Origin of the sequence: Paenibacillus sp. FSL P4-0184, assembly GCF_038004625.1 — a bacterium.
Lineage (GTDB): Bacteria > Bacillota > Bacilli > Paenibacillales > Paenibacillaceae > Paenibacillus_AQ.
Genome location: NZ_JBBORN010000001.1, coordinates 1,268,769 through 1,326,439 on the forward strand (window position 1 = coordinate 1,268,769; position 57,671 = coordinate 1,326,439).

The window sequence follows — 57,671 nt, forward strand, 5'->3', positions numbered from 1 at the left end:
GGTCGTGACGGTTGACTCCTTTGAGTTGAATCGCCTTTCCATTCACCAGGAATTGTCCGCCGCGCACCTCAACTGTGCGGAATCCAACCCGCTGAGCCGTCATCTCTACCGTATCTCCACTTTCATCCAACAAAGTGATCTTTAGATGGTACAAATTGGGGGATTCCGCACTCCACAGTTCCGGCTGTCCTACCGGCATTATAAGCTGCACATTCTTTCCTGCAGTAACCCGATCCTCAGCCCATGCAACAGATTCACCACTTCGTTTAAGCAGTTCAAGCCGCAGACTGCCCTGTTTATCAGCTTCCCCTTGTATGTTCACATGAACAGACAAGATCCCATCACAGCTTGATTCATCCAGTTCCGTTATAATCCGATAATCGGCAATGCGGAGCGAAGACGGCTCGGAGAGCAGATACACATCTCTAAAAATTCCGCTCATCCACCACATATCCTGATCTTCCAGATAACTGCCGTCCGACCATTGGTACACTCTAACCGCTAAAGTATTGTGGCCCGGTTTCACATAAGGAGTGAGATCGAATTCTGAGGTTAGGCGGCTGCCCTGACTGTATCCGACCGGTTTGCCGTTTACCCAGATATGAAACGCACTATCCACACCGTCGAACTTAATGGCGACATTCCGTCCGTTCCAGGATTCAGGCAGCATGAACTCTCTAACATAACTGCCTGTCGGATTCTCGTCAGGCACATGCGGGGGGTCTGCCGGAAACGGATAATATAGGTCCGTATAATGTGGAGTTCCGTATCCCTGTAGCTGCCAGTGCCCCGGAACCTGAATCTCATCCCAGCCGGAAGTATCATACGTCTCCTCGTAGAAATAATCCGGAGCCCACTTTGGCCCTTTTGCATAATTGAACTTCCATATGCCATTCAAGGATTTGAACCAGGGGGAGCTTCCCCTATTGTAAGTTAGTGCCCCTGACCAGTCAGAATAGGGGATGAAGTAGGCCCGGCTTTTGGCCCGCCCTCGCTGAAGGATGCCAAGATCATCCCAATCCCTCCTGATAGTTTGCTGTGACATGGTTCATTTCTCCTCTCTTTTCTCTACTCTACTCTGCGCTGTGTGCTGTTATTAGATTTCCGAACCCGCTGTGGCGAATCAACCTTTGATGCCCGTAGTCGCAATGCCGCCAACGATGTAGCGTTGAGCGAAAAAGAAGATTGCCAGCGGCGGAATCGAGATCAGAACTGTAATCGCCATAATGGACTGCATATCCACACCGTACATCCCTTTGAACTGTGAGAGCCCTAGGGTCAATGTGTATTTCGTCTGGTCGTTAAGGAAAATGAGCGGACCCAGATAATCATTCCAACATCCCATAACCTGGAACACAGCGACCAGGATCAGCGAAGGCCCCATCAGCGGGACAATAATCCGTGTTAATACGGTCAGCTTATTGGCTCCGTCGATTGTAGCTGCTTCGTCTAGCTCCCGCGGGATGGTGAGAATGAACTGCCGCAGCAGGAAAATGAAATAGGCGGACCCGAAGAAAGACGGTACAATAAGAGCTTTGAGCGTATTAATCCATCCCAGAACGTTGAACAGCATATACTGCGGGATCATAGTGACTTCCCAGGGAATCATCATGGTTGCCAATACAACCAGGAACAGAAAGTCCCTGCCCTTGAACTGAAATCTGGCGAATCCATAGGCTACGAGCGTGCATGAAATCAGTTGACCAAACGTCGACAGGATGGTAATAATCAGTGTGTTTTTCAGAAACATATTGAAAGGTTGAATGTTCCACGCCTCTGCAAAATTGCTGAACTTCCATACAGAAGGAATCCATTTAGGTGGAAAAAGATACAGCTCGGACTGTGACTTGAGCGCAGTCGTAACCGCCCAGAACAGCGGAGCTATGAACAACAGTGAAAAAAAGAGCAGCAGAACGTATACGAGTATTTTCTTCACAAAGAACGTCTCCTTCCTTGAGCCTTCAGCTTCTCCTGAGGATTCTTCTTCATTTCACCTTCGTAGAACACCCAGGCTTCTGAGGATTTGAACACAAGAAAGGTCAAGCCGAGCACGATCAGGAACATGAACCAGGCGTTAGCTGCCGAATATCCCATTTTGAAATACTTAAACGCATTCTCATACATGTACATGGCATAAAAATAGGTTGCTTTCATTGGACCACCTCCGGTCAGCAATAAAGCCAGAGTCAGCTGCTGGAAGGCTGCAATGATGGATGTAATTAAGTTGAATAAAATCGTCGGAGTGATCATCGGAATCGTCACACTGAAGAATTGTCTGAGCTTACCTGCCCCATCAATGGAAGCGGATTCATAAAGATCTCTCGGAATCCCTTTGAGGCCAGCCAGAAAGATCAGCATCATCGAGCCTTGTCCCCAGAGACTTGCGACCACCATCGCTACTAATGACCATTGCTTATCGTTGAGCCAATCAGGGCCCTGAATACCGATCAGGGACAGGAAGTAATTCAGAATCCCGTAATCACCGCTGTACACCCACGACCAGATCATAGCCAGAGCGACACCGGATATAACGGAGGGAATATAAAAGGCGGTTCGGAATATAGCACTGCCCCGTGTCTTCTGATTCAAGAGAATCGCAAGCCCAAGCGCCACAATGATGTTCAATGGAACGAACAGAGCTGCAAATTTGAGGGTGACCCCGAGTGAGGTCCAGAATAACGGGTCATCCGTAAACATTTCCGCATAATTGCCAAACCCGATAAAGTGTACTTCGCCGACAATCGGCCAATCAAAAAAAGAGATGATAAGGGAAAATAACAATGGCCCCAAGGTGAACACGAGGAATCCGAAGATCCAAGGAAAAATGAAGAGGTAGGGAACAGTCCTACCCCAACTACGTTTTCGTGTAGGCTTGAGCTGGGCCATAGGCTCCCCTGCTTGATGCAGAAAGGTCTGAGCCATCTCTTAACCTTCTTTCTGTAAATGTGTTATTTCAAATAACGTTGACTATCTTTAACAGCTTGATTCAGCACTTCCTGGGCATTGCTGCCGTGCATAACCGCTTCCACCGCAGCAGAGAGCTGGCGGTTCACTTCATTCCATTTCGGATTGAGCAGGAACGCAGGTGTATTGCTGGAACGTTCCAGCATCGTGTAATACGGTTTATAGAGCGGGTCCTGATCTTTCTTCAGCTCGTTTACAACACTGACCCTTACAGGCAGATCCGCCACACGCATCTTGATCGAATCATTAGACACATAGAATTTCACGAATTCCCATGCTAGATCTTTCTGCTTCGAATCCTTGGCGATGGACAACGCGGACTCCGCAAGCACCCCTTTGACCGGTTTGCCCGGGAACGCTGGGATTTCGACCGTACCTACATTTATGCCTGCCGTCTTGAACGATTCCAACGGCCAGATACCGCTCTCCCACATAGCGATTTTACCTGCTTTAAAAATGTCATCTCCGCTCTGCTGGCCTTTGCCCCCGGTCAGCACAGCCGAGCCGTTCTTGACCATGTCGCCGAGCATCTGGATGGATTCAGCTGTCTCTTTGCTGTTCATAAATCCTTCAATCGTTTTCCCGTCATCAGAGATGAATGAGCTTCCGTTGCTCCATACGAAGCTCTGGAGGTCATACGTATCGTTCTCAGCGCGAACCCCGAACCCGTACTGCTTCTTCGACTTATCGCTGAGCTTGGCCGCGATGTCCTGGAACTCCTTCCATGTCCATCCATCCTTCGGATAAGGGATCTTGGCATCATCGAACAACTTCTTGTTGTAATAGACCACGCGTGTGGTGAACCCTGCCGGAATGCCATATAGCTTGCCGTCAATTTTGCCATAGTTGAACAATCCCGGATAGAAATCTTCGATGTTCAATTCTTTATCTTTGCTCGAATAGCTGTCCAGTGGTTCCAAAGATTGATGATAGGTCGGGAAATCCCACATATACATCACATCTGGCGGATTGGTTGCCCCGAATCCGGCGGCAAGCTTCTGGTCAAAACCGTCTGCATAAGCCTCTACCTGAACCTTCGTGCCCGGATGGGCTGCTTCGAATTTCTTAGCGATGTCTTGCTCAATCTTGAGCGCGTCTCCGGTATCCCATGTCGCAAAACGAAGCGTCTTCGTCTCTCCTGAGCCTGCAGCACCTGTGGATGATGAAGGCTCACTGTTCCCCCCGCAAGCTGTGACCATAGTTGCCATTAACGTAGTGGCAAGTACAATAAGAGAAATTTTCTTTTTCACTGTGGCAGCCTCCCCTTTGAATGAGGTAATAATAATTGAACCGCTTTCATCTTAACTTTTATGAAAGCGGTTCAAAACCGATATCTATTCGAATGTTTGCGTACTTTTGTTCGATTTACAGATCGGGGTGTCCATCTGTTCGAATCACGGCGTCTTTTTGTTGTATGCGGTAATAACTAGGCGTCTGACCCGTGCAGCGCTTGAACCATTTGCTGAAATATTTACTGTCGCCCAGCCCTGTCCGCTCCGCAATATCCTGCATCGTCAACTGCGTATCCCGCAGCAATGCCTTGGCAAGCTTAAGCTTCCTTTTATATTGAAAAGCCACAAAGCTGTCGCCAACCGTCTTCTTAAATAAGATCGAGAAATGGCTTCGGCTAAGTCCCACCTGGCTCGCCAAATCGCTAACCGACCAATCCGCTCCAGGGTTCTCGTGCAGAAGCTTCACGGCCTTCCAGATCGGTTCAGGCCAGTCCTGAGACGAAATACCATGCAGCTTCTCCACTTCCGCTTCCTTGTGAAGCGCCATGAAGGCCTTGCTTAAATCTTCAGCGTTGCCCAGCGGTCCTCTCTTAGCCCATTTCAGCTTCTCGATTTGGCTTTTCATCTGAACGAGCAGACTGTCCGCAATCTCCAGCTCGTCACCAGGTACAATCCAGTAGCAAAGGTCCTCACCGTAAGGGATGATAACAGATGCGCTGTGGGGCATCCGGCTATTCTCATCCTCATTAAGCTTGACGAGCTCCAGGTAAGTACAATCGCATCCACAGGTCTTGATCAGATAAATGTACAAGGGTTCCCTATTCAGCGGCAGCTTCTCCCTAATGAGCTTATCTATTTCGTCAACAAATTTGCTGCTGTGTCCACTCTGCCAGGCAAACAAGAGAGAGCCCAGCCGTTCTCCATAGATTTCGCTTGTTTCAGCATCCGCTACGGGAGCAGACGATGTCAGCTCCCTCTGGAACTTCTCCAGCATTCCTTCCAGCTCTTCATCTTCAAAGGCCGTCTTAAGCAGATATCCTGAAGCCCCAAGCTTAATTCCCTGCTGAGCAAATTCGAAGTCACGGTGACAGCTCAGCAGAATAATCCGGGTATCCTTATCGACCTCTTTAACTTTGCGTAACAGTTCAATCCCATTCATCTCCGGCATGACGATATCGGTAATCACTATTTGAGGCAGGTGAATCTGATAGGCCTCCCAGGCTTTAAGGCCGTTCGGCGCATCAGCCACCACTTCCATCCCATACTTATGCCAAGGAATTGTAGAGCGAAGTCCTTTACGCACGATACTCTCATCATCTGCAATTAACACTTTAATGGTCTTGGTTGTCTCCATGCGGACTCTCCTCCTTCTTGGGCCACCGAATTACGATAGTAGTGCCTTCACCTTTCGTAGAATGCACCGTCAAGCCATACTGCTGTCCGAAATGAAGCTTGAACTTCTGATTCGCGTTCTGAACGCCGAGTCCTCCGCGTCCCTGCGGTTTGCTTTCCGGCTTTGCACGCATAAGCGCCTTCAGCTTCTCTTCAGTGATCCCTGCACCGTCATCAGACAATGTTAACAACAGATGCTCGCCTTCCTCCCGTACACTTAACGAGATGTTACCCTTCCCATCTTCAAATCCATGAAAAAAGATATTCTCGAAGAGCGGTTGAAGGGTCATACGGGGAATCAGATACGGTTTAAGCTCTTCGTCACAGGTCTGTTCATAACTGAATGCGGACCCGTAACGGATCTCTTGTATTTTCAGAAAATGCTCAATCATGCGGAGTTCACGGCCTAACGTGATCAACTCCTGAGAGATATCCAGATTACCTTCGAGCACCATCGTCAGATGATAGAGCATCTGGCGGATATCCTCTGCCCCTTGGAGCCTTGCCTTCCACTGGATAGAATTCAGCGTATTGAAGAGCAGGTGTGGATTAATTTGGTAGTGGAATGCCTTAAGCTCGGCCTCCTTCTTCAGCCGCTCACTCTGCTCCACTTCCTGCACAAGGGATTGAATTCCCCCCACCATACGGTTGAAGCTGGTATCCAGGCTGCCGAGTTCATCCTTGCCTTCCACCAGGGTCCTCGTGTGTAGCTTGCCAAAGCTGACCTTCTGCATCGAGTCTTTCAGCCTGCGAATTCGAGCTGTGAATTTCGAAGAGAATATATAAGCTAACCCAAAGGCAAGCAGACATGAAACAATGGCTACAAGTACTGTGTTGGAGCGGATCAGGCTCGAGGAAAAATAAAATGCTTTGGCCGGCAGCCTTGCTTCAATCTTCCACGCGTTGGCTGCCAGTGTCCTATTCCACACCACGTCACTATCATCTGGAGTGAATGGAGATTCTGACTGGTAAATGGGTTGCCCTTCAGAACCAGTTATCGTTAAATGCGCTTTGGTATCTTCCTCAAACATATGGAACATATCTAGCAGAACCTGCGCATTCTCTTCTATTAAGATCGTGCTTCCATGCTGGGCTCCAGCCGGATTATTAATCCGTACAGCGAGCCCCAGTATAGGTTCTCCGGTATCCGAAGCTTCCATGCCATGATTCATAGGATAGAAGCCCAGCCAATAGGGTCCTCTGGATGAATAAGTAATGGCCCGCCAGGCGGGGATATCATTAAGCTTACTGACATCCAGATTATTCTCTCCATAGTAATAGCCAGAGCGGGTAATCAGATAAATACCTCTTGTCAGATCCGTCTTAAGTGATTTAAGCAGCGCCTCGAAGTCATCTTTATCCATAATCTCCTGATACGTAGTTGGAACGTGATCACCTAGTCCCACCCGTGCAGGATCAAGGAGATACGAATAGATTGTTCCTGTCGTCTGATTCATCCGGTTCAAAGCGGAGCTAATCTGCTGATCAAGTTGAGCCACGGTGTTCTCCCCGTATTTCCCGAATTGAGAGTTGATGACTATAGCGGATTGATAATAGTTCAAGGCTCCCAGTGACAGTAGCGGAATAATCGCGACAATAAGAAAGCAAAAGAGCAACTTAGTCCGGATGCTGAAATAAGAGCGAATAGAGAAGCGATGATATAACTTCTTAAAGAAATAACTCCACATGACTTCTCATCCCCGCCTTATAAATTTCATTTTTATAGTTGAAGTGTAGCACGGACTGGCACACTCGGGAATATCTCGGAAAATGGGAAAGCACTTCCCCTCACGCCGATCTTGACCAGGAGGAAGTGCCCGTATGTTTTTAAGTTGTATACTCGTGCCCTAGGATTAAAAAGACACTTGAGGTCCAAGTAAATGCCCTGTCGCGAAGGCCTTGACCCGTCAGGGCATCGAAGTTCTCGGCCATGCCACTCTTGTTCAGCATATTGCAGAATCGGCGGGCTACCTCGCTTGCCAGTTCAACATCCCCCGCCGCGGCCACACCTTCCACGAGCAACATGGTTGATGGCGCCCAAATCGGGCCCCGCCAATAGCCATCCGGCGTGTAGTAAGGGCTCTTCACACTCTCTGTAGCCCAGCCGTTCGGCGTCAAGAAGCGGCTCTCATCCCGCAGGCCATCCAGCAGTGCGCGCAGGATTTGCTCCGGCAGCCGCTTGCCAAGCAGAATGGGCACGAAGAGCAGCAGGCTGTCGCCGTCGGATGCTTCGTGAGTTCCAGAACGGCAAGCGGTGAACCTTCCATCCTTCCAGAAATGACGTAGCATTTTCTCCAGGGTCTCCTCGCCTAATCGTCTCCATGCGGTGCTTTCGTCGGTAAGCCCCAGAAGCCCGGCAATTTCGGCAAGCAGTTCAATCTGCAAGATTAAAAATGCTGCCAGATCCGGACTCTCCACCGGAATCCCGTTATTAAAGGCAGTACTGTTGTCCCAACCCGAATCGTTTCCATGATTGTACTGTGGTATACCGTCCTTGTCGTTATCCCGGTAATGGAACCACCAGTTCGTCCACTTGCTCAAGGGCCCATACACTTCACGAAGATGGGATTCCTTAATATAATCCGTCCGCTGCATCATCCAGGCCAGCGTCCAGCCATGAATAGGCGGTTTGTTGCAGTTCCAAAGCTCGTACTTGTCGTTGATAAAGTCCGGAATCAGGCCACTCTCATCCTGGCGGTCGAAGAAAATCATAAACTGGTCCCAGGCCAGCTCCGGGTGATGTCTGACCAGAGCCATCGCATTGAAGCAGTGATCCCAGCTCCAAATATTCGTCATCCAGTTCTTCGACATATACATTGCTGGCCGGGTCAAACATCCTTCCGCGGGAACCAGACAGGACCAGGTAATATAAGCCGCCAGTTCACGGCCGTCTTGCCAGCGTTCGGGAACGGTCAAGCTGGCACCCAGCCACTGGTCATATTCCTGTTGCACCGCTAGTACCACTTCCTCCCATGGTGTCCAGGCATCACGCCGTTCCCATACCGTGCGGAATTCTTCCACCGCGAACTCGGCAATTTCCTTACCCGCTTCGGGGGTGAACTCCGCCACAATGCGGGAACTTTTAATTTTGTCCCAAGGTACCTCCATCCGGAGAGCCCCGGTTAACCGGGTGAGCATGAACCGGCATTCATGGGTGAAGCTGTTTACTTCAAAGCTGCCTGCGCTGTGCTCATAAGCATAATCGTAGGCCGAGGTACGGAAGGTGAGGCGAATGCCACATCCTCTGCTCTTGAAACGGACCGTACGGCCATCTGTAATACAGATCTCCGCATAGATATTGTCGATATCCGTATTCAAACGAAGCAGTGCAGGCTCTGCCTTAGCCTCGTACGGAATATACTGATTACTCTCGTCCAGCAGTTCAATTTGAAAAGCTTCACCAAATTTATCATCCCCACCACGCACGGTCCGTAAGTAAAGTCCCTCCGCCCTGACATCCGATTCAGGTAGTTCAGAAATAGCCAGAAAGGTGCCTCTTCGGCTGAAGGGTACCGTGTTAAGATTAAAGTTCATATCGTTGGACTCCTTTCCAAAGGAAGTATGCGCTTTCAGTTTATCCAAGGCGTCAGAAATACGAAACAGACAGGTGTTAGCGATGGGGAGTCATATTGTTGGAGTGAGAAGTCTGAGGCGTACACGGGTGTCTTTTTGTTAGATGATCAGGGGTACAAATGTTAGCACGTCTTTGTAAACGAGCATGTCGATAGGGAAACGGCATATGAGTTTGGTAGAAAAAAAGGTTATCCGTAATACCTTATGTAGGCATTAACGGGATAACCTTTTGCTGGTAATTTAATTTAATGGGATCGAATAAAATAGTCTGGATCCTTTGTTGTTGGTATACCATACAATTTTGTCGCCGCTAACAATAGGGCTGCTTTCTGATAGTACAAAGTTCTTAATCGTTTGGATACCCCCAGTGGTTGCACCCTCTCCATCTATAAGAACATATTTCACGTCACCCGGATGATTCTCTTTATCAAACTCCTGCCACAGCACCATCATTTTGTCGTCCGTGATTTTTACTAGTTTAGGGATGGAAGCGATCTGGTTCGTACCAACATATTTAGCCAAGGTGATGTGGTTCACCGCTGTGCTAGACAGGTTGGCTTTTGGCAGAACACTAAGAACGATATCTCTCTGATCCTTCTCTAGTCCCACCATCTCAAAAGAAGTATATTCTTTGACAAGCGAATGGTCAATCGTATTCATAGCGACAATATAGTTCGCCGAAGACATCTCAAATCCGCCTATAGAAACGCCTGTGGTGTTCGCTCCGATTTTGCCGGGAATATTAAACAGGTCTACCTCGTTATAGCTGGTTCCATTTCCTTTATTCAGCACAATCGAACGAGGATAGGCATCACCATGATCCACTAGAACATGCGTAGCACCATCAAACAATACATATTGATCAAAAGAGTGGCTGACATGATTCTTCTGGAATCTTCCCAGATCATTCGTCACGGTCATTGTTTGGGTATTCACGATAATGGTCAGCTGGGATTGATGATTTAGTTTATCTTCTGTCGTGTACCTTGTACGTGAAGTGTGGAATACAAGCGTATCACCAGCCTCGGCCATACTACCAGAGCCAGAATCAAAAGGGCTAACCGTATAACTCTCGCCACCCTTAATGGAGACACTATCTACTCTATTGAAGGTTTTATCATAACGGACAATACGAATCACTTCTTTGCTATCATTCTCTTCGCGATTCTCTTGTCCAAAAGCAATATAGTTATACTTCTCCCCACTATAGAAACCACCAAATATCGGAAGCTCAAAAGGGATACTCTTATTTCCAGTTAGTTCAAACTTCTCATTATATGATTCAATCGTAACTTCCTTATTCGCCTCAAGGACACTTACAGTCCCGTCATTATTATTCACGAGATAGGAAGTGGCCGTACTTTTCCATCTGGGAAAATAAGAAGATACAGCGTTACTTTCGGTTTTCACCGCCGTCTTCACCCGGTACGCGTGATCTGGAATTTTGGAGAACAACGATATACGATCAGACTGAACGTCATATTCGATATCAAATGGAATTTTCCCGGCCAAATCTCGCAACTGAACATAGTTATTCTCGTCAATATTGTACGCCGTAATCGACTGTAGCTGTCCGTTCACTAGCACTTTAGAGGTCGACAGCGTAGCTGAATAATTTCTATTGCGACTATAGTAGTTGCTGCTAGCTTTCTTTTCGGGAGTATAGGCTTGCCCGGTTATGATCTCTATCGCATTGTTTGCTTTATTCCAAGTGATATCAAATTGACTGGCTGTTCCCGAGAAATACTCCGCTACATCGCGCAGCCGGAAATAATTGTTGTTCGAGATATTGAATCCGTTCAGGTCCCTTTGTTCTCCGTCAAAATATGTACTGCTCTCGGTTACCTTAGCCTTCACCGTACTGCTCGCAAAGGTTGTAGTGCCGAGCGCAGGTATAACCAGTAATACAATTAGCAAAACACTAAAAATCCTCTTCATCCAACTTTTCCCCCATTTATATATAAATAAAAACACTATAATTTTTATCGGTATTTTATTCCTATTCCTCCACTACATAACTTACAAACGCCAAGCGCTTACTATCCGGAGACCACGAATTCACGTTAATCGTACCTTGTCCTCCAAACAATTGTACTAGTGTGCGATAATCTCCTCCCGTGCTTGCCATCAATCGAATCTCAACATCCTTATTCGCGGGGTGATCGCCAGGATCTACATCTCCTTTGCGGTAACTCAGGTAGGCAATCTTCTGACCATCTGGCGATACATGCGGGAACCAGTTATTACTCTCATCAAAAGTCATCTGTGTTTGCTCAGTGCCATCGGCATTCATTCGCCATATCTGCATCAGCCCTGTACGCACCGAGTTGAACCATATATATCCCCCATCTGGTGAATATTCAGGCCCATCATCCAGCCCAGGCGAATCTGTCAGTTGTACCTCTACTCCCCCGTCTACTGGAATGGTATAAATATCATACTGACCATTGCGCTCAGCACAGTAAGCTAACTCAGCACCGTTTGGAGACCAACCATGCAAATAACTTGGAGCATTCGGTGTAACTAGAACCGGTTCGCCACCCTCCATGGGAAGAATATATATACGAGATTTACCATCTTCTTTCGTATGGTGACTAATTGCGATCTTAGTGTTGTCAAAAGACAGAACATGATCGTTATTACATTCCGCAGCAAACCCCGAGTCAATTTGAACAAGCTCACAGGATGTGATGTCGAACGAATAGAGACAACCTCGACTATTATAAATAAGACGCTTACCATCGCTGGTCCAATTGGGTGCCTCGATTAAATAATCAAATGAGCGGAGCGCAGTACGCTCCCCAGTCTGTACATCTACGATTTCTAATGTGCTAATCACTTTCATTGTCCTCTCTCCCATCGTTAAAATATGTACATAACCCACTTCGACAGCTATTCTTAATCCCCTTTCTAAAAAAAATCCGCCTCGAAGAGTTCACTCCTCAAGGCAGATCCATAATCATCTTATAAACGTCCAGCCGCTTTTACTTTTACCAGCAAGGCATTGCCCGGCAAGTATGCAATCGGAATATCCTCAGACAATACGATCTGAACGGTATTGCGATCTGCACCGGCTAGAACAGCTTGCTCTATTGCATGGCTGCGGGCATCTTCCTTAGCTTCATCATAAGACATTTCGTCCAGGGAATAAATCCGCTCTGTCTCCCCGCTCACCTCACCTAACGCAGCGCCAATCGCATTCGCAGCATCATAGTGATCCGGTCTTACAATCCGTGATACACCTTCAAGCTTGTCTGCCACAAGAATACTTCCGCCACCGACCAAAATGACGTCAACAGGATCTGAGCTTGTCTTCATCCGATCAATCGCTTCCTCGATATCCCGCGTAATGATCTCATCTGCTCTCTTGCAGATCGATTCATCAAGTGCCTCAGTCTGCGCATCTTTCCACTCGTATCGATTAAGCTTCACCGCCACATCGGTTGCTGTGAGCGTATCACCACCAAAGATGAGGCCGCGCTTCAATAGCTCGTACCCCACGCTATCCGGACCCACTGTTACCTGATCCTGCGTTTCATCCAAGCGAACGATTGTACCGCCGCCGATCCCGATCGATAAGATATCCGGCATGCGGAAGTTCGTGCGAATTCCGCCAATCTCAACCGCAGCGGAGGATTGACGCGGGAAGCCTTGCATCAGGACGCCGATATCTGTCGTGGTGCCACCGATATCAACAACAAGTGCATCATTAAGACCTGACAAGTGTGCCGCGCCCCGAATGGAATTCGTCGGACCGCAAGCAATCGTCAGAATCGGGTAACGAAGCGCATATTCACTGTACATCAGTGTTCCATCGTTCTGACAGATGTATAGGCTCGCATCAATTCCATAAGTGTGAAGCGCCTCTTCGAAGCCCTTTACGACTCCAGCAATGACGTTAAGTAATGCGCCGTTCAGCAACGACGCGTTCTCACGCTCGAGCAATCCAATACTTCCAATCTCATGAGACAACGTCACAGGCATATCTGCGCCAAGTACTTGCTTCGCAAGTTCTTCGACTCGTTTCTCCTGCGAAGTATTCACTGGGGAGAACACACCACAGATCGCAACCGCTTCGACTTCACCCTTCATTTTCAAAAAGCAGTCTAGAATCTCTTCTTCATCCATTTCAACAATCGTGCGGCCATCATATTCATATCCACCATGAACAACATAAGCATGTGGGCAAACCGTTGCCTTAAGTGTATCGTCCCAATCCGCAAGTGGAGGAACCGCAGTTGTTGCCGGTGCCCCGATTCGAATCAAGCCGACTTTCCCCAAGTGCTTGCGCTCTACAATAGCATTCGTACAGTGCGTAGTTCCGAGCATTGCATAACGAATCTGCGCCGGATTCACACTACTCTCTGCTAACAAACGACGGATGGATTCAGTAATGCCTTCATTCACATCACGTGTGGTATGCACTTTTATCGTATGAATGGTGTTTAGCTTGGAGTCGAGCAAGGCTGCATCTGTATTTGTCCCGCCGACATCAATCCCAATGCGGTATATTTCTTCCATGTTGTTTACATTCGTATGAGACATTACTCTGCTCCCCCTTTCTCTGCTGCCAATTGTTCAATTGGAACATAAGGTGCATCATAGCCAAAATATTGTGGACCTACCGTCTCGAGGCCCTTTGGTGAACGCCATTTCGGATCACAAGGGAAACCAACCACACTCACCCGGGCACCGTATTTCAAATTCTCAGTCGTGATTGGCATACCGGTATCCTGGTCAAGCACAGAGATCAGGTCAGGAGTAATAGCAATTGAATGTCCATCTTCTGTGGCAAGAAGGAACTCATTCTGGAAGAACAAAGTCATCGTACGTCCCTTTTTAGCATCTGTACCTTCGAAGATCGCTTCACCGCGTGTAAATCCGCCTTCTGTACGACGGCGAATGTCTACTGCCTTGCCCTGGAACAACGCATATCCATTCAGCTGCTTCAGCAGCATTTCAATTGGATTCTGCTTCAATTCCTTGGACTCGAACAATGTTTTTCCGATTTCATACGCAAGTGTCAAGGTATGTGGGATTGCACTTTGCTTTACCTGCGCTCCAGTTACCGGATAATCACAAATCGAAGCTGATCCGCCCATTTGAATCGTAACCGCACGCGCCATCCGCTCTTCCCAAACACCGTCGATCGCATGCATAAGCACACCGTTGCCGCGTTCATCTGCCATCGTAATCGGACTGCAGTCAATACCGTCCAAGTAGAACGTCACCATCTGCGATTCTGGAAAAGCCCGTCCCATGGCATCCGCATCTACGATAGGAATATTGCGTTCCGCAGCCGTAATTACGGGAACCAGAGAGTTACCGCCACCAACCTCAATCGGCATAATGGCGCTCACCTTGCGTCCAAGCTCTTTCTCAATCATATCCAAAGGCTTGATCATTTGCTGAATCGAAGGAATCTTCTCATTCATAACTGTAGGTGCGCCAATCATGGATATAGGAACAACCAATGCATCGTCCTCCAGATCCTCAGGACTTACTAAACGAACAGGACCATATTTGCGAATGGCTTCCATCGCCATCAATTTACCAATATGCGGGTCACCGCCCCCGCCTGTTCCAAGAACGGCTGCACCAACAGCAATGTATTGCACCGCTTGTTCATTTAATTCTGTTAGTTTGTGATTTCTCATGTTGTTATCCCTTCTTTGTCATGATTTTGCCGACAATCCACTGCACGATAAAGGCGAACATAAACGCATCTAATGCCGGTACGCTCGTGATTTGGAACCATCCAAATCCATCTGGCGCTGCGGTTGTCATAAAAGCGAACAATGTAGCTGCAACCCACACCGCTAAGGAGCGAATCACCCAGTTCTTATTGCGATCCAGACCTTCAAAAGTGAATTTCTTTCGATCTACAAGCAAAAATTCGGACGTGTAGATCCCCCCGATTGGAGAGACAAACACCGTAATAATATTTAGGAAAGATAAAAACTTATCATAGATGCCAAGTACGGCAAGCAACGTAGCAAAGATACCTGCCACAATAGTAATTAGCTTTTTCGGAACCTTTTGGAACACGACAGAGAACCCTAGCGAAGCAGAATATAAATTGTTCGTGTTTGTCGTCCATTGGGCAAGAGTTAAGACGATAATGGCTGGAAGCCCAAGTCCTAGCGCAATAAAAATATTCGTCAGATCATCTGTGTCCATAATTCGAGATAGGAAAATAGCTACAATCGTCATGAAGCTGTTACCCACAAAGAAGCCGATAAAGGCCGCGGTTATAGCATGCTTGGGTGTGCGCGCCCAACGAGCGATATCCGGTGAAAGCACCGTGCCGACAATAAAGATACCAATAACAAGCGAGATCGCTGTCCCCATCGGGATCGCTGCTCCGCTAATCGGTTCCCACACGGCTGAAGCTCCTTTGGTGTGGAACGCGGAATAAATAGCCACACCGATAAACAAAATAAGCAATGGTACGGACCAGGTGCTTAGTCGTTCAATAGATTGATATCCCCAAATAGCTGTCGACATCATCAAAAGCCCACCTATGAATGAAAGCACCCCTAAGGACAGATGAATATCCCATAATTGACTAAAAGCAGTCTGCATATTCGAAGCGAAGAACCCGACCTGCACCCCAAACCAACCGAGTGAGAAAATACCGAGGATAACTGCTACGACACGCGCACCCACATTTCCGAATAGAAACCGAGAGATCATCGATGTCGATAACCCTGTTTTCGCTCCTACATACGCACATAACGCTCCGATCACCCCTAGGATTAACGAACCGATTATTGTTGCTGTGAGTGAATCCGTCAGATTCATTCCATTGCCAAGCTGAGCACCCAAGAACATCGCTGATAGGTCAATCCCGATGGCGATCCAGACGAGCGACATAGATAGCCATTTTTTACGCAAATGCGCTGGAACCGGCTCTCTCTCAAAATCCCCCGAGCTAAGCTCGTTCCCCTTTACTTCACATACTTCTGCCATTCTCCCCATCCCCTTGTTGTTATCTTCTTCTGTAGCGCTATGAGGACGCACCCTTCCAATACATTTCAAACGCATGGTTCAGCTTACGCTCATAAATTCCCTTAGAAGTGTAATAGAAATACTGCATGCTTAATCCATCCATCAAGTTGAGAAAAGCATCTGCGAGAAGCTGAACGGATTGATCGCGAATTACTCCCTCTTCCATCCCTTTCGAGATGAATTGTTCAATGATCTTCGTCAGCATCGCGTCGGACTCTAGAAATGCTTCCTCAATCGTTTCCTTTAAGAATGCCGGTGGGAAGACCACATACCTCAGTACAATTTTGCTTGCTTCAGGACTCTTCTGATAGAACTCATACTGTCTAGACAATATGCCTCGTAGACTTTCCTGCGCACTCAGTACTTTCTGCTCTTCCGATAGCTCTTGAATATAAGTGTTATAGGACTGCATAGCCTCACGAAAGACCGTCATAAACAAATCCTCTTTATTCTCAAAAAAGGCATAGATCGCCGGAGTCTTCACACCAACTTCCTTCGCAATTTCAGAGAGAGCCGTACCCTCGTAACCCTTCTCTCCGAATAGTCGCATCGCTACTTCTTTCAACTTGTTTTTGGTCAAGACAATCCACATCCCTTACTTACTTAATTAACGTTAATTAAAAAACACTATACATCTTTATGCATAATAATTCAATGTTTTTCATAAAAAATAGCCATCAATACATACAAAAAAGCCGACCAACATCAGGATAATCCCTGAATTATGATCAGCTAAACGGTGAACTGGGTTTACTTTAGAAGCAAAGTTGTTAATGTAATCTTTCATCAAACATGAGTTGAATTTGAATACCAAAGGGATCTTCAATGATACCGTAGGCTTTACTAAACACATTACTAGATAAAGGAGCAATAATTTTTACGCGCTCATCCGTGATTAAGCTTTTATAGAAACCTTCAATTTCCTCTAAGTCAGCACTTTGAATACATAATGAAGTGTTATTACCCATTGTATATTTCTCATTCGTATTCATTGTATCTTCTGCTATCATTATTTTTGTTTTTCCGATTAACAGGACAGAGTGAGTAATATAATCCTTATTTTCATCCGTAAGCTGTATGGAGCTGTCACGTTCTGCTAGTTGTTGATAGGTGACACGTAACAATTCCTCTGCGTTAAAATGTTTTTTGTAAAATTCTATAGCTTCCTTAGCTCTTCCATTCATCGATAAAAAAATAGCTACTTCTAGGGTTGTACTCATAGTATAAACCTCTCCTTTTTATATATTTGATATCTGGCCTTAAACTTATTATCATATATAAAGGTATCAAAACATGACACCTTAATAAGGAGCTTTTTATATGAAGAAATCAGAACGCTTAAATGACATGATGAGATACTTAAACGGGCGAGAGTTTTTTAATCTAAGTGACCTTATGGAGAAATACAATATTTCAAAAAGCACAGCGCTACGTGATGTTACTTCATTAGAACAATTGGGTATGCCTATTTTCGCAGAACATGGAAGACACGGACGTTATGGTATTTTGAAAAATAGATTGTTATCCCCTATTATTTTCAAGATAGATGAAGTCTATGCACTGTACTTTGCTATGCTGACGCTAGAATCTTATCAATCTACACCTTTTCATTTAAGTGTTAACAAGCTAAACGAAAAGTTCGAGCACTGTCTATCGAGTACACAAATCAACCAGATTCATAAAATGAAAAAAGTTCTACAATTCGAAATGTATCAGCATAAGCATGTCAGCCGTTTTTTAGATAAAATCCTAGCAAGTATTCTAAATGAGAGTGCCTGTAACATTGCATATACAAAAGAAAACCAGACAAAAAGCTACCCTGTACAATTCTTCAGAATTTCCGCGAAGTTTGGTCAATGGTATGCTACTGGAATAGAGTTAAATACGAATACATATAGGGTGTTTAGATGTGATCGAATAACCTTCATTGAAGAAGAGGAAAGCTCAGCCCGCTATTCTATAGAAGAACTTCTTAATCGTTCCTTAGAATTTTATCAATCCGAGAACAGTATTCACTTTGAAGTTGAGATTGCGGAGCAAGCCAAAGATATTTTTTATAAAGAGCATTATCCCTCTATGAAAATAGAAGCTGGCCCGAAAACAGTCATAAAGGGATTCTATAATCCAGGCGAAGAAGAATTTCTAGCTAATTATTTCATGCGTTATGGTCAGTATGTTAGAGCGGTAAAGCCTGAAGCCTTGAAACAAATGATTCAGGACAGAATAGAGAATCTCTTACATCATTATCAAAAATTATAAATTGGAAAAAGAAAAGAGGGGCCTACGCCCCTCTTTCTTGTATGAATTATGATTTTATTTTTCCAATGGATAGACTCACTCGATAATTGCCATGCTTCAAAAGTTGTGCCAGAAATGCCTCAAGCTCCTCATTCGTAGCAAAATGTCCAGTTAACACATAACATCCTTCTCCGCTAATTCGATGCACTTCGGAAATAGCTTCCTCCTCCATCACGAACTTCTGGAATAAAGGATGATTGGTTGATTCCACAAAAAATGTAATAAAGGCCGTGATAGAAAGACCTAGCTTTGCTTTATTAGTAACGATCGTATATTGTTCGATAACCCCTAAATCTTCTAAACGCCTAATGCGATTTCCGACCGCTTGGCCGGTCATATGTATCTTTTGGCCAATGTCCTTCCACTGAATTCTGGAGTTTTCTTTTAGTAATGCTAGTATCGCAAAATCGATATGATCAAAAATAAAAATCAATCCTTTCGTCATGAAAGCAAATGGACATATAGCGTTTCGCCAACTTATTCAGCATTTAAGCATGAATATCTATACTTAGTTATATCCTGATTCACTAGTTAGTAGCCATTGAAACAGTGATAACTAAAACACTTCAAAGGAGGCCCAAGAATGCTATTACAAGAAATTTTGGAGTATAACGATCAGTTCGTAGAAGACAAGGAGTATCTACCTTATGAGGGAACGAAATTCCCTAAAAAACGCATGATTGTCGTAACGTGCATGGATGCGCGACTGATTGAACTGCTGCCTAAAGCCCTAAATATACACAATGGGGATGCCAAAGTCATCAAAACAGCAGGTGGAACGATTACCCATGCATTTGGAAGCATCATGCGCAGTATCGTAACGGCTGTCTACGAACTGAATGCGGAAGAAATTTATATCATCGGTCACCATAATTGTGGCATGAGTCAAAGCAACCCTGAAGGAACACTTCAAAAAATAATGGATCGTGGAGTCGCGACACCAGAAATTCTTTCTTCTCTTGAATATGCAGGTATCGATCTTCATAAATGGTTGTTCGGCTTTACGAATGTCGTAGATTCGATTAAAGGAAACATTGATCTAGTACGTAATCATCCGCTCATTCCGAAAGAGGTAGCTGTTCATGGTCTGGTGATTGCACCAGACACTGGTAAACTCGATCTGATTGTAAATGGATATGAACAAATAACAGGCCACGACAAGCACTAAGCGATACTCATTATACTAAACTAAAGGGAGCAATGAAAATGAATAGAAAAGAAGCGACACAACAGATATTGGACGCTAAATTTGCAAAAGGATTAACTTGGGGCGAAATCGCAAAGGAAAGCGAGCATTCAGAAAGCTGGGTTGTAACTGCACTGTTAGGCCAAGCGACAATGACGCGTAATGAAGCAGATAAAATGGGGAAATTGCTTGAACTCGACGAACAAGTTGTTCAAGCACTCACACAAATCCCACACCGTGGCGATGTCATCGATATGCCGCCTACAGATCCAGGACTGTATCGCCTATACGAAATGCTGCTTGTATACGGTCCAACGATTAGAGAACTTGTTTTGGAGAAGCTTGGCGAAGGTATCATGAGCGCGATCGATTTCCAATTCGACGTACAAAAGCAAGAAGATCCGAATGGTGACCGCATCATTCTGACGATGAACGGAAAGTTTTTGCCATATCGCAAATGGTAATAGATTAAGAAGCGAGCCAGCCACCTTTTAACGATTTCACATCGAAAGGTGGCTTTCATTTTCCGTATAGATTGTATAGTTAACAATAGTAAAGGTGAGTTGATATGGAGAACAAACGTGTTACCGATAGTCTCAGCACTGTACAATGGTTCATTTTTTTGCTAGCCAATGCAGTGGCTCTGCCCATTGTCATTGGAGGTATTTTTCAATTGTCGTTTGAACAAATTTCAACCTTAATGCAGCGGACATTTTTCGTTGTAGGAATCAGTTCATTTATTCAGGGATGGTTAGGACATAAATACCCTATTGCAGATGGTCCTGCGGGATCATGGGTAAGTATCTTTGTCATATTAGGCAACTTAGCCTTAATTCAAGGGCAAGATCAAATGTATGCATTACAAATTCTAGAAGGAGGATTAATCGTAGCCGGGCTTGTTCTCTTCGTATTAGGAACTACAGGGCTAGTTTATAGGCTTCAATTTTTATTTACACCCTTAGTTTCGGGTTCATTTTTATTCATTCTCGCCTTGCAATTAAGCGGTGTATTAGTCAAGGGCATGCTTGGGTTACAGGGAACAAGCGCCGAACCAGATGTTATGGCAGCACTCATATCCTTTTTTATTTTTGGACTTGTTATTTTTCTCTCTATTAAAGGAAGAGGATGGATTAGTAGTTACGCCGTACTGATTGGAATCGGCTTGGGTTCGGCATTATTTGCAGCATTCGGGAAAGTGGGGCCAACATTTACAGATTCAACTCCCGTCTTGAAGTTCCCTCATATTTTTGCTTGGGGAGTACCTCAATTCGATCTAGGGATCGTGATTACCTCACTGTTGTTTACGTTTTTGTTAGTATCCAATACAATTTCTTCTATTTCCGCTGTAAAACATGTAGTTCCGGTTTTACCGAAAGATGAAAAAACAGCATTAAGTCGAGGGATTTGGACGGGAGGGATCTCTCATATACTAGCCTCCCTATTCTCAACGATAGGCGTTGTTCCATTGCCAGCCTCGGCGGGCTTTATGAAATTAACAGGGCAAAAGCGAATTGGGCCATTTCTTATGGCCTGTATGTTACTAACCGTTATCGCGCTTATACCATCCGTTGTCAATGTGCTAGCGTTACTTCCAGCTCCGGTAGCCAGTGCAGCACTTCTAGCTACTTTTGTACAAATCGTAGGGATTGCATTCCAATCCTTGCTACAGGAACAGCTTGATCATCGCCGATTAACGATACTAGGAATAACGTTGTTGGTAAGCATTGGACTTATGTTTTTGCCTCCAGCGGTATTTCAGAGTCTTCCTTCCACACTTCGATATATTTGCAGTAATGGTCTGCTTGTCGGCACTATACTGGCCATGCTTTTAGAGCAAATTTGGAAAGGTGAAAAGAAAATAAGCCACTATCAGAAATTATAAAGCTACTCAAAAGTGGTAAAAAACACATCTTGAAGAATGGCCTTAGCTTTCTTAAGATTGCGTGTATCAAGTTGGTTAAGCATGTCTACGATTTGACTCATTTCATCGATTTCCATTGCCTCAAGAGATTCTCCAGCATTTAATGGTTCTTCTTCAGTAACCGATTCCGGATGAACCCATGATGCTTCTAAAGTATCCTCGAACGCTTGGATCAGAAATAACAATTCATCTGTGTTATATCTCTGTAGAAACCGATTTATCCCTTTATTCATCTCCTTATGTAGTGCTTGATGCAAATCGAATATTTCTTTTCCAATAGGTGTTGTAAGAAACAGCACTTCTTTTTTATTATCGGGGAGAAACTCCGTGCGAATAATTTGCTGCAGAACTAATTTTCTAGTGATTTTGGACACGCTACCTTTCGGAATTCCGAAATGCTTCGAAATGGTAGTGCCATTCACTGGCTCAAGCTGTCCAATTGCATCGATTACATGCAGCATCATGACTGTGGAGTCTTGGAGGAAATCATTGATAAGAGGATTACTACAGTTCTGAATCAACCACGCCTTCTCTTCATCATCCTCCGATTGAAATCGCTTTTGTAATTGGGGAATCATCTCTATCAGTTTTTTTATCAAAATATCCTTATTAGGTAAGTTCTCGAAAGAATGCGTCACTGTTAAGTCTCCTCGTAAATTCATCTTATACTCATTTTAACAAGACACAGCTCATAAATAAAGTTTCCTAGAAATAATATTGACAACAAGGAAACTTAAAACGTATTATTGTTTCCATAGTTAATATTTTATTTCTAGGAAACAATAAAACGAAGAGAAGGTATTTATATGAATGTCTTAGTTATTTTTGATCATCCATACGGAGCATCAGCGTCCGAGAATATCCCACATCAGCGAAGCTATTCCGCAGCCTTATTAGCCTCCGTAATGCGAGGTCTTACCACCAAAGGTCATACGATTGATCTTATCGATCTGCATGCCGATGGATTTGATCCAGTCATGTCGCGCGAAGAACTTGCTGCTTGGCGACAAAAGAAAACCACCGATCCCCTAGTCGCCAATTATCAGCAACGGCTTATGGCAGCAGATCATATCGTCTTCCTATTCCCCATTTGGTGGGAGGCTATGCCCGCTCTCACCAAAGGCTTTCTTGATAAGGTATTCGCAAAAGGTATTGTCTACGAGGAAATTAAACCTGGACGGCCCTTCAAATGCTTGCTCACGAATCTTCAAGGAGTGTCACTGCTGACCGTAATGAACACGCCCGACTTCTTTTATCGCTGGATTTTTGGCAACCCCATCACCAAAATTCTGTTTAGAGGGACCTTCCGCAAAATGGGAATACGGAAGAACCTCCATTGGTATAATTATGCCGGGATGTCAGATCGCAGCTTAGAAGAGCGGGTGAAGCATCTTAATAAAACAGAACAACGTTTTGCACGACTAGAGTAGATTAGATTACTGAAGCTGGGATTGATTTCGAGAGCTGAACCTCGGGTTTGTTCGCCTCCCTGAGCACCAGCAATCCGATGAATAAGGATACAACACCAATAATGATCAGCAGTGCTCCCAGCTCCTGACTGTAGGCTGTTAACGCCACATCCCGAAAAGCCATCCCGCGTATAAGACGATTAAGCCAGTTCATCGGCAATGCCCAAGCGGAAATTTGAAAAAACTCCGGAAACGCTAATGGGCTCAATTGGATTCCAGTGGCAAGAAACGACGGATACAATACGAAATTAGTTCGTAAATTAACTTTGGATACGTCTTTGGCAGTATAACCAATCAACAGGCCCATAAGTGACAGAGCAGAGGCATACACAAACAGCGGAATAATAAAAAGATAAGGCTCTGCTTCAAAGCGCATTCCCCCTACCTGCTTTAATAAGCCATAACACAGGAGCAGCGAGATCGTTGATAAAACAGCGTAAGGCACACTACGAACCCAAATCTGCCAAGGAGACTTCCCGTTTGCAAAAAGTTCCCCCTCCTGCCGCAAGCGAGGGACAATTGAACCTGCTGCGCTTGTTGTAATCATCAGCACCACAATATTCACAAATCCAATGACCATAAAGCTCACATAACTTGTGGTCGGATTAAACAACATCCGCTGCTGCAGGGACAACGGAGAAGCAAGTCCTTTAGAGGTTTCGGCATCCATCCCCTTTTGGAGGAGACGGGTCATAGAAAAAGTCATATTTTCCGTCTGGATGACTTCCTGAATCGCAGTTCGGATGCCGGTTAGACCTGATGGCATGGTGTTATCCATTAAGATGCCGAGATTCGTTGATATCCCCTGCTGCTGATGCAGCCCTAACGCTTTGGGAAGGGTGATGACCGCGACAGCCTGCTCATTTGCCAATAATGTTTCTGGATCTAAGGGGCTGGCATACACATTAGTTACTTTCATATATGGAGAAGCATTTATTTTAGAGATCAGCTGTCGTGAATACGAGCTGTGATCCTCATCAATGACTACAACATGCGATTCGCTGATTTGATTCTTCGAGAACATCAAGCCAAAAAATATAGCCGCGATAAGCGGACCAATAAAAATCAGGCGTAAATACTTACTGCCCGCCACGTACTTCCATTCGTCAATCAGTGATTTCATCGAGCTTCACCTCCGCTGTCATCCCCGGAAGCAAATCAGCATTCGCATCCATAGCTATACGGACAAGAAACATGCTTAAATCGGCTTGCCCTTTTTCACGTGACATGCGTAAGCTCGCAAATTGAGGGGCGGCTGCGATGGAAGTAACGACACCCGTCACCTCACTTGGATGGTTCAAATACGGAAAATGAACGTCGATACTTTGATTCACCTTTAGCTTTTGGATTTCGCTCTCCTGTATGTAAAGGTCTGTATAAAAGTTGTTTTTTTGCAAAACCGCCATTGGCATTCCTAGTTGTATTTGATCTCCCGGCTTTACAACAATCCTGTTGACCGATCCGTCCTCCGGCGCGAGTACATCTGTTTCTCCTTCTTCAGCGGATTTAACCTTGAACAATGCCTCTCCCTGTTTTATAGAATCACCTACAGCCACACTGACCTCTACAATTGACCCTGGACTGTTCTGATAAAATATAGTCTTTTGCTCTGCATCAAGAATCCCTTGTTTCCTGCTCTCAGCTTGACTGACAGCATCCTTTCCTTTTATAGCAAGTAGCGAACCTCCAACGATTAACGCAATCGCAATTCCAATATATAAACCTGCTTTTATCTTCATTTCCCGCTCTCTCCCCTTACCATTTTTTTAGCCGCATTTTCGGCAGCCTCCATAATCACTTCTCCCAATGTGGGATGAGGGTGAATGGTCATCGCCAAGTCCTCTACAGTTGCTCCCATCTCAATGGCAAGGGCAAGCTCCGACACCAGTGTAGATGCTTCTACTCCAACAATTTGGGCACCAATAACGATTCCCGAGGTTGGGTCCGCTACAATTTTGACGAACCCTTCCGCTTCCCTCAAAGCCAATGCTCTCCCGTTAATCCCAAAAGAAGATTTGCCAATAACCAGCGGGATGCCTTTTGCCTTTGCTTCTGTTTCACTTAAGCCAACACTGGCCAGCTCTGGATCAGAAAAAACAACAAGCGGAATGGCTCTATAATCAACCTCGGAGGAAAGACCGGCAATGGCTTCTGCCGCAACTTTAGCTTCATAAGACGCCTTATGAGCAAGGGCAGGACCCGACGTAATATCCCCAATTGCAAAAATATTCGGAATAGCCGTTCTGCACTGTTCATCTGTCTCAAGGAACCCCCTGCTCGTCACTGGCAAACCTATACGGTCCAGCCCTAAATCGCCGTCTGTATTTGGTTTTCTGCCGACAGTGACTAACACATATTCCGCTGTCACATGCAGCTGCTCCTGATTTTTCAAATAATGCAGTGTGATGGCGTCTGCACTCTGCGCTACGTTCACAGCTGTCGCTCCGGTGATCATCTTAATCCCATCAGCTTTCAGCTGCCTTCCAACAGGGCTCACAAGCTCCGCCTCAAATCCAGGCAGCACTTGATCTCCTCCCTCCAGAATCGTTACCGTTGTTCCAAATTTGGCATACATTTGCCCCAGCTCAACGCCTATATATCCACCGCCAATAACTACTAGGCTAGTTGGAACTTCACGGAGCGACAGAGCTTCTGTCGAAGACAAAACACGTCCGCCAACTGGAAAGGCTTGCAGCTCAATCGGACGTGATCCTGTGGCTAAGATGGCATTTTTAAAAGAAATGCTTTGCTCTTGTCCAGACTGACTGATAATAGCGGTATGCTCATCGACCAATCTGGCCTCCCCTTCCAAAATGCTCACACCTGCAGTCTTCAATAAATAGCCAACTCCACCTGCCTGCTTATTCACAATTCCTTGCTTGAAATCCTGAGCATTCTTAAATGACACTGCCGCATCCGCAGAGCTGAACGGTCTAAGCAACTCGTAACGATGGGATTCAGCAATTAATGCTTTGGAGGGAATACACCCAACATTAGTACAGACCCCACCTAGCTGATTGCGTTCAACAATCGCCGTTCTCATTCCAAGTTGTGAAGATCGCAGCGCCGCCACATACCCACCCGGACCTGATCCAATGACCAACGTTTCTACGAACTCAAGATTCCCCATCTCCTGATACCTCCTGTACCTGCTTTTTTAAAATATGATGATCGTAATATATTATTACCATCATATTTTAAAACCGTCAACAACCGTGTTTATCCTTTCATAAGCAGACAGTGCTCAGAATCGTTAAATTGACAGGCTTTATTATGATGCATATAATATTTTAAAAGTAGAATTATGAAGCTATGGAGTGATTATGATGCCCTATCCCAAAGGCCATAAAATAAAAGTACGGAATACGATTGTTGAAAGTGCTGCCCAGGCTTTTCGCACCCATGGCATTCATGATGTAAGTGTTCCCTTCATTATGAAGGGAGCCGGATTGACTCACGGCGGGTTTTATTCACATTTCGACAACAAAGAACAACTCGTCGCCGAAGCCTGCCGGTATGCCATCAGCGATACCATCGCACTTTTGCAGAAGGTCGCGGACCAGGAAGAGCAGAACCCCAAAATCAATGCGGTCATTGAATATTATTTAAGTCCGTATCACCGCGACAAAACGGAGATGGGCTGCATTATCCCTGCCCTTACTGCCGAAATATCTCATTCTTCCGAAGAAGTTCGACAAGTATTCACCCAGGAACTGGAGCGGATGATTGCTTTTATCTCCGATCTGGCGGGAATTGAGCCCTCCAAAGGTAGCGCACTGTTCAGTACCATGGTTGGCTCTCTAGTTCTTGCAAGGACTGTAACTGACCCTGAACTGAGCGACAGCCTTCTTTCGTCAGGCAAACGGTATGCTAAAGAGCTGGTTACGATCTAAAAACAATAAACACCCCAAACAAATGAATCCAACTCAGAAAATTTTCGTAATATTATGAATTATAGATAACTGAGGGGTGTATCCAATGAACGAGCAGTATGCAGCAAGGGTTGAATTGTTCGCAGAGAACGCGCAGAGGATCAAAAAGGCTTTTCCTTGGCATAATGCAATGGTTAGCCGTTTGGCGGGGTTACTGTACACAGCAGAGAATAAAAGTGCAGATGAGGATGCGATTCGTGCGAGCCACGAGCTTATTAAAGAAAATACCGGAATGTTTTCTTCGTTTAGGGGGAACTCGGCAATCAGTATTGCTACTATGCTCTCTCTTTCTGCTGACAGGGAACAACAGCTTGCTAACACGCTGACCGTGTATGACTTATTGAAGGACGTCAAATTTAGAGCCTCTGATTATCTCGTCGTTGCCGCTTATCAAATCGCCGCTAATACGACAACAGATCAGTATCAGCGTACGGTAGAACGCGCAAAGATGTTTTACGATAGTATGAAAGCGAAGCACCGTTTCCTTACCGGACATGATGATTATATCTTCTCTGCCATGCTCGGCCTTTCCGATATCGACGTGGACAGCGGCATCGACCGGATGGAGCAGCTTTACACTACATTAAAGCCTGAATTTATGTCGGGGAACAGCGTGCAAGCTCTGACACAGGTACTGGTTCTTGGAAAAGAAGCTTCAGAAGCAGCGGATCGTGTACTGGCATTACGAGATGCGTTCCGTGCACATGGCATCCGGTTAGATAAGGAATATACCCTTTCTTCGCTGGGCGTGCTAACGTTGCTCTCCTCCAACAATAAGGACATGGTTACTGAAGTCTCAGAGACCTTCGAATTACTGCGTACCAAAAAAGGCTTTGGCAGCTGGTCCATTGTAAAGCAGGAATTGCTACTGCTGTCAGCTGCGCTGGTAGCCTTCAAATATGTAGAGGATGTGCAAAGCGGCATTGTAACCTCGATGCTTTCCACCAGCATCACTAATATTGTGATCGCACAGCAGGCTGCTCTTGCTGGGGCTGCGGCTGCGTCGGCTGCGGCTGCAGCTTCATCTTCTTCGAATTAAGTGGAAATGCGAGGGAAGACATGGACTCGATACAACCAATCACCACTAGAAATGAAGAAAGTTTATACCGTCTACTGAATATTTGGGAATTATCTGTGCGGCATACGCATCTATTCCTGTCTGAACAGGACATTGATGCGTTGCGGCCACTGGTTATACAAGGGATGGAGCATATAAGTCATCTGCTTGCTTTTATAGATGACCATGACCAATCGCTTGGATTCATAGGGGTTCAGGATAACAAGATTGAAATGCTATTCATAGAACCTGCTGCAATGGGAAAAGGCATTGGTAAATCACTCGTTGCTTATGCTATACAGACACTGAACGTACGCTACGTTGATGTAAATGAACAAAATCCGCAGGCCTTAGGTTTCTATGAGCGTATGGGCTTTCAAGTTTTTGAGCGTTCTGCACTGGATGAACAAGGCAATCCATTTCCTATCCTGCATATGAAGTTATCGATCGGCTCACGTTAAAAGATTCCATCGCCTCTCAAAGCAAAAGAGACCGCTTCGAGTAGCCATAACAATGGCTGTTCGAAGCGGTCCTTTGTGTTTAAGTAGGATCAACTTTTGTTTTTGGTGTGGAAGCTCCGCTTATTCTACCGACTTCAACGCCTCAATCATATGAATCCGTTTGAGCTTAATATGCATGAAAGCCATGACTATGCCTGAGAACAGCAGTGTTAAGAGTGCGGCATACACATAGCTTGGCCACTTAATAATCGGCGCGAACATCGTCGCATCCAGCTCAGCTGTATTCAAGACGAAGCTGTGCAATATAATGCCAAGACCCGATCCAGCTACAATGCCAAGTAGGCTTAGCAGCATATTCTCACGGTAAATATACAACGTTACTTCCTTATCATAAAATCCCAATACCTTGATGGTTGATAGTTCCCTGATCCGTTCAGAGACATTAATATTGGTCAAATTGTAGAGGACGACAAAAGCCAAAGCAGCAGCCGATACAATGAGTACCAAGGTTACAACATCCATACTCTTCATGGTGTCATCAAAGGCAGTACCTACGTTGCTGGAAAAGCTGACCGCGGCCACTCCCTCATTGTCCGTTAGCTTCTCGCCGAACTTGTCCTCCCATGCTTTATCGTGGGTGGTATAGTTCAGCAGCTCTGTGTTGAACACTGGTTCTTGTCCAAATACGGAAGAATAATACGCAGGTGTCATATAAACATAGTGCATTACATAGTTCTCTGTAATCCCTATGACCTTAATCTTGAATGTCTCGTTATCCTTGTTCACCACATTCAACTGGTCGCCGGGTTCAAGCCCGTATAATTTAGCCAGCTTCTCCGAGATTATAGCGCCCTCGTTCGAAAGCGTGCGTTTTTCTCCACTCACTCGATCCCGCAGCTCCACATAATCGGATATCGCATCAACAGATGCAGGGATGAACATATGCACATCCTGATCATTTACACCACTGCTGTGCGCTTTCATCGTTTCCTGTGCCACACTTAGTGATCCAGTTATAGTGGACTCGCCAGTGATCAATTGCTCGTAGGCATCCCGCGCATCAGCAGACGCATCTTCATGCAGCGCTACAAGTGCATCATATTTCATAATCGTGCCGAACTGCTGAGGGGCAATGCTGCCGATCGAGTCTTTAAGACCAAACCCGGTCAGAATCAGCGCCGTACAGCCGGCCACGCCGAACACAGTCATGAACATCCGCTGCTTGTAGCGGAATAAATTCCGTGCGGTAACTTTCTGAACAAAGCTCAGCCGTTTCCATACAAACGTAACTCTCTCCAGTAGAATCCGCTGCCCGCTCTTTGGCGCCTTCGGACGCATTAACACAGAAGCATTGCTACGCAGCTCTACACGTGCGGCAATCCAAGCCGTCAATGTAGTGCAGATAAGCGCCACTATAATGGAAATGATGGAATACGACGGATAGAAGCTTTTGATAAGATCCGGCAGATTATAAAGCGAACTGTACGCATTATATATAATGGTTGGAAACATGGTAAAACCGAGCGCAAGTCCCGCAACCGAAGCCGTCAAGCTGGCAAGTGTACCATAAACCAAGAATTTGGCCATGATGTCACGGTTGCCATACCCAAGCGCTTTAAGTGTCCCGATCTGCAAACGATGCTCCTCGACCATTCGAGTCATAGTCGTCAAGCTGACCAGCGCAGCAATCAGGAAAAAGAATACCGGGAAAGCACTTGCTATTGCCGACAATCGATCAGCGTTGTCTTTATATTCGGCATATCCCGGATTGGCACTTCGGTCAGTGACATAGACCTTCGGGAGCCCTAGTTCTGCAAGCTTTTGCTCCCCTGCAGCTAGTTCCGCCTTGGCAGAGACCAGCCCATCAGCAATGGCTTTCATGTTTGCAGCTTGTCCCTGCTGCACCACTTCTGGCTGGCGCTTTAAATCGGCGAGCTGCTTCTCGGCGGCGGCCACCTTGCCTCGTCCACTGGACAGCTCTTTCTCGCCTTCCGCACGCATCTCCGCAAGCCGAGCTTCCGGCACACTGGACATCGCCTGCTCTACTGCCTTGGTATGCTGTTCGATCAATCCCTCATACTCTGGTGAATACGCCTTCACTCCGGTTGTATCCTTGAAGGATAGATAGGCTTCCGTATAGACCGGGAGCTTAAAATCTGACTCTGGGATCGCTGCGAATGCATCCGCCGTCCCTTTACCAATTCCGCTGGTGCCCCGGGTACTCTTCTCTATAAATTGAGGACTTCGCACAAAGCCCACAACAGTATAATTCAATGTTTCAAAGTTGTTCGACAACTCCGCATCCGTTCCAGCTCCGCTGAACGTTATTTTGTCGCCTAGCGCATACTTTCCAGCCAGCTTGTCATCCAATACGATTTCTCCGGAATCCTCTGGAAGACGTCCTTCAATCATACTGTACTGGTTAAGAGGTTTATCTGAATTGTAAGAATGGACTTTGAGTATCAAAGCATTATCGCCGCTGAACACATCTGCGCTGTAACCCGGCTGGACTTCATCGATCCCCGGTACATCGCTCAGCAGATCTATGTTATCTTCGGTCAGACCATAGTTGGTCTGCACCTTCAGATCCATTAGTCTCGTCTCTTGATAAAAGGTTCCGGCTGTATCCAGCATATCTGGACCAGCTGACTTGATGCCAGAAAAGAAACTAACGCCCAGCATAATGATTGCAAAAATCGAAATAAATCGGGCCTTAGTGTGCCTAATTTCACGAAAAATATCTTTCCATAACGCGCGCTTTTTCATAGATGCCTTCTCCTTACCATTCGATATCTTCAACGGATACTGGCGAAGGATTGGTTACCATCTTCCGTACCTTAGCATTGTTAATCTCAATAACCCGGTCTGCCATTGGCGCAATCGCCAAATTATGCGTGATTACGATGACCGTAGTGCCTGTGTTACGGCAGGTATCCTGAAGCAGCTTAAGCACTTGCTTACCAGTATTGTAGTCTAGCGCACCAGTTGGCTCATCGCAGAGGAGCAGCTTCGGCTGTTTAGCTAGCGCTCTGGCGATAGCGACACGTTGCTGCTCGCCACCAGACAGCTGAGCCGGAAAATTATCCAGCCGTGCACCTAATCCCACATCCTCCAGCACCTTACGCGCATCTAGTGCACGCGGGGAAATCTGAGAAGCAAGCTCAACATTCTCCAGTGTGGTAAGATTCGGCACTAAGTTATAGAACTGGAACACAAAACCCACGTCATTGCGGCGGTAGCCCGTCAACTCCTTGGCACTGAACTTGGCAATGTCCGTACCGTCCACAATGACCTGGCCTTCGTCAGCAGAATCCATCCCGCCAAGAATATTAAGCACCGTCGATTTGCCCGCACCGCTGGGGCCGACAATCACTGCAAACTCACCTTTATTTATCTCAAAATCAATTCCGTCGTTGGCAACAATCACACTTTCACCCATTTTGTAACGCTTGTACTCATTTTTGACAGCAACAAAGCTCATTTTCCATCCTCCTGTCTCTATCCAAACCAAGCCTAATCACTTTACATTGTTTCAGTTTATCATAATTAGAACGCCCAAGCCCGAATGGCAAACCCTCATTACTCAAGGATAAATTCACATCATTAATAAGTTCATTTTTTTGTAACAATAATGTAACAAGGAAATTTTACTGTAAACGATACTTAGTCATTTGATAGTGTTATAATCACCTTGATTTATTCATTCTTTTCAGGCAAGAGTGAAAGAACAAACAGAAACAGGTGATCAAATGTTCGAACTGAAATGGCTATGGCAGAACTTAGAGGGGAACCGAACACGGTACATTCTAGCGCTCTGCCTCTCAGTAGTGGGTTCAAGTCTTACGATTGTAAACCCTTACATCAGTCAGCGCATTGTCGATACGTTTATAGCAGGTGACAATGCGCTGCAGAATCTTACACAAGAACGGCAATTATTGATTATGCTCTGCCTCGGCATGATTGGATTTTCTCTACTGCGCACAGGACTTGCTTATATTACAACTATGCAGTACGAAAGATCCTCGCAAAACATGATGTACAACATTCGGATTTTTTTGTACAACAAAATCCAGGGACAGGACAGAGAATATTACGACCGTAACCGTACCGGTGATCTCATGACCAAGATGACCGGGGATCTGGACATGGTTCGGCACTCGATGGCATGGATTTTCAAAACGATCATTGAATCGCTAACGATCTTCATTGCTGCTGTTATCTATTTTTTCACCATAGATGCTCAGCTAACGCTGTGGATGCTAATCCTGTCACCGCCCATTTTTATCGTGGCTTACATATTCGCTAAACGCGTCCGTCCTATGTATATTGACCTGCGTGAGCGGCTGTCCCAGCTTAACACGACTACTCAGGAGAATATTTCAGGCAACCGTGTGGTTAAGGCTTTTGCCCGCGAAGAGTTCGAAGTTCAAAAATTTACGGAGAAGAATGTCAATTACTCTACAGCGAACAAAAAGGCCGCTCTTGTATGGCTTGATTACTTTCCTTTCCTGGAATCCTTCGCTCAGGGCTTCAACGTCATTCTAATGCTGGCAGGTGGTTTGTTCCTGATGAACGGCCGGATCACCTTCGGTGAATTTACAGCTTTCTCTTCACTGATCTGGGCTATATCCAACCCTATGCGCAACATTGGTATTATTATCAACGACATTCAGCGCTTTTTTGCGAGCTTGTCCAAAATCATTGATATCTATTACGCAAAGCCTAATATCGTAAACGAGCATACGTCTACTGACAAACGCCGTTACGAAGGCCGTATTGAGTTCGATCATGTCCGCTTCAAATATGACAGCGCTATCGTACTTGACGATGTTAGCTTTACCGTTGAACCTGGTGAAACCATAGCAATCATGGGCTCGACGGGATCAGGCAAAACAACAATCATCAACCTGATTCCTCGCTTCTATGACGTAGCCGAGGGACGTGTACTCGTCGACGGCGTTGATGTCCGAAAGCTGGAGCTCGATGAGCTGCGCGATAATATCGGCATGGCGACCCAAGATGTGCTCTTGTTCTCTGATACTATCGATGGAAACATCGCCTATGGTGATCCTGATCTTCCGGAAGAAGATGCGATAAGCTTTGCTGAGCTCGCAGCCGCACACGACTTCATTACCAAAATGCCTGAAGGTTATGATACCGTTGTCGGAGAACGAGGAGTCGGCTTATCCGGAGGTCAAAAACAGCGTATCGCTTTAGCACGTGCTTTGGCAGTTCGCCGTCCGATCCTCATTCTGGATGATACGACCTCTGCTGTCGATCTTGAGACGGAGGAGCATATTCAGAAAAGTCTACGTGAGCTGGATTATCCTTGCACGAAGATTATTATTGCGCAGCGTGTATCTACGACCGCGCAGGCTGACCGTATTCTCATTCTGGATAACGGAAAGCTGGTTGAGGAAGGCACCCACGCCGAACTGCTAGCGAAACGAGGCTACTACTACGATGTGTTTAAACTGCAGAACGAGGGTATTGGAAGGCAGGTGACCGCAAGTGGCAAGGAATAAATTCGACGTCGATGAGAATCTGGAATCGCCGTTTAATATAAAACACTTCCGGCGTGCGATGGTATACATCAAACGAAAGAAAACGCCAATGATTGTTGCATTTATACTCAGTGCACTTTCAGCGGCCATTTCACTATCAGCTCCACTGATCATGCAGCATGTGATCGACGTGACCATTCCGGCAAAAGCGAAGCTTGCGCTACTGGGCTGGGCTGGACTGATGCTTCTGACCATTGTGGTCAGCGTTTATCTGGCTACCATTCGTTCACGTATCATGACGAGTGTTGGGCAGGATATTATTTTTGACATCCGTACAGATTTGTTTAAGCATCTGCAAGAGTTGCCCTTTAAGTATTATGACGACCGTCCGCAAGGCAAGATTCTCATCCGGGTCGTAAACTACGTTAACGCCGTTTCAGATGTGTTATCCAACGGTATTATCAACTTTATTCTAGAAATCGTGAATTTGCTCTTTATCGCAGCCTTCATGTTCGCTGTTGATGTGCGTCTATCATTTGTCATCCTTGCAGGACTGCCAGTATTCTTTGGCATCATGATGCTGATCAAAACTCGGCAACGCCGGGCTTGGCAAGCAGTATCCAATAAAAGCTCCAACCTGAATGCCTATTTGCAAGAAAGTATCAGCGGTATTGGTGTGACGCAAATGTTCTCCCGGGAACAACGCAACGAAGGAATCTTCACACGTCTCGCGGGTAATTTCCGTACAGAATGGATGAAGGCTCAACGTTACAACTTACTTATCCCGTTTTCCGTAGACAACTTGTCTACGATCGTTACATCATTGATTTTCCTTGTAGGCTTACTAACACTTAGTCCACAAGACATGACCCTCGGCGTCATTCTGGCGATGAGCAGCTACGCTGCCCGCTTCTGGCAGCCGATTCTGAATCTTTCGAACCTGTACAATAACTTCATCAACGCCGTTGCCTATCTCGAGCGTATCTTCGAGACGCTGGATGAGCCCGTTACCGTCAGTGATATTCCGGATGCGAAGACACTGCGACCTGTAGAGGGCCATGTCACTTTCGACGATGTGACCTTTGCCTATGACCCAGGACTCAATATTCTGGAGAATATCTCCTTTAAGATCAAAGCGGGAGAAAGCATCGCTCTAGTGGGACCAACAGGTGCAGGCAAAACTACAGTCGTCAATCTGATCTCGCGCTTCTATAATATTTCAAGCGGTAAGATTCTTATCGACGATCAGGATATCTCGCAGGTTACGCTGAAGTCCCTGCGCAGCCAGATGGGGATTATGCTACAGGACAGCTTCATCTTCTCCGGTACGATCTTGGACAATATTCGTTACGGTAAACTCGACGCCACCGAGGAAGAAGTGATTGCTGCGGCGAAAGCCGTGTGCGCCGACGAATTCATCCGTGAATTCGATCAAGGCTACATGACGGAGGTCAACGAGCGTGGCTCCAAGCTGTCTCAGGGACAGCGGCAGCTCATCTCGTTCGCAAGAACGCTTTTGGCTGATCCGAGAATTCTCATATTAGATGAAGCCACTTCATCGATCGATGCGAAGACTGAGCGTTTGCTGCAAAAAGGTCTGAATGAGCTCCTTAAAGGACGTACCTCATTCATTATCGCGCACCGCCTGTCCACCGTAAAAAACTGCGACCGCATTATGTATGTATCTAACAAAGGCATCGCAGAAAGCGGCTCACATGATGAGCTTATCGCACAAAAGGGGCTTTACCACCGCCTATATACTGCGCAGAAGATGGAAGCTTAATGAAATAAACACCAAAAAAGCTCAGGCCGAATTGTAGCCTGAGCTTTTTTGGTGTTTTATTACATAGATAGAAGCATTTTGATTTCACCGTTTCGAAAGTTTGTACTTCCGTAATCTTTTGGCCTAGTCCCCTCAATCTTGTTAAGGACAATATTAGCAAATTAATGGTAATATTAGGGTCTTAAGATGAATACTTTGGATAAGCGTTAATATTGCTTTTGGAAGCTATGTATAGTTCTTAAATCCAGATTATATATTCTATCTGCTTACCTTTCAGGTTCACTCCCAGATTACAATAGGTTATAATTATATAAAGCAAGAATAATTACAAGGGCGTGATAAAGATGCAATGGCAAGAGGTTCGGTCAATTTATCCCGATCAATATGTGCTGCTCGAAATTTTGGATTCTCATACCCAAGATAACATACAGTTCATAAATGATGTTGCTCTAGTGCGTGCCATTCAAGACCCCGATGAGGCTACCCGCCTATTATTTAACTGCAAGAATAACAATATTGTTTATCATACCGGACAAGAGAATATCACCGTCGAACTGAGAAATCATCCTCTGTATAGGAGTAGATAAGATGAAAATTGAGTCATGCACGACTTAATTCAGACATCGATGACGATTGACTACAAAGGAAGTTCCTTAAGAATAGACAATTTAGTCATTGATACAGGTGCTGCTCACTCTCTACTGTCGTCAGACATTGTCTCTGAACTAGGCATCAGATTCGAAAATGGCGATAAACTTGTCCGTAGCTTTGGAATTGGCGGCGATGAATATACGTTTCAAAAAACTGTTGATCAAATCCAAATCGGTGAATTGATCATGAAGGATATCCCCATCGATTTTGGTGTTTTCCATGAAGGTATCAATTACATCAACGGTCTTATCGGACTGGATATTCTAAAAAGCGGAAAAATGGTTATTGATCTAAATCAGATGGAAATGTACCCTGCAGAATCCAGTCACAGATAGAATCAAGAAGGACATTTGATCCATATCATTCTCCAAAATATCCTCAAAACACTCTATCTTCTTACAAACAAGATTATTTAACCATCTCCAAGATTACCCGTAGTACTACTAACTCTATTCATTCTTTTTTTGTATAAACACATACGTACTCTCATCCGACAGCTCATCAGCAAAGCTGAAATCAAACCCGTCGAAGCCTTTGATATCCTCCACACAGGTGATTTGCCGCTCAGCCATGAAGCGTACCATTTCACCTCTGGCCATCTTGACCAGGGTCGCTCTCTCAACGATCTTACCACCGATTTCCTGCCCGAATACACAGCTAATCATTCGAACGTTTCCGCCAACATACGGGGAGATGCACTTGCTATATTCCTTGGAGGCCAGATTCAGAATGATGTCACTCTCCGAAAATAGCTGATCTGCAAGCTTCCTGTTCCAGAACTCATAGATAGACTTGAAACCTGGTCCGCTAAGCTTAGCCTGCATCTCCAGCCTGTACGGAACAACGCCGTCAAACGGCCGGACGATTCCATAGAATCCGGACAATATCCGTAAATGCTGCTGAAGATATTCCAGCTCCTCCATTTGAAGTACCCCGGGTGCCATGTACTGGTACTGGATACCTTCATAGGAAAAGATAGCCGGTGTAAGATTCTGTGTTACATCCATATCCCGAATCCGTTCCACATTCAGCGTGGCGATGGCATCATTGCATTTCCATAGTGATTTGGCTTCTTCATAATCCAACTTTTGTAATAAGGCCAGAAGAGTCTGTGACTCACTTATGAATTGCGGCATCTGGCGGCAATCCATAAAATCCGTATCCATCTTCATCTTCTTGGCAGGCGATATAATGATTCTCATGTTGCTCCCTTTTCTCTTTTCTTACCCCCGCGGGGAATTTAAATGTAATCTTATCCTATCACACTTAATCTTCGTAGGCTTGGGGCAAGTTCATGAAATTTGTTCACTGTCGCCCACTTTGCCCGATAACTCCTCCATCTTTACCCCGACCACCGTTAAAGCCCTGTCCCCCGTTCGCCCTTGAACCAGAATCTGTACTTGATATCTTCTGAGCGGTGATGGCGTCACAGGAGATGAGCACCATGGAACAACTAAGCACTACTATGAGCAAAGTGATATATCGCTTGATCCGCATCTTTGAACCCCCTCTTTCCGAGCAAACATGGTCAACGTGGAAAATATCTTTTTAACATATAATCATATACATCTTTAAAACCCATGTAGGATAACACGATCAGCAGCGGATATACCGGGTAAATATATCGAGACTTAATCTCCCATAGTAGATAAAATCCGATAAAGCCCAGCACCACAAGAATCAAAGAGGTCTCTTCAAATCTTTTGGCTCTTATTCCACCGATTAAGCGAACGAGTATAAAAACATACATCAGAAAATTCAGGACATACAGCAACCACAGTAGCCCGCTTCGGTAGCTCGAATCCCCCTTAAATAGATCCGTAGCAGCATTAGTGTAGCTATAACGGTCCATGACAAAACCCATTCTTCCACCGTTACTGGATGATCCATCATTCCCAAGTCCATATCGTTCCATCTGGTATGTTCCTTCTGTCCAGGTCCAAACGATTTTTTTTATAATACATTTTCACTACGTCGCTTAGGCTCGCCCCGGAGAGTTTATGGCTGATTTCCTCTTTAAATAGCTTCGTACTTTCTGCCTTATTATAATTGGCATCCTGCTGATAGATCGTATAGCTCTGCCAGTTATCCCAGAATCCAAACGTCTCCAGATTGTCCCCATATTCAGCCACATATAGACCGGTGCAGAATTTTCGTTAATCGGTTCATCTACGACATTCGTCGCCTGCAGCACAGCATTTTGCGTCCAACCTGGAACATTAAACAATAAAGCCGTAATAAACAACGCGCTTAGAGTTTTTTTCACCCCGATCTAACGCATATTGAACAATAGACTGACTACCACGGCAATCAGAAAAATAACACCGATACTTCGGAAATAGTTGCCGACTGCCAGGAAAATGGCTGCAAAAACAATATCCTTTATGGACTTTCTTTTTATAAATTTCACAGCAAAATATAAAGCACTTGTCAAAAAGGCGGTAGCAATCACATCATTATAAATTAAATTACTCATAAACAAAGAAGGGATATAGGTAGCGGCAAACACGAGAATGCCATAATCTTGATCCTTAGAGTTATCATTGAGCTCTTTATACAGCAGGTAAATCATTAACGAGGTTAAGAGTGTGAATAGAATATTGAATATTTTGATTACCAGATAATTATCCGGAAATAGCTGTAGCAATGTCTTTAAGTACACAACAATTGAGAAATTAAACGGGAACATATGCAGATAACCTGTCGTGTCAAAAGATGAATAATCATTCCTGTACAGCATATCAAGTGCCAATGAAAGCACCGTTTGCGAATCATCCGTCGGTAAGCGAGGAAACAGAAAAATGATCACGATCTGAATGGCAAAAGAACATAGCAATATGACTGGAATGACGATTTTCCAACTGTACTGATTAAGCTTCAGGCATATTTTATACAAAATAACGCTTAACGCCAGCACCACCACAATCCCTAGAATAAAAAGGCCGAGCTGTTGCTTCTCCAAAACTGGTGTGTCCCCATATACGAAATAATTATATTTCGCTCGGATAAAAAAGGAGGAAGCGATAAACAGTCCTATGAAGCATGCCAGTATGAGATACAATGTTTTTTGAATTGCCCTTACCATGGAAAACCTCCTTTTCACAGTAGAAGTCTATACAAGCACATCCCCCGATTCATAAAAAGCATTATAAACACCCAAACTGAAAATCTAATGAACGTCCGATGTATTGAAATCTCGCAGCGAACAAACACGAATAGACCGCCCTCCATGCAAAGGGTTGCGGTCTGTAATGTAATTCTTTTTAAGATAAAGTTCATTTAAAACCTTGGAAATCCAAATCTTTCAGGAAGCGATTACTTCCTAGTATGCTCTTTACCCTCTTTGTTACATTAGGTCCTTTAGGTGTACTACCTCGTCTATTCAGCAAGATCCATCTAAGACAAGCCCAGGCTTCGAACACCTCAAGCTCTCCCTGCTCCATAAAATTCTCCAATAGATAAGCAGAACGGAACATATCAGCGTAACGCTCGGAGATGTGGATTTTCAGCAGAATAAGTGACCATGCAAAATCATATCTAGGGTCTCCCAACTGGCCGTTCGTCCAATCGATGACGGTAAATCGCTGTTGTTCCTCTACTATATTTCCTAAATGAAAATCGCCATGAATGATACGATCTTGTCTCATAGGAGTTTGCTCCACTAGAGAAATCACAGCTTGATTAAGGTCTGTATGCTCTCTCACTTCAGGAAAAAAGTAGTCGATGAAATCGTACTTAGGTAGTTGTATATGTTCCAGCTCAGCGATATCTATTTGATGAATTCTGGCTAAAATGCTCGCGAGCTCCTTCATTGTCTTATTATTCACTTTATGAATTGGCGTTCCGTCAAAGCTCGTTAACAACACCTTATCTCCATTCGGGTTGATCCCCCAACCCACTGGTTTAGAGACGGCTACCCCTCGTTCGGACAGGACATCTAATAAACGATATTGAAACTGAACATCTGGTTTGGAGCTCTTACTCCATGTTTTCAAGACATAGCTTTCCCGATCTAGATTGATCTTTAGAACCTCAGCTTCAAAGCCATCATCCATCAGATGCGTGGTTAAGCTGGCTTCATGATAGAGTAGCTCATCCATGATTTCATGGTGTTCAAGCCAGTTTACATTAGTTATAAGGGTTCTCAAGAGCAATTCTTCCTTTCGGGTGATTGTATATATCCAATTATTCTTGTGGAATGCCAGCTACGATCTCAAGCAAATTGCCTTCTGGGTCAGCCACAACAGCTTCACGCAACCCATAGGGCTGTGAAATAGGTTCTTTTATAGGAGTTGCACCTGCCTTCACCAGACGCTCAAATTCCTTGTCGACCTCTTCAGGTGAGAGAACGCCAAACGAGACTTCCATTGTCCCATTCAACCCCTTAGGATAACCTAGCCCTGAAATACTCAGCGCATCCCGCTGACACAAATTAAAAAATACACCACTCTTTAGCTGAACCCCAGTAAATACGCCACCATCCCATTCTATAGCCATGTTCATGACGTCCCGATAGAATGTGGCCATCTTTTCCATGTCTTTTACAATCAAAGTTACAGCACCGATTTCCATGAAATCCACCCAATCTTCTAAATTATTCCTTTTATGATCGTAGATATAGTAGCATAGGCGGTAAAATATTGAAATGAATTATAACAATAATAAAAAGCTCTGTAGAAACTCTACAGAGCTTAGTAGCAAGCAATCGCTGTTCAACTAGTAACTTACTTAATCGATTTCATAGCCAACGGTAAATCTTGAACCGCACAACTCATACCCGATCTGAGTATATAGCCTAATAGCTTTCTTATTATCACCATGCGTGCCTAATGTAGCGATTGATTTGCCCTGTTTCTTTAGATAGTCCAGTGCAGTGCAGATGATGTTACGAGCGACACCTTTTTTCTGCCATTCAGGAATGACGAATACATTCTCCGTTGCACTTCTCTCGTCGGTGATTCTCCAGGTTGAGGTGTTGCCGATCAATTGATCGCCATGAAACGCGCAGAAATTAACGATTTCGGGAGATCCCTGCATCCATCCCAAATGGTTCAGACTCCACGCCACACCGTCAAAGGCTGCGAGTTCAGCATGACGATATGTTTCCTGAGCTTCACTATTGTTCAGTGCAGTTGGCTTCACCAGAACCCCTTCTGGTAAAGGATACTTAGGAATCTCCCTACTCAAGTCAAATTTAAACACGACAATCGTATCGCAAATCGTAAATCCACGCGCTAGACAGAAGCTCAACTCTTCGAGATCATCTGTGTCGAGATATTGAGCCATGATAATGCGCTTCTCTTGATACCCAGCTTTAATTTCTCTGGCCCGTCCGATTAATGCTTCAATCAGTGCAGCTTTGATACCTTCATCCTCGGCATTCTCTGCAAATATAATTTCGTAATTAAGATATCGTTTGAAGTTTGGGTCTTCATCATGTCCAACCGCATGAAAAGTATCATGCTCCATCAGATGAGCAACGGCCAGAACCTCTCCGTCGCCACTCACTGCACAGAACATATTCCGCTTATCCAGATCTCCATGATACAGATATAGCATTTTTAGAACAAAATCCATGCTTTCAATTTGCTCCGCATCTTCATCCTTCGGATTTCGGATTACAAAGTCCCTCATGAATAAACATCGTCTCCAATCTTTTATGGCGCTGCAAATCATTTCTTAGTTAAATAATGGATGAGGCAGGCCATGCTCAGCAAGGGAGAGTTTAGTTATAGTCATTGTTGCGAGGGATATTGTGAACATAAGCGTCGGCAGGATAGCCACAGCTAGAGCTTTTTATTCAATCTTACTAGTCACCAATAGTTCTAATAATCGTGTCATACGGATCTAATTCCAGGGTGTGTTGTCCATATTCCGTATGAATCGTAGTTTTTTGAAGCTGATCGCTATTGTTAATGACCACGAGGATTTTACTTTCCGGATAATAAGCGCACTCTGTATATACGTTGTCCGTAATGTACTTTGTCTCAGTGAACTCATTACCCGCAAAACGAATCAAATTCAGCAGCAATCTTGTATTCTCAAAGCTGAAGGTGAAAGAAGGCAGGTAGATCCCCTTTCCTTTACCGAAAGCATGGGTCGATAGTGTTATTAGACCATCCGTTTCATTCACAACCGCTGCTGATCCATCGGTAAGATAAATGTTATTTTTGGGTGTTATGCTAGCCCCAGCAGGCACTAAACCAAACTCATCCTTCACTTCATATGTCCATTTTCCATGCGCTACTCTGGAGCCTGTATCCTCATCTACACCGAGAACATGTGACATTCTGAAAAAGCTGTCATACCCTTCAAGCGCTGAAGGCTGATTCACGCCTATAAAAGTACCACCTTCATACACCCACTTTGTCAGTAAGTCCACACACTTGTTGTCCCTCCAGCGTTCTCCACCACTCCATGCTGAACCAGCCGATCCGGCATTAATCACTACATCACAATCTTTTAAAATTCCCTGACGGATATCCTCAAAATCAATGAACTGTACTTCAATCGGCAATCCGGATAAAGCCTCGTTGATATGAATCAAATCATGCATATACGTTTCATGGAAATGCCCGGACAAGGTCCACGATCTCAATTTGCCCCAAGCATGCACAATGGCTACCTTCGTCTTAATATGATACGGTTTGCCTCTATGATGTAGCTCTTTAATTTCTCTGAATTCACCCGCAATCTTTTCGATATAATCACAAAAATCCGGATAAGGCTCTACAAGATGCAAATATCCACCCAATCCAATCCGGTCTATAGGCACTCTGAGTAGAGCACGCCGAATATTGATCCAATATTTTTTGGCATCTAGTGTAGGGTTCCCTCCCTCCATAAAGGTAGGCAGACCACCTAAACCAACCGGAAATAAGTAGGGATGCAGCCGAATCTCATGGGTATCTACTTTTACACCTGAACACATTCTTGCCTCGAACCCGGAGAACACACATTTAATCATCCCGTCAAAGCCAAACTCCTCGAAACGATCATTATAAGGCTCCATGCCAACCCAACTATCATCATAGAAGACATATGCCAGCTTGTCGTGCCCATGCACAATATCAATTAGTTTCTTACTAAATTCGATGACAAAATCATTGATAAATGCCATCCAGTCCAGCTTGCGCTGCTGCGGCGGGATATGACTGACACGATATTTTCCACCATTCACAAAATCCTCGGCCATGAGCGAATACCCATATTTTTGAGCAAACAGATCAAGCGCTCTTGAGCTTACCGTAAAATCATATGAACCCCAGTCCGAGAACAAATGGCGATTGCGCTCATTGCTGCCCCAGATCCAGGCGAAATTATAAAATAGGGACGTAAACCGAACAACCGTTGTTTCCTTATGATGCTGACACCAATCTTCGATCCAGTTGAGCAGATACTTTTGCGTTTCAACATAGATGGGGTCAATCTGCATCAGATGCTCTTTTTCCCAGTGATTCGTGGTGTGATTGTACATGGAGATCTCTTCCCAAATCCGGTAGACCATGAAGCTGACTGTGTATTTATGCCAAGGTGCAATTCCAGTAATGACTACATTTCCCGATTCCCGCTCATAATTCCACTGTTCTTTTGGAACCTCTTCACCAGTAGTTCGGTCAAAAACCTGCCAGTACTTAAACGCCTCTTTGGAATCATTTACTCGGAATTGCTCAGCGAAAAAGTCTTCCATCAAATAGATGGATAAATAATCCTCGACTGCTACCTTCGGATTAGTAATTAAAAAGCTTTGCTGTAGCTTATCAGGGTTTTGAGATGCCCATTCGTTATGATCTCTGATGATACAGATTGTAGAATAAATGCCGTATCCTGCGTTGATAATCTCATCGGACAACTGTGTACCGTCACTGTCACGGATGACATCGGCACCCCACCGTTCAGCTAACCCTAAGGTCAGTGCCTCATAACCGGATTCGCCCGGTAGTGTAAAGGCCCCCGTTGTTTGCTTGGACAACTTGGATCCCTCCTATTTAAGCATATCGGACAGAAAAGAGAGTGCTAAGCCTTGGCCCCAGCCTTGAATCCAGTCTTTTGGAATATTGCGATAGCCTTCCCGGTCCTTCATAACCGCTGTTCCGCCCGATACTCCCAGTACTCGTCCATCCTCGCTGATATTGCTTAGGACACCCTTCAGGGCCTTTTGTACATATTTGGTATGCAGCGGATTGCCGTTATTGATCATTGCAGCCGCTATCCCGCAAGAGGCAGATACTTCTTCATAAGATTCTTCGTCATCAAGCACTGTCCGCCACAGGCCGTTCTCCGTTTGCACAAGCTTGAGTGCCGCCAATTGATCGCGCAGCGAACACTCCACGTCCATACACGCCGGATACAAATACCATTCTTTCAAAAGCTTTTTGATTTGCGACATGGTATATGCGCCCCAAGCATTTGCTCTGCCCCAATATAGTCCGGACATATGATCCTGCTTCACATTATTGTAGCCATGGTACCAGAACCCGCTGCTAGGGTCTTGCAGGTATTTGATATGCCAGTAATATTGATTCAGGGCATCCTGGATCATTTCCTGATCGTTTAATTTACTTCCTACTCTGAGTAGAAAAAATGCCGCCATAAACAACGTATCTGCCCATGCCTGCTCTGGAAAATCATTAGAGACGGATACGGTATGCTGCAGCACATGATCTCCGAATCTGAGCGCATGGTTCTGCAGATAATCCACCTTGCTCATTACAATATCCCAATATTTCTGATTGCCTGTTTCTTCATATAATGTGATCAGCATATGCCCCATGGCACAGGTGTTTACCGTCCAGTCCGGCAGGCCCAGCTCAATATATTCATCTGCCCACTGGACAAGCATATCCAAATACTCTTTATTACCTGTCGTTTTATAAGCTCTGGATACCCCATAATAAGCCACACCACAAGGCCAGTCCCATGTTAAATCCATCGTCATTGTTTTTCTAACGACTTTGTCGATAACGCTTAGAATTTCTTCTCTGTCATAAGTTAATTGAAGCATCTTGATTCTCCTCTCTTTCGCACACGCCCCCATTGGCGCTGAGAGCTGTCCGTCCTATGTAAACGCTTTACTAACTCCATTGTAAGGAGTAAAATGGTCTGATTCTAAGCATATTCATAACTAAACTGTGCAATTTCAACCATTAACTAGTGGTTCTTATATTTCGGGATTGGCCGTGACTACAGAGAATGTTTGGACTTCCGGCCGCTGTTGTCGTAAGAATTTGTTGATTTGTACCGCTATTAGCGGTTGAAATCCGGAGACTGCTTATGCTTCCGAAGCGAGCTTTCCTATGGAAAGCTTTCAGGCGGACGCTAACGCTCCTACAGTTCCAAAATTCCCCTCCACCGCTTCTTTCCCTTTCCTCAAGTTGTAAAGTACATCTATATTGTTGAACTTGAAATCACTTTAACCTATAATCTACTCAACCTACGTAATAAGAATGGGAGTATTGAGAATATGCCCAGAAAAAAGAAACCCGTCATTGAATACCGCCACTACAGCTTGCCGATAAACTTCCCTATTTTACTGCTAAGCGGTGAACGTTGGAAGATTTCCGATATCAAAAGTGAACATCTTCATTTTCATAACCATTTAGAGATTGGCATTTGTCATTCGGATAGCGGCATCATGGAGATCAAAGGTGAATCCGTACCCTTTAAAGCCGGAGATGTGACCTTCATCCCTAGGTATCTGCCTCATACCACGTATAGTTCGCCAAATGAAGCCAGTCTGTGGTCTTATATCTTTTTTTCACCTGAGGAGCTCTTTCAGCATTCATTCAAAAGCGCTTATAGTGACTTCGAGCCAAATTTGTGGGCGATCAAGGGAAAGAATTGTATTTTGAATAAGGAGGAACATCCCAAGGTTTATACCCTTGCGACGTCGGTCGTAGAGGAATTGAAGCACAAAAATCCTTACTATCAGGAAAGTGCCTACGGCTTATTATTATCCCTTTATATAGAACTGCTTAGAATACATTCCCGGAATGAACCCTTAGCAGAGCAAGAAACAGAGCATAACCTGAAAGGCGATTTTGTCATCTCTCCAGTTCTGGAATACATCACTAAAAACTACATGATGCCGATTACCATCAATGACCTGGCTGATCTGTGCCATCTAAGCACCACTCATTTTCGCAGAAAATTCCATGAGATCATGGGGACCGCACCTCTAGATTTCCTAAACAGTACCCGCATTGAAGAGGCCTGCAAGCAGTTAAAAAGCACGGATGCTTCCATCCTCTCCATCTCTGAACAAGTCGGTTTTCAGTCCATTTCCAGCTTCAACCGATGTTTCTCCAAGCTTATGGGCGAATCTCCCAAACAATGGCGTAAAGGCGCACATTCCGAAGCCCAATCTGCAAAAGCATCTATACTGGAGTTTACGGGGTGGGTATAGGGAAAGGGAGTCCCTTTTTACTGCATTTCACAAAATCTACTTAACACATGAATGATTTGCTCCTTGCTCATAGGGGCGTCGTGCCCTGGGATATACGTAGTGAATGAAAGATTTTTTAAAAATTCAACATATTCCTTCATTTTTATGGGATCAATCTTACCTTCTCCATGATAATAATCTCCACTATGTGCATCACCTGCAAATAAAACCTCCGCTTCTTTAACATATACAATACAAGAGTCTGCTTCATGCGGCCCTCCTACCTTGAGGATTTGGCAAGTGATGCCCCCTAAATCCAACGTTAAAGAATCCTCGAAAATAATCGATCCTGTGCTGACCGAAATCTTATCGAACGTATCATATTCTTTTTTCATACAGTTATAGGCGAATTCTATTTCTTCTTTTGTCTCTAAACGTTTTACAACAGACTCTTCATCCCATTTCCACGCTTTCAATCGCTTTAGTATATCATTCGTTGCTGAAGATACTATGGTTTCCCCTTCAAAAGCATGCATACCAAAGGTATGATCCCAATGCCAGTGCGTAATCAGAGCATATTTGGGACGTGGTAGATTGTGATCATATATACCCTTTATAAAGGCATCAAAATGCGATTTTGAATTGCCACAATCAATCATAATTGAAAAGTTCTCACCTACAACATATCCCAAAACAGGTCTGTCTGTTTCCCTAACATTTTCTAAGTAATAAATAGATTCATTTATTTTTTTCAGTTCCATAAGATTGTTTTCTCTCCTTTAGAATAGCGGGTCATTTTGTAATTTAATAATGGATCCGCAAGACTTATTGAGCAAGGGAGAGTTTAGTTTTAGGTGTTCTCACCAAGAGCATAGTCAATCTTACTCAAAAAAAATCAAAAGGGAGTCCTCCGGTAGCCACTTTTTATGACTATCGGGAGACTCCCTCAATGAGGTATCTGTTATACGGTTATTTAAATTTCTTTACAGTCGTCGATTTAACTTGAAATGCTCCATTTTTGTAAGCAAGAACAGCTGTTTCTTCGCCTTTAATTACGGAAGTAGCTTCACCATGAATCGTTCTTTTTGCTACAATCTCATAGACTCCGTTTTTATCTACATCAGTGACTTTCATTGAGTTGTAGAGCGAGCGTTTGCCATTCACTTTCACGTACTCATTAAGAAGAACTTTCACACCACTGTCTTTGAAGGATACTACGTAAGCATTGGTGCTGCCGTTGTTACCGCCTGAGTATACAGTAATCATGACATCTTTAGATTTATCTCCGTTGAAATCTCCAACGAAGTTAATTTTTGGCTGGTAACCCGTGAAGCCTTTGAGATTACTGTTGATCACTTTTTTAGTTTTTCCTTCAATAACGACGATGTTGATATCTGTAACCAGTCCACCATTTGCGGCATCCTTGTTACCAATCAGTAAGACATTATCCGAAACACCATTACCAGTTACATCCACTTGTTGTTTCGCAAGCAGGATTGTTTTTGCTGTTGTTGTAATTCCCTTAAGCTCAAAACGTTTACCAACGGTGTAATCACTTGTTGTAGTTGTTGGAGTAGTCGCTGGCTTGCTATCGGACTTAATGGTTTCTGTACCTACAACCTTGAAGGCACCGTCTTTGAATGTGAATGTTGTTTTTTCCTCACCTAGAACTATAGCTTCAGCGTCACCGCGAATTTTTCTAGTCCCCACCAGATCATATACACCATCTTTATTAAGATCTACTTGCTCTAAAGTGTTGAAAAATGCTGGTTTACCATCCACAACAGGTTTTACACTCAAAAGTGGTTGTACCTTATCACCTGTGAAAGACAATATGTAAGCATCTGTTGTACCATTGTTACCACCGGAGAATGCTGTAAACATTACATCATTTGCTTTGTCCCCGTTGAAATCACCAATCCATTGAATTTCTGGTTTAAAGCCATCGAAACCGCTGATTTTTGCATCTTTCAATGTATTTGTTTTGCCATCTACAACAACCAGGTTGATGTTGCTTACATAACCAAGCTCATCTGCTTTGTCACCGATCAGATAGATTTTATCTTGGACACCGTCTTTATTAACATCGTTAACTTGTTTTCTGATAAGAACGGTTTTATCTGTTGTCTTAACCCCTTGCAATGCGAAAGGTTGACCAACAGTCTGTTCACCAAGTGCAGGTTGCTTAAATGGGTCTTCTTTAGTAATTTCTGTTTTGCTAACTTGGAATTCACCGTTTTTGTATGCGAACCATACTTTTTCATAGCCTGTTACTACTGAAGTAGCTTCGCCATGGAGGATTCTGATTCCAAGCAGTTCGTTGACGCCATCATTTTCCACATCAACCGCTTCTAATGTTCTGAATAATGCCCGTTCGCCTTTCACCTTCAAATCCCCGCCCAGAATAATAGAAGGGGTATCATTCTTGAAAGTTACGATTCTAGCATTGGTAGAACCTTGGTTGCCACCAGAGTACGCAGTAATCATCACATCAAGTGCATGGTCATTATTGAAATCACTCACATAGCTGATTTTCGCGTTCAAACCACCAAAGTCTTTAATCCCTGCGTTTAACACTTTGTTTGTTTTGCCGTTTACAACGATGAGATTAATGTTGTCGAAATCAGGAGATTCATTTTTGTCGCCAATGAGATATAAAGTGTCCTTCACGCCATCCAAATCAAGATCAACCGTGCTTGTTGCTATCAATACTGTATTGGCGTTCGTTTTAACACCAGCTAGTGTAAATTTTTGTCCAACTTGATTAGTGGATGTTGCTACGGTTGAACTGGTTGGCGTTGTGACAGGATTGGCCATTGCTTGAGATGAGAAAGATGCGACTGCTGCTACACATAATGCAACGGATAATGTTTTCTTAATTTTCATTGTGTTTCCTCCGATGGTTTATAAAGGTTGGTGTCGAATACAATCTCATTATATTCCTAGAAACATAGGACAGAGTGACGGTAAGGTAACATTATCCTATTGAAATAAAACAATAACTAAATAAAATATCCAAATCAGAGGAACTTCAAGCACTAAATAATGCCAACTTCTTTGGGGGATAACGGTCGCAAAATCAATAGAAACGCTTTCATTGGCTATACCATGGGATTTGAACAACCCTACTTTTTTTTAATAGTTTGATAACAATTCTGTAAAATCAGTTTGATTCAAACGACGCGCAAATCTATTCAAAGGCTACAACGCTTGGAACTTCATTTCAAGCCAGCGATGAAGAAATTAATACTAGTGCAAAAGAATATATCAACTATATCTTTAAGTACCATATGATACAAAAAGGGCTATCCCAAGTCTTGATAAAAGACTTTAAGGATAGCCCGCTATTAAAAAATCTAAAGTGTTTCTGTAGTGAGTGTAAATCCTTCGATCACAGCATCTTCGTCAACCTCAATCAAAATGCAACGTCTACCTTGATAATTCACTTGCTTCACATATTTCAAATCCTGCGGACTGACCGAAATCGTAGCTACCTTTGTTTCGATCTTTATCGATTTTGTAGTGAATTTCGGCATCACACTACTTGCCTTCATCTCATAGTGCTTGTCGTCGACGATGGTTTCAAACGCACGTTCCACTTTTTCCATCGTCACATCTTCAACGCCGCTTACCTTCAGCACACGTTCTACATCTCTATAGTCGAGCTTAGGAGGTTCTTCTTCATCTTGGTTGGTTTCAATGACCTGGTGGATTTCCTCGTACAACTGAGCAATAGTAGTCGCGTCAAGTTGTTCGCCCGCCACTTCCTTCACGATGTCTTCGAAAATAGCTCTCTCTTCCAGTGCCGTCACGGATCTTTCAGCGTTCAAGACCTGCTCGATGAAATGCGGATCTGGAAAGTTCGATTTTCCCGTACAATATAGAATGCGGTTCACATCGGAATAATTGTCCGTCACGCTCGGGTAAAAGAAGCCCTGCTCCGGTGTACTTAACTTAACAATCGGATCTACAATGACGTTGTACTTGAATTCCCTTTCCACATAATCAAATAAGAGAGCTTTCCGTTGCTTCTCCGTGGAATTCACGCTGCATAGAATAAACGGATGCGCGAACATTTCGTTTTTCTCACTTTCCTCGGCTTCATCGTTTCTATCTTTAGTCGGACGGTAATATTGTCCGCGAACGAAAGTGATCACCGTATCGCGTTCATAATGGGTATCCGCCATCATTCTGTCCACCAACAGCAGCATCAGGTCCTGCCATTCATCTGGATCCCCTGTCACCAAAGCTTGGTGAAGCATCACCTGCGCTGGCTCCTCCGCTTCCGCCTGAAACTTCAACTCGAACAATTTCTGATCCAGTTCGCCGGTCAAGAGTTTTTTGAAATTGCCCATGTACAGCTCCTGCTTCTCTCTATCCACCATTCCAAACGGCAGGCGCTCCCAATGATAGATCTCGTTGCTTTCCTTCATAATATACACGTTGAGAATATCGTAAATACTCATTAAATCGTGATCTAGCTTAAATTGCTTGCGTATATGCGCGACTTCTTTCTTTATCATGATTCGTTAGACAACTCCTAGAAAGATTAATTGGTCTTATCAGTATAAAGGATAAAAAAAACCTTCGCTATACTAGTTGAACTTAAGATTTTTCTATTAAGGTAAGTTCGTGACTCCGGTGAATGTTTGGACTTCCGGCCGCTGTTGTCACCAGATTTCTCGATTATTACCATGTTTCATGGTTGAAATCCGGTGACAAAGGCGGACACTACGTTCCTACAGTTCCAAACTTCCCCTCCATCACTTTTCCTTTTTAGAATGTATTTAGTTCAACTTATATAGAAGGTTTTTTTATACGTGCTCGTTCTAATCAATTTATCGCATGCTCTAATGCATAATCTTCAAGCGGAATATCAACCTGTTGATCCATGGCTAGCTTGGCTAGCTGCTTACCAAGAAAGGGTCCCATCGTTAATCCGGATGAACCTAGTCCATTAGCAACAATTAGTTTATTCCATCCTTGAACCCTGCCCAACACGGGCAGAAAATCTGCTGTAAATGGACGGAACCCTACTCTTATTTCATTTAGGCTACAAACTGCAAGACCGGAAGCCGTTTGAAGACCTTTATTTAAAATTTCTTGCATTCCACCTGCGGTTACAGAGGTATCATAACCTATGACATCATTTTCGTGAGTAGCACCTACTACGATATTTTGATCCGCAAATGCAAGGATATATTGATCTGTAGGCGGCATTACCACAGGCCATTGCTCGGTACTCGCTTGTTGAGCAAGCTTCAAGTGCATAATTTGAGCCTTCTGATAACGCACCTGGAGCATGATCCCAAGCGGATGAAGCAAAGCGTTAGACCAAGCCCCTGCGCACACAATCACTTCATCCGCTGTGAATGTCTGTTCTCCGACGCTAACCCCTTTAATTTCATGATCAGCATGCTCAAGAATAGCATCTCCCTCAATCATTTGCGCACCGTTACGCTGTGCCGCTCTTAGCAAAGCATCACGTAATTCACGTCCGTCCACTCTTGCTGCACCCGATACATGCAGCGCATGATAACCTTCCGACAATAATGGAAACTTCTCTTGCGCTTCAAGATCCGTCAACATCGTAAGCTCACCTATTTCAGGGGCGTCCTCTCTGCGAAGCTCCGCTCTTTCTTTCATCGCGAGTAACTTTTTCAAATCATCATGGATACATATCGCTCCAACTTTTGCGTATCCAGTCTCGGTTTCTCCAGCCTCTTGAAGCTCTTGAATAAGTGCTGGATAAAAGCTTGCTCCCGCCTTAGCAAGACGATACCATGCTTTGTTTCTGCGTTGAGACAACCATGGACAAATAATCCCTGCTGCTGCATCTGTTGCTTGTCCAACATCTTTACGATCTATAATGATGACCTCAGCACCTAACTTGCTTAACTGATAAGCTGCTGAAGCCCCTAATATCCCTGCACCAATTACAATAACCTTGTTCATGTCCGAAGTCCCTTCAGTTATTCACTTTTAATCAATACATTAACACATCCACTATATATCAATGTAACAACCCGAATGATGATTCATTCACTACTTACCCATTGTATCTTAAATTTGACATTTCTAATGAATTATCGTACTATAAATCTCACTCAGTTAAAAGTACTTTAATTAGAGTACTAAAATAAAAGTGTTATTCAGAAGAAAGAAGGTATACAGTTGAAGTTTTCACAGTTTTTGAAGTCCAAAGGGGCCATTGGTTCTATTTTTATGGGTGTGTTCTATGCCATTGCGATGCTTGGTATTTTCTTACCAGGGTATACAGCACTTCCAGGGAACATGGATGATTTAAAAATTGCTATCGTCAATGATGATGCAGGTCAATATGGGGCTCAGATTTCGAGTCAGTTTTCGGAGAGCTTACCATTCAAAACGATAAAAACCGATGTATCGAATAAAAAGGCGATGGATGAATTAGAACATAATAAGTTAGCTCTAGTTGTCCATATTCCAGAAGAATTTTCCGCCAACGTTCAAAGCGGTAAGGTAACCGCAAGTATTGATTTCACAGTCAACGAAGCTTCTGCCACCATGGTATCTTCAGCCATGTCTTCCGTTGTAGGAGAAATTAACAAACAATTAAGCGCGAACTTCTCAGAGCAAACCGCAAAAGGTGTGTTAATGAACTTTAACGTACCAGAAGAACAAGCCACCGCAATGGCTACACAAATTGAAAATAGTTATGTCGGGAATTATGTTGTCATCAATGATGTTCCAGACGGCATGCACAACAACATGCTACCTATGTTCTTAACTATGGCTGGATATGTTGGGGCAATGATTGCCTCCATGCAATTAGTTGCTTCTTTTAAAGCGAACCGCGGGAAAGCAAGCAAGACAAAACTGTTTATGTTCGTTCAATTAACAGCTTTATTAATCGCTGTATTATCAACAGTCGTTGCTTTAGCCATTGCATTCTCTATTGCAGATGTAGACCTATCCTTACTGTTACCAGTTGCTGCTCAGCAAATTCTAATGTATATGGCTGCATTTAACGTGTGTGCGATTATGGTCTTCTTAGTTGGCGAAGGCGGTATGGTCTTAAATATTCCAATCCTGCTCATGCAAACCATCGCCAATGGTGCTACCATGCCTCGTGATATGATGTATACACCATATGATTGGTTCGGCCGCATCACACCGATGTATTATTCTGTACAAGCTTATTTGGCACAAATGTTTGGTTCCATCAGTCCAGCACCCTTCTTATGGGGATTAGCAGGCGTATTTGCCGGGGCTATGATGATTAACATCGTAATCGTCCGGTTTGTTCATAAACCTGTGCCTGTGACTAAAGAAACTATACTGCCCGTTGAAGTTAAAAATACAGCTGAAATAACCGCCTAGGTTTGGTAAGATAGAGTTTAGCCAACAATTAGGAGTGGGTTCTGTGATGTCAATTCAAATTTATATCTTAAGTAAGTTAATGGATGAAAATAATTATCCTTATAAATTAAAAAAAGAACTATCCACCCCTATTCCTTTTGATAAATTGCTCAATCTATCTGAAAGCAAACTATATTATCACTTTGAATCCCTTTCGAAACAGGGCTTAGTTGAACAGGTAGAGATTATAAAAGAAGAACATCGCCCAGACAAACAGGTGTTTTCCATTACTGATAAAGGGCGCAAGCAACTCCCGCTCAAAATTTATCAGGTAATAGAAAATGCAGAATCTATTTCAGATATGATTGTCGCTCTTGTGAATCTTCGTTTTGTAGAGACTGATAAAGTGATCCCGATTATCGAGAAGAAAATTGAACAGTCACTGATAAAAAAAGATCATTTAAATCAAATTTACCATCAAATAGATGTGAAAAGTTCCTCTCGTGAAGTCGTAGATTTCATGGAAAGCTACTACGCTTCTCAACTAGAGCAATCTATTCACTGGTGGAAAGTTCTTTTAGAAAAGCTGAAAACGAAAACGATATAAAGAAGACGCTCAGGGAAATCCCCTAGCGTCTTCTTTATGTGTATCTATGGGCATCTCTACCCTGAGTAGACCATCTTATTTTGAATCTACAACTGGAACCGAAGCTGGAGCTGCAACTACCCCTTCATTCTTCTGCAAATTCTCTTTCACTTCCTTAGTTCCTAAGGACTGTACAGGAGCACCGATGCTAAAACTTTCGATGATCTTCCCAAGTGTAGCTTGGTCAAAGTCTTCTTGAGCGTAAAGTTCAACGGTAAAGCCATCTTTTTCCCAAATCACAATTCCATTTGCAAAATAAACTTTAGTCCCGTTAATTATTTCTGTCTTCACTTCTTCCGTAGTACTGATCCCATTGTCGCCGCCCTTGGAGATTAGGAAATTAACAGCTTTATCCCCGGAGTTATACTGCACTTCAACCATGCTGGTCCCCTGAAGAACAACATTCACAAACTCATAGTCTGCCATCCAGGTTGGTGCCGGGAAGTTCATTCCAAGCTCCGCACGTGCTTCATCCAGACTCAACTTAGCTGCAACCGGCAATTCAATGGCAACATTCTCCCCGCCTTTTCCCTCTTCAGATGGAGTCATTGACTGTCCAGCCGAAGGGATTTCCTTATCGTATTGCGTGATTTCGAGATTTCCTACTTCAAACTTTGCCATGATCGATTGGAACATATCCTGTGCATAGGAGGTTGCAGAGAATGCGCCACCCAGACAAATTACTGCACTGCCAATCACTATTGCATTTCTCCAGCTACTTTTTTTCATCGTTATCCCGTCCTTTTTCTCTGATTTGAGTTCAAGAGCTCCATGGTCCAGCTTGTATACTAAACGGTTATAAATTCTTTCCTTGGCGGCTGTGTTATCCTGTTCAACATTCTCAAGCAGCTCTATGGTTTTGCTGAATTTTGTGAGATCATCATTTTTCTTATTCATGGTTGAATCCTCCTGCTTTTAAGGAAATATGCAGTTTCTTCAGACTTCTATGCAATACGACACCAATATTGGACTCACTGACGCCCATGATCTGTGCGACTTCGGAATTTTTCAGTCCAGCCCCATATTTCATTGCAATGATATTACGTTCCTTCTCACGTAGCTTGGAGAGCGCCTTGAACAGTGCTTGATTATTATCCTCACGAATCGCCAGTTCCTCCGGAGACGGCTTGGGAAATATGAGCTCCAGCAAAGAATCTAGTGAGGTGTAGCTTCTTTTCTTCTGCCCCCGGAAGTAATCCGTCACAGCGTTCCTTACAATGGCAAACAGCCAAACCTCAAAATTCGATTTTTCTTCTGAAAAGCTATAATACTTACACATCACCGTCTCAAACACCTGACTGCAAATGTCCTCCGACACGTGGTGATTATTAATACGATAACTAATATATTTGTAAACACGTTTGTAGTACGTATCGTACATCCGGGTAAATTCCTCTTTTGACATCATGGCACCACGTGATCTTTCGATATTCTTGTAACGGTCCGCAGTACCCTGGATAACTTCCATCTTCACCCTCCTTCCACCTCACCTTCATCGAAAAGCTAAACAAATTGCGCAATTTGTTGTGAAGAAACTTACATAAGTTAATACGTAGAAAAGCCCAAACCATTAACAAATCTTTTGATAATTGTGGGATGGTGGGAAACTATCATACAACTTATAGTTCACCATATGGAGACGGAGGACCTTTTTCAGTGATCGTTCATAGGCTTAACAAACACAACACAAAAAACGCAACCCCGAAAGGCTGCATTAATGTTAATGCCTAACTTCCTTCTCTCCCTAGCCTAATTAATTATTTTTGCAGGTGCAAGCTTTAGTAATTCTACGGTTAGGCGTTGCTCCGCTTCCTCATCAATACGATACCCATCTGCTTCTAACCGTTCTATTTGCCGATCTAAGAAATAAACGTATTTAAAATCTCAGTAGCACCTAATACAGACAAGACGGGTTTTAATGCATATTCAATGGCTAGAAGATGGCCTAACGAACCCCCAATAGCAATAGGAACAATTCGCTTACCAGCCAGCACTTTTTGCGGAAGGAGATCTACATAGGTTTTTAAGATCCCCGTGCTTTATATATAGGCGTTAATATGTCAACAATATCTGCTTCTTCCACTAGCGCATTAGCCTCTAGAATCTCCTCGCTGGCAAAATTGGCCGTAAGCAAATCAACTTGCAGATAGCTCATGGACATAGATCGAATGATGCCCAATCCCCTCTTGCTCTAAAAATCTTCCAACCTGCTGATGGATAGCAGTCAACCGGGACTTTCTAGTATTTCCTCCATTAATAATGACTGCTTCGCTCATTACACATTCCCTCCTGTGCTCGCACCGAAGAGAGAAAATAGCGCTTTAAGCATAGCAAAACCTCGTCTGATCTAGATTTACAATATGTATGATTATTTAACAATATAGTAATATATACATTTATTTGGATTTTTTCGAATAAACAGCATCGAAAAAAGAAAAAACCCCAAACATATACAAGAAAAAAGACTGTCGCATGTACAGTCCGAAAATAAAGTATGCGTTTATCCACTTTGGTTCCGATACCTATGTATTTTCCGGCAGCTATAGGGCATGCCTTAGTCCGAGAGAGCTGAAGGAACAGTAAAGGCATTTGCAAGCTGCATGCCATCCTTTAGTCCTTGTAGATATAGACGTTCATAAAGAACGGCTTGCTTCAATTGAAGCTTATCCTCCCAGTACTCAAACTCTGGCATACGTGCAATGTCCATGGAGTCAAACAACGCTTGAAAAGCTTTGCGCTCTTCTTCAAAAACATGTCTAGGCTCGGATTGATGTTCAATCTGTGCGGTCACCTCATCAAATCGACCTTGAATTGTCTGTAAAAACCATACCGGAAAGCCCACCACATCTCCTCCAAGACAAAAGTT

General features: G+C 44.1%; 54 protein-coding genes (2 of these 54 cut by a window edge). 14 read left to right on the forward strand and 40 right to left on the reverse strand.

Translation table 11 applies throughout. The annotated features are described in order from the left end of the window. The 14 genes from MKY52_RS05405 to MKY52_RS05470 form a co-directional block, all read right to left on the reverse strand. A protein-coding gene (locus MKY52_RS05405) for a glycoside hydrolase family 2 TIM barrel-domain containing protein (RefSeq protein ID WP_341050273.1) crosses the window boundary here: on the reverse strand, positions 1 to 1,045 show its 5' portion. Its footprint begins 2,111 nt before the window's first position; 1,045 of the gene's 3,156 nt are visible here — the first part of the coding sequence; its start codon is at positions 1,043 to 1,045; its stop codon lies beyond the left edge, outside the window. Between the two features lie 78 nt (positions 1,046 to 1,123). Further along, positions 1,124 to 1,936, reverse strand: a complete 813-nt coding sequence (locus MKY52_RS05410; protein ID WP_076286144.1) for a carbohydrate ABC transporter permease — start codon at positions 1,934 to 1,936, stop codon at positions 1,124 to 1,126. Next, positions 1,933 to 2,886 carry a carbohydrate ABC transporter permease gene (locus tag MKY52_RS05415; RefSeq protein ID WP_341053343.1) on the reverse strand — a complete coding sequence of 318 codons (954 nt, stop codon included), beginning with the start codon at positions 2,884 to 2,886 and terminating at the stop codon, positions 1,933 to 1,935. Before MKY52_RS05415 ends, MKY52_RS05410 begins: the two co-directional genes overlap by 4 nt. Positions 2,887 to 2,948: 62 nt before the next feature. Further along, a complete protein-coding gene (locus MKY52_RS05420) occupies positions 2,949 to 4,172 on the reverse strand; it encodes an ABC transporter substrate-binding protein (RefSeq protein WP_445671012.1) in 1,224 nt (407 codons plus the stop codon). A 157-nt stretch (positions 4,173 to 4,329) separates the two neighbouring features. Further along, on the reverse strand, positions 4,330 to 5,550 hold the full coding sequence (locus MKY52_RS05425) for a response regulator transcription factor (protein WP_341050275.1): 1,221 nt from the start codon (positions 5,548 to 5,550) through the stop codon (positions 4,330 to 4,332). After that, positions 5,528 to 7,276, reverse strand: coding sequence for a cache domain-containing sensor histidine kinase (locus tag MKY52_RS05430; protein ID WP_341050277.1), 1,749 nt, complete (start codon positions 7,274 to 7,276; stop codon positions 5,528 to 5,530). The genes MKY52_RS05425 and MKY52_RS05430 overlap by 23 nt, the downstream gene beginning before the upstream one ends. Positions 7,277 to 7,415: 139 nt before the next feature. Beyond that, positions 7,416 to 9,122 (reverse strand): amylo-alpha-1,6-glucosidase, encoded by a 1,707-nt coding sequence (locus tag MKY52_RS05435; protein WP_341050279.1) that lies wholly within the window; start codon positions 9,120 to 9,122, stop codon positions 7,416 to 7,418. Positions 9,123 to 9,401: 279 nt separating this feature from the next. Further along, a complete protein-coding gene (locus MKY52_RS05440; RefSeq protein ID WP_341050280.1) occupies positions 9,402 to 11,099 on the reverse strand; it encodes a hypothetical protein in 1,698 nt (565 codons plus the stop codon). 61 nt (positions 11,100 to 11,160) lie between these two features. Continuing rightward, a complete protein-coding gene (locus MKY52_RS05445; RefSeq protein WP_341050282.1) occupies positions 11,161 to 12,006 on the reverse strand; it encodes a TolB family protein in 846 nt (281 codons plus the stop codon). 119 nt (positions 12,007 to 12,125) lie between these two features. Then, complete coding sequence (locus MKY52_RS05450) at positions 12,126 to 13,706, reverse strand: hydantoinase/oxoprolinase family protein (protein ID WP_339800461.1); 1,581 nt, start codon at positions 13,704 to 13,706, stop codon at positions 12,126 to 12,128. Further along, the gene (locus MKY52_RS05455) at positions 13,706 to 14,818 is read right to left on the reverse strand and encodes a DUF917 domain-containing protein (protein ID WP_038568756.1); all 1,113 of its coding nucleotides are present in this window, start codon (positions 14,816 to 14,818) and stop codon (positions 13,706 to 13,708) included. The genes MKY52_RS05450 and MKY52_RS05455 overlap by 1 nt, the downstream gene beginning before the upstream one ends. A 4-nt stretch (positions 14,819 to 14,822) precedes the next feature. Next, entirely contained in the window at positions 14,823 to 16,133 is a 1,311-nt protein-coding gene (locus tag MKY52_RS05460; RefSeq protein WP_341050284.1) for a cytosine permease, read from the reverse strand. A gap of 37 nt (positions 16,134 to 16,170) precedes the next feature. Then, positions 16,171 to 16,752 carry a TetR/AcrR family transcriptional regulator gene (locus tag MKY52_RS05465; RefSeq protein WP_038568754.1) on the reverse strand — a complete coding sequence of 194 codons (582 nt, stop codon included), beginning with the start codon at positions 16,750 to 16,752 and terminating at the stop codon, positions 16,171 to 16,173. Between the two features lie 190 nt (positions 16,753 to 16,942). After that, positions 16,943 to 17,392, reverse strand: a complete 450-nt coding sequence (locus MKY52_RS05470) for a VOC family protein (protein ID WP_341050286.1) — start codon at positions 17,390 to 17,392, stop codon at positions 16,943 to 16,945. A 100-nt stretch (positions 17,393 to 17,492) separates the two neighbouring features. Here MKY52_RS05470 and MKY52_RS05475 point away from each other — a divergent pair, with 100 nt between their 5' ends. Further along, a complete protein-coding gene (locus tag MKY52_RS05475; protein WP_341050288.1) occupies positions 17,493 to 18,431 on the forward strand; it encodes a helix-turn-helix transcriptional regulator in 939 nt (312 codons plus the stop codon). A gap of 46 nt (positions 18,432 to 18,477) precedes the next feature. Here the strand turns inward: MKY52_RS05475 and MKY52_RS05480 are convergent, their stop codons facing one another. Further along, positions 18,478 to 18,915: an Lrp/AsnC family transcriptional regulator gene (locus MKY52_RS05480; protein WP_076300291.1), complete on the reverse strand. Its 438-nt coding sequence runs from the start codon at positions 18,913 to 18,915 to the stop codon at positions 18,478 to 18,480. 138 nt (positions 18,916 to 19,053) lie between these two features. Between MKY52_RS05480 and MKY52_RS05485 the strand changes: the two genes are divergently transcribed. The 3 genes from MKY52_RS05485 to MKY52_RS05495 all read left to right on the forward strand — a co-directional run bounded on the left by MKY52_RS05485 (position 19,054) and on the right by MKY52_RS05495 (position 21,538). Next, entirely contained in the window at positions 19,054 to 19,638 is a 585-nt protein-coding gene (locus MKY52_RS05485; protein WP_042124173.1) for a beta-class carbonic anhydrase, read from the forward strand. 38 nt (positions 19,639 to 19,676) lie between these two features. Next, the gene (gene cynS, locus MKY52_RS05490; RefSeq protein WP_283910234.1) at positions 19,677 to 20,120 is read left to right on the forward strand and encodes a cyanase; all 444 of its coding nucleotides are present in this window, start codon (positions 19,677 to 19,679) and stop codon (positions 20,118 to 20,120) included. A 104-nt stretch (positions 20,121 to 20,224) separates the two neighbouring features. Then, the gene (locus MKY52_RS05495; RefSeq protein WP_341050291.1) at positions 20,225 to 21,538 is read left to right on the forward strand and encodes a purine/pyrimidine permease; all 1,314 of its coding nucleotides are present in this window, start codon (positions 20,225 to 20,227) and stop codon (positions 21,536 to 21,538) included. 2 nt (positions 21,539 to 21,540) lie between these two features. On the opposite strand, the gene MKY52_RS05500 is transcribed toward MKY52_RS05495, so the two are convergent. Continuing rightward, positions 21,541 to 22,215, reverse strand: coding sequence for a MarR family transcriptional regulator (locus MKY52_RS05500; RefSeq protein WP_341050293.1), 675 nt, complete (start codon positions 22,213 to 22,215; stop codon positions 21,541 to 21,543). A 168-nt stretch (positions 22,216 to 22,383) separates the two neighbouring features. On the opposite strand from MKY52_RS05500, the gene MKY52_RS05505 reads away from it, so the two are divergent. Then, on the forward strand, positions 22,384 to 23,007 hold the full coding sequence (locus tag MKY52_RS05505) for an NAD(P)H-dependent oxidoreductase (protein WP_341050294.1): 624 nt from the start codon (positions 22,384 to 22,386) through the stop codon (positions 23,005 to 23,007). Position 23,008: 1 nt separating this feature from the next. Here the strand turns inward: MKY52_RS05505 and MKY52_RS05510 are convergent, their stop codons facing one another. Genes MKY52_RS05510 through lpdA form a run of 3 tightly spaced genes read right to left on the reverse strand, consistent with a single transcriptional unit; the run spans position 23,009 to position 26,176 of the window. Continuing rightward, positions 23,009 to 24,169, reverse strand: coding sequence for an ABC transporter permease (locus MKY52_RS05510; RefSeq protein ID WP_341050295.1), 1,161 nt, complete (start codon positions 24,167 to 24,169; stop codon positions 23,009 to 23,011). Then, positions 24,153 to 24,785, reverse strand: a complete 633-nt coding sequence (locus MKY52_RS05515; protein ID WP_341050297.1) for an HlyD family efflux transporter periplasmic adaptor subunit — start codon at positions 24,783 to 24,785, stop codon at positions 24,153 to 24,155. The genes MKY52_RS05510 and MKY52_RS05515 overlap by 17 nt, the downstream gene beginning before the upstream one ends. Continuing rightward, entirely contained in the window at positions 24,782 to 26,176 is a 1,395-nt protein-coding gene (gene lpdA, locus MKY52_RS05520; RefSeq protein WP_341050298.1) for a dihydrolipoyl dehydrogenase, read from the reverse strand. Before lpdA ends, MKY52_RS05515 begins: the two co-directional genes overlap by 4 nt. Positions 26,177 to 26,372: 196 nt before the next feature. Between lpdA and MKY52_RS05525 the strand changes: the two genes are divergently transcribed. The 3 genes from MKY52_RS05525 to MKY52_RS05535 all read left to right on the forward strand — a co-directional run bounded on the left by MKY52_RS05525 (position 26,373) and on the right by MKY52_RS05535 (position 28,496). Further along, positions 26,373 to 26,939 carry a TetR/AcrR family transcriptional regulator gene (locus MKY52_RS05525; protein ID WP_341053344.1) on the forward strand — a complete coding sequence of 189 codons (567 nt, stop codon included), beginning with the start codon at positions 26,373 to 26,375 and terminating at the stop codon, positions 26,937 to 26,939. 85 nt (positions 26,940 to 27,024) lie between these two features. After that, complete coding sequence (locus MKY52_RS05530; protein ID WP_341050301.1) at positions 27,025 to 28,017, forward strand: DUF4003 family protein; 993 nt, start codon at positions 27,025 to 27,027, stop codon at positions 28,015 to 28,017. 20 nt (positions 28,018 to 28,037) lie between these two features. After that, a complete protein-coding gene (locus tag MKY52_RS05535) occupies positions 28,038 to 28,496 on the forward strand; it encodes a GNAT family N-acetyltransferase (RefSeq protein WP_341050303.1) in 459 nt (152 codons plus the stop codon). Between the two features lie 120 nt (positions 28,497 to 28,616). Here MKY52_RS05535 and MKY52_RS05540 read toward each other — a convergent pair whose 3' ends face one another. Both MKY52_RS05540 and MKY52_RS05545 read right to left on the reverse strand, forming a co-directional pair. Next, positions 28,617 to 31,262 carry an ABC transporter permease gene (locus tag MKY52_RS05540; protein WP_341050304.1) on the reverse strand — a complete coding sequence of 882 codons (2,646 nt, stop codon included), beginning with the start codon at positions 31,260 to 31,262 and terminating at the stop codon, positions 28,617 to 28,619. Positions 31,263 to 31,275: 13 nt separating this feature from the next. Then, complete coding sequence (locus MKY52_RS05545) at positions 31,276 to 31,977, reverse strand: ABC transporter ATP-binding protein (RefSeq protein WP_042184895.1); 702 nt, start codon at positions 31,975 to 31,977, stop codon at positions 31,276 to 31,278. 268 nt (positions 31,978 to 32,245) lie between these two features. On the opposite strand from MKY52_RS05545, the gene MKY52_RS05550 reads away from it, so the two are divergent. The 3 genes from MKY52_RS05550 (at position 32,246) to MKY52_RS05560 (ending at position 36,769) form a co-directional block, all read left to right on the forward strand. After that, positions 32,246 to 34,021 carry an ABC transporter ATP-binding protein gene (locus MKY52_RS05550; RefSeq protein ID WP_341050305.1) on the forward strand — a complete coding sequence of 592 codons (1,776 nt, stop codon included), beginning with the start codon at positions 32,246 to 32,248 and terminating at the stop codon, positions 34,019 to 34,021. Next, positions 34,008 to 35,783, forward strand: a complete 1,776-nt coding sequence (locus tag MKY52_RS05555; protein WP_341050307.1) for an ABC transporter ATP-binding protein — start codon at positions 34,008 to 34,010, stop codon at positions 35,781 to 35,783. The genes MKY52_RS05550 and MKY52_RS05555 overlap by 14 nt, the downstream gene beginning before the upstream one ends. 602 nt (positions 35,784 to 36,385) lie before the next feature. Continuing rightward, positions 36,386 to 36,769 (forward strand): retropepsin-like aspartic protease, encoded by a 384-nt coding sequence (locus MKY52_RS05560; RefSeq protein ID WP_341050309.1) that lies wholly within the window; start codon positions 36,386 to 36,388, stop codon positions 36,767 to 36,769. Positions 36,770 to 36,883: 114 nt separating this feature from the next. Here the strand turns inward: MKY52_RS05560 and yaaA are convergent, their stop codons facing one another. The 10 genes from yaaA to MKY52_RS05610 all read right to left on the reverse strand — a co-directional run bounded on the left by yaaA (position 36,884) and on the right by MKY52_RS05610 (position 45,438). Beyond that, a complete protein-coding gene (gene yaaA / locus MKY52_RS05565; RefSeq protein ID WP_341050312.1) occupies positions 36,884 to 37,636 on the reverse strand; it encodes a peroxide stress protein YaaA in 753 nt (250 codons plus the stop codon). Between the two features lie 103 nt (positions 37,637 to 37,739). Continuing rightward, the gene (locus tag MKY52_RS05570; protein ID WP_341050314.1) at positions 37,740 to 37,931 is read right to left on the reverse strand and encodes a hypothetical protein; all 192 of its coding nucleotides are present in this window, start codon (positions 37,929 to 37,931) and stop codon (positions 37,740 to 37,742) included. Between the two features lie 31 nt (positions 37,932 to 37,962). Further along, the gene (locus MKY52_RS05575; RefSeq protein ID WP_341050316.1) at positions 37,963 to 38,349 is read right to left on the reverse strand and encodes a hypothetical protein; all 387 of its coding nucleotides are present in this window, start codon (positions 38,347 to 38,349) and stop codon (positions 37,963 to 37,965) included. Beyond that, positions 38,324 to 38,566: a hypothetical protein gene (locus MKY52_RS05580; protein ID WP_341050317.1), complete on the reverse strand. Its 243-nt coding sequence runs from the start codon at positions 38,564 to 38,566 to the stop codon at positions 38,324 to 38,326. The genes MKY52_RS05575 and MKY52_RS05580 overlap by 26 nt, the downstream gene beginning before the upstream one ends. 140 nt (positions 38,567 to 38,706) lie before the next feature. Beyond that, complete coding sequence (locus tag MKY52_RS05585) at positions 38,707 to 39,519, reverse strand: glycosyltransferase family 39 protein (RefSeq protein WP_341050318.1); 813 nt, start codon at positions 39,517 to 39,519, stop codon at positions 38,707 to 38,709. Between the two features lie 190 nt (positions 39,520 to 39,709). After that, positions 39,710 to 40,582: an aminoglycoside phosphotransferase family protein gene (locus tag MKY52_RS05590; protein WP_341050320.1), complete on the reverse strand. Its 873-nt coding sequence runs from the start codon at positions 40,580 to 40,582 to the stop codon at positions 39,710 to 39,712. 37 nt (positions 40,583 to 40,619) lie between these two features. Further along, positions 40,620 to 41,006 (reverse strand): VOC family protein, encoded by a 387-nt coding sequence (locus MKY52_RS05595; protein WP_341050322.1) that lies wholly within the window; start codon positions 41,004 to 41,006, stop codon positions 40,620 to 40,622. A gap of 156 nt (positions 41,007 to 41,162) precedes the next feature. Then, positions 41,163 to 42,068 carry a GNAT family N-acetyltransferase gene (locus MKY52_RS05600; protein ID WP_341050324.1) on the reverse strand — a complete coding sequence of 302 codons (906 nt, stop codon included), beginning with the start codon at positions 42,066 to 42,068 and terminating at the stop codon, positions 41,163 to 41,165. A gap of 175 nt (positions 42,069 to 42,243) precedes the next feature. Then, positions 42,244 to 44,406, reverse strand: a complete 2,163-nt coding sequence (gene gnpA, locus MKY52_RS05605) for a 1,3-beta-galactosyl-N-acetylhexosamine phosphorylase (RefSeq protein WP_341050325.1) — start codon at positions 44,404 to 44,406, stop codon at positions 42,244 to 42,246. Positions 44,407 to 44,418: 12 nt separating this feature from the next. Beyond that, positions 44,419 to 45,438, reverse strand: a complete 1,020-nt coding sequence (locus tag MKY52_RS05610; RefSeq protein ID WP_341050327.1) for a glycoside hydrolase family 88/105 protein — start codon at positions 45,436 to 45,438, stop codon at positions 44,419 to 44,421. A 459-nt stretch (positions 45,439 to 45,897) separates the two neighbouring features. Between MKY52_RS05610 and MKY52_RS05615 the strand changes: the two genes are divergently transcribed. Further along, the gene (locus MKY52_RS05615) at positions 45,898 to 46,839 is read left to right on the forward strand and encodes an AraC family transcriptional regulator (RefSeq protein WP_341050328.1); all 942 of its coding nucleotides are present in this window, start codon (positions 45,898 to 45,900) and stop codon (positions 46,837 to 46,839) included. Between the two features lie 17 nt (positions 46,840 to 46,856). On the opposite strand, the gene MKY52_RS05620 is transcribed toward MKY52_RS05615, so the two are convergent. The 4 genes from MKY52_RS05620 to MKY52_RS05635 all read right to left on the reverse strand — a co-directional run bounded on the left by MKY52_RS05620 (position 46,857) and on the right by MKY52_RS05635 (position 52,773). Further along, positions 46,857 to 47,579 carry an MBL fold metallo-hydrolase gene (locus MKY52_RS05620; protein WP_341050329.1) on the reverse strand — a complete coding sequence of 241 codons (723 nt, stop codon included), beginning with the start codon at positions 47,577 to 47,579 and terminating at the stop codon, positions 46,857 to 46,859. Between the two features lie 208 nt (positions 47,580 to 47,787). Beyond that, the gene (locus tag MKY52_RS05625; RefSeq protein WP_341050331.1) at positions 47,788 to 49,704 is read right to left on the reverse strand and encodes a hypothetical protein; all 1,917 of its coding nucleotides are present in this window, start codon (positions 49,702 to 49,704) and stop codon (positions 47,788 to 47,790) included. A 470-nt stretch (positions 49,705 to 50,174) separates the two neighbouring features. Beyond that, a complete protein-coding gene (locus tag MKY52_RS05630; protein ID WP_341050334.1) occupies positions 50,175 to 51,341 on the reverse strand; it encodes a DUF4317 domain-containing protein in 1,167 nt (388 codons plus the stop codon). 310 nt (positions 51,342 to 51,651) lie between these two features. After that, entirely contained in the window at positions 51,652 to 52,773 is a 1,122-nt protein-coding gene (locus tag MKY52_RS05635; RefSeq protein ID WP_341050336.1) for an NAD(P)/FAD-dependent oxidoreductase, read from the reverse strand. A 219-nt stretch (positions 52,774 to 52,992) separates the two neighbouring features. Here MKY52_RS05635 and MKY52_RS05640 point away from each other — a divergent pair, with 219 nt between their 5' ends. Together MKY52_RS05640 and MKY52_RS05645 are read left to right on the forward strand one after the other, a co-directional pair. Continuing rightward, a complete protein-coding gene (locus MKY52_RS05640; protein ID WP_341050337.1) occupies positions 52,993 to 54,180 on the forward strand; it encodes a YhgE/Pip domain-containing protein in 1,188 nt (395 codons plus the stop codon). Positions 54,181 to 54,226: 46 nt separating this feature from the next. After that, positions 54,227 to 54,766 carry a PadR family transcriptional regulator gene (locus tag MKY52_RS05645; RefSeq protein WP_341050338.1) on the forward strand — a complete coding sequence of 180 codons (540 nt, stop codon included), beginning with the start codon at positions 54,227 to 54,229 and terminating at the stop codon, positions 54,764 to 54,766. Positions 54,767 to 54,841: 75 nt separating this feature from the next. Here MKY52_RS05645 and MKY52_RS05650 read toward each other — a convergent pair whose 3' ends face one another. From MKY52_RS05650 to MKY52_RS05670, 5 genes are all read right to left on the reverse strand, one after another. Beyond that, on the reverse strand, positions 54,842 to 55,702 hold the full coding sequence (locus tag MKY52_RS05650; protein ID WP_341050340.1) for a hypothetical protein: 861 nt from the start codon (positions 55,700 to 55,702) through the stop codon (positions 54,842 to 54,844). After that, positions 55,695 to 56,273: a sigma-70 family RNA polymerase sigma factor gene (locus MKY52_RS05655; RefSeq protein WP_052404147.1), complete on the reverse strand. Its 579-nt coding sequence runs from the start codon at positions 56,271 to 56,273 to the stop codon at positions 55,695 to 55,697. Before MKY52_RS05655 ends, MKY52_RS05650 begins: the two co-directional genes overlap by 8 nt. A 391-nt stretch (positions 56,274 to 56,664) precedes the next feature. Further along, positions 56,665 to 56,799 carry a hypothetical protein gene (locus tag MKY52_RS05660; RefSeq protein ID WP_341050341.1) on the reverse strand — a complete coding sequence of 45 codons (135 nt, stop codon included), beginning with the start codon at positions 56,797 to 56,799 and terminating at the stop codon, positions 56,665 to 56,667. 141 nt (positions 56,800 to 56,940) lie between these two features. Then, positions 56,941 to 57,081, reverse strand: coding sequence for a hypothetical protein (locus MKY52_RS05665; RefSeq protein WP_341050342.1), 141 nt, complete (start codon positions 57,079 to 57,081; stop codon positions 56,941 to 56,943). 278 nt (positions 57,082 to 57,359) lie between these two features. Further along, a protein-coding gene (locus MKY52_RS05670) for a hypothetical protein (protein WP_341050343.1) crosses the window boundary here: on the reverse strand, positions 57,360 to 57,671 show its 3' portion. Its footprint extends 186 nt past the window's final position; only the last 312 of its 498 coding nucleotides appear in the window; its start codon lies off the right edge, out of view; its stop codon occupies positions 57,360 to 57,362.

Coding starts and splice junctions, on each gene's coding strand:
- MKY52_RS05665 (WP_341050342.1), bottom strand. CDS start 57,081: ATGAGCGAAGCAGTCATTATTAATGGAGGAAATACTAGAAAGTCCCGG.
- MKY52_RS05535 (WP_341050303.1), top strand. CDS start 28,038: ATGGACTCGATACAACCAATCACCACTAGAAATGAAGAAAGTTTATAC.
- yaaA (WP_341050312.1), bottom strand. CDS start 37,636: ATGAGAATCATTATATCGCCTGCCAAGAAGATGAAGATGGATACGGAT.
- MKY52_RS05570 (WP_341050314.1), bottom strand. CDS start 37,931: ATGCGGATCAAGCGATATATCACTTTGCTCATAGTAGTGCTTAGTTGT.
- lpdA (WP_341050298.1), bottom strand. CDS start 26,176: ATGGGGAATCTTGAGTTCGTAGAAACGTTGGTCATTGGATCAGGTCCG.
- MKY52_RS05625 (WP_341050331.1), bottom strand. CDS start 49,704: ATGAAAATTAAGAAAACATTATCCGTTGCATTATGTGTAGCAGCAGTC.
- MKY52_RS05615 (WP_341050328.1), top strand. CDS start 45,898: ATGCCCAGAAAAAAGAAACCCGTCATTGAATACCGCCACTACAGCTTG.
- MKY52_RS05595 (WP_341050322.1), bottom strand. CDS start 41,006: ATGGAAATCGGTGCTGTAACTTTGATTGTAAAAGACATGGAAAAGATG.
- MKY52_RS05505 (WP_341050294.1), top strand. CDS start 22,384: ATGAATGTCTTAGTTATTTTTGATCATCCATACGGAGCATCAGCGTCC.
- MKY52_RS05460 (WP_341050284.1), bottom strand. CDS start 16,133: ATGGCAGAAGTATGTGAAGTAAAGGGGAACGAGCTTAGCTCGGGGGAT.
- MKY52_RS05515 (WP_341050297.1), bottom strand. CDS start 24,785: ATGAAGATAAAAGCAGGTTTATATATTGGAATTGCGATTGCGTTAATC.
- MKY52_RS05635 (WP_341050336.1), bottom strand. CDS start 52,773: ATGAACAAGGTTATTGTAATTGGTGCAGGGATATTAGGGGCTTCAGCA.
- MKY52_RS05645 (WP_341050338.1), top strand. CDS start 54,227: ATGTCAATTCAAATTTATATCTTAAGTAAGTTAATGGATGAAAATAAT.
- MKY52_RS05530 (WP_341050301.1), top strand. CDS start 27,025: ATGAACGAGCAGTATGCAGCAAGGGTTGAATTGTTCGCAGAGAACGCG.
- MKY52_RS05560 (WP_341050309.1), top strand. CDS start 36,386: ATGCACGACTTAATTCAGACATCGATGACGATTGACTACAAAGGAAGT.
- MKY52_RS05585 (WP_341050318.1), bottom strand. CDS start 39,519: ATGGTAAGGGCAATTCAAAAAACATTGTATCTCATACTGGCATGCTTC.
- MKY52_RS05475 (WP_341050288.1), top strand. CDS start 17,493: ATGAAGAAATCAGAACGCTTAAATGACATGATGAGATACTTAAACGGG.
- MKY52_RS05435 (WP_341050279.1), bottom strand. CDS start 9,122: ATGAACTTTAATCTTAACACGGTACCCTTCAGCCGAAGAGGCACCTTT.
- MKY52_RS05485 (WP_042124173.1), top strand. CDS start 19,054: ATGCTATTACAAGAAATTTTGGAGTATAACGATCAGTTCGTAGAAGAC.
- cynS (WP_283910234.1), top strand. CDS start 19,677: ATGAATAGAAAAGAAGCGACACAACAGATATTGGACGCTAAATTTGCA.
- MKY52_RS05430 (WP_341050277.1), bottom strand. CDS start 7,276: ATGTGGAGTTATTTCTTTAAGAAGTTATATCATCGCTTCTCTATTCGC.
- MKY52_RS05440 (WP_341050280.1), bottom strand. CDS start 11,099: ATGAAGAGGATTTTTAGTGTTTTGCTAATTGTATTACTGGTTATACCT.
- MKY52_RS05630 (WP_341050334.1), bottom strand. CDS start 51,341: ATGATAAAGAAAGAAGTCGCGCATATACGCAAGCAATTTAAGCTAGAT.
- MKY52_RS05550 (WP_341050305.1), top strand. CDS start 32,246: ATGTTCGAACTGAAATGGCTATGGCAGAACTTAGAGGGGAACCGAACA.
- MKY52_RS05480 (WP_076300291.1), bottom strand. CDS start 18,915: ATGACGAAAGGATTGATTTTTATTTTTGATCATATCGATTTTGCGATA.
- MKY52_RS05445 (WP_341050282.1), bottom strand. CDS start 12,006: ATGAAAGTGATTAGCACATTAGAAATCGTAGATGTACAGACTGGGGAG.
- MKY52_RS05620 (WP_341050329.1), bottom strand. CDS start 47,579: ATGGAACTGAAAAAAATAAATGAATCTATTTATTACTTAGAAAATGTT.
- MKY52_RS05455 (WP_038568756.1), bottom strand. CDS start 14,818: ATGAGAAATCACAAACTAACAGAATTAAATGAACAAGCGGTGCAATAC.
- MKY52_RS05510 (WP_341050295.1), bottom strand. CDS start 24,169: ATGAAATCACTGATTGACGAATGGAAGTACGTGGCGGGCAGTAAGTAT.
- MKY52_RS05470 (WP_341050286.1), bottom strand. CDS start 17,392: ATGAGTACAACCCTAGAAGTAGCTATTTTTTTATCGATGAATGGAAGA.
- MKY52_RS05495 (WP_341050291.1), top strand. CDS start 20,225: ATGGAGAACAAACGTGTTACCGATAGTCTCAGCACTGTACAATGGTTC.
- MKY52_RS05450 (WP_339800461.1), bottom strand. CDS start 13,706: ATGTCTCATACGAATGTAAACAACATGGAAGAAATATACCGCATTGGG.
- MKY52_RS05420 (WP_445671012.1), bottom strand. CDS start 4,172: ATGGCAACTATGGTCACAGCTTGCGGGGGGAACAGTGAGCCTTCATCA.
- MKY52_RS05540 (WP_341050304.1), bottom strand. CDS start 31,262: ATGAAAAAGCGCGCGTTATGGAAAGATATTTTTCGTGAAATTAGGCAC.
- MKY52_RS05600 (WP_341050324.1), bottom strand. CDS start 42,068: ATGAGGGACTTTGTAATCCGAAATCCGAAGGATGAAGATGCGGAGCAA.
- MKY52_RS05575 (WP_341050316.1), bottom strand. CDS start 38,349: ATGGAACGATATGGACTTGGGAATGATGGATCATCCAGTAACGGTGGA.
- MKY52_RS05415 (WP_341053343.1), bottom strand. CDS start 2,886: ATGGCCCAGCTCAAGCCTACACGAAAACGTAGTTGGGGTAGGACTGTT.
- MKY52_RS05425 (WP_341050275.1), bottom strand. CDS start 5,550: ATGGAGACAACCAAGACCATTAAAGTGTTAATTGCAGATGATGAGAGT.
- MKY52_RS05655 (WP_052404147.1), bottom strand. CDS start 56,273: ATGGAAGTTATCCAGGGTACTGCGGACCGTTACAAGAATATCGAAAGA.
- MKY52_RS05525 (WP_341053344.1), top strand. CDS start 26,373: ATGCCCTATCCCAAAGGCCATAAAATAAAAGTACGGAATACGATTGTT.
- MKY52_RS05610 (WP_341050327.1), bottom strand. CDS start 45,438: ATGCTTCAATTAACTTATGACAGAGAAGAAATTCTAAGCGTTATCGAC.
- MKY52_RS05650 (WP_341050340.1), bottom strand. CDS start 55,702: ATGAATAAGAAAAATGATGATCTCACAAAATTCAGCAAAACCATAGAG.
- MKY52_RS05545 (WP_042184895.1), bottom strand. CDS start 31,977: ATGAGCTTTGTTGCTGTCAAAAATGAGTACAAGCGTTACAAAATGGGT.